This window comes from Chroococcidiopsis sp., from assembly GCF_051657925.1.
Lineage (GTDB): Bacteria > Cyanobacteriota > Cyanobacteriia > Cyanobacteriales > Chroococcidiopsidaceae > Chroococcidiopsis.
In genome coordinates this window covers 1-57,671 of record NZ_JBOFLP010000206.1, presented here as the reverse complement: position 1 = coordinate 57,671, position 57,671 = coordinate 1, and the positions used below count along the sequence as shown (strand labels likewise).

General features: G+C 45.7%; 41 protein-coding genes, 1 tRNA gene and 1 pseudogene (1 of these 43 running past the window's edge). 21 read left to right on the top strand and 22 right to left on the bottom strand.

What is annotated here, in order from left to right:
• Together ppk1 and ACRC32_RS16565 are read left to right on the top strand one after the other, a co-directional pair.
• A protein-coding gene (gene ppk1 / locus ACRC32_RS16570; RefSeq protein ID WP_438555002.1) for a polyphosphate kinase 1 crosses the window boundary here: on the top strand, window positions 1-1,884 show its 3' portion. 288 nt of this gene lie to the left of the window's left edge; the window shows 1,884 of its 2,172 coding nt (coding positions 289-2,172); its start codon lies off the left edge, out of view; it ends in the stop codon at window positions 1,882-1,884.
• Window positions 1,885-2,096: 212 nt separating this feature from the next.
• Window positions 2,097-2,504, top strand: a complete 408-nt coding sequence (locus ACRC32_RS16565; RefSeq protein ID WP_438555001.1) for a response regulator transcription factor — start codon at window positions 2,097-2,099, stop codon at window positions 2,502-2,504.
• A 114-nt stretch (window positions 2,505-2,618) separates the two neighbouring features.
• On the opposite strand, the gene ACRC32_RS16560 is transcribed toward ACRC32_RS16565, so the two are convergent.
• The 5 genes from ACRC32_RS16560 to nfi all read right to left on the bottom strand — a co-directional run bounded on the left by ACRC32_RS16560 (window position 2,619) and on the right by nfi (window position 8,492).
• Complete coding sequence (locus tag ACRC32_RS16560; RefSeq protein WP_438555000.1) at window positions 2,619-2,801, bottom strand: hypothetical protein; 183 nt, start codon at window positions 2,799-2,801, stop codon at window positions 2,619-2,621.
• Window positions 2,802-2,968: 167 nt separating this feature from the next.
• Window positions 2,969-3,475, bottom strand: a complete 507-nt coding sequence (locus ACRC32_RS16555; RefSeq protein ID WP_438554999.1) for a hypothetical protein — start codon at window positions 3,473-3,475, stop codon at window positions 2,969-2,971.
• 67 nt (window positions 3,476-3,542) lie between these two features.
• Window positions 3,543-5,696, bottom strand: coding sequence for a cation:proton antiporter (locus ACRC32_RS16550; protein ID WP_438554998.1), 2,154 nt, complete (start codon window positions 5,694-5,696; stop codon window positions 3,543-3,545).
• A gap of 71 nt (window positions 5,697-5,767) precedes the next feature.
• Entirely contained in the window at window positions 5,768-7,714 is a 1,947-nt protein-coding gene (locus ACRC32_RS16545; protein ID WP_438554997.1) for a protein kinase domain-containing protein, read from the bottom strand.
• A gap of 112 nt (window positions 7,715-7,826) precedes the next feature.
• Window positions 7,827-8,492, bottom strand: a complete 666-nt coding sequence (gene nfi / locus ACRC32_RS16540; protein WP_438554996.1) for a deoxyribonuclease V — start codon at window positions 8,490-8,492, stop codon at window positions 7,827-7,829.
• 228 nt (window positions 8,493-8,720) lie between these two features.
• On the opposite strand from nfi, the gene ACRC32_RS16535 reads away from it, so the two are divergent.
• From ACRC32_RS16535 to ACRC32_RS16525, 3 genes are all read left to right on the top strand, one after another.
• A complete protein-coding gene (locus ACRC32_RS16535; protein ID WP_438554995.1) occupies window positions 8,721-9,539 on the top strand; it encodes a prohibitin family protein in 819 nt (272 codons plus the stop codon).
• Between the two features lie 609 nt (window positions 9,540-10,148).
• Window positions 10,149-11,021 carry a sulfurtransferase gene (locus ACRC32_RS16530; RefSeq protein WP_438554994.1) on the top strand — a complete coding sequence of 291 codons (873 nt, stop codon included), beginning with the start codon at window positions 10,149-10,151 and terminating at the stop codon, window positions 11,019-11,021.
• Window positions 10,972-11,223: a hypothetical protein gene (locus ACRC32_RS16525; RefSeq protein ID WP_438554993.1), complete on the top strand. Its 252-nt coding sequence runs from the start codon at window positions 10,972-10,974 to the stop codon at window positions 11,221-11,223. The genes ACRC32_RS16530 and ACRC32_RS16525 overlap by 50 nt, the downstream gene beginning before the upstream one ends.
• On the opposite strand, the gene ACRC32_RS16520 is transcribed toward ACRC32_RS16525, so the two are convergent.
• Both ACRC32_RS16520 and sbcC read right to left on the bottom strand, forming a co-directional pair.
• Entirely contained in the window at window positions 11,191-11,679 is a 489-nt protein-coding gene (locus ACRC32_RS16520) for a gamma-glutamylcyclotransferase (protein ID WP_438555006.1), read from the bottom strand. The two genes, ACRC32_RS16525 and ACRC32_RS16520, sit on opposite strands and share 33 nt — an antisense overlap.
• 269 nt (window positions 11,680-11,948) lie before the next feature.
• Window positions 11,949-14,975 carry an exonuclease subunit SbcC gene (gene sbcC / locus ACRC32_RS16515; RefSeq protein ID WP_438554992.1) on the bottom strand — a complete coding sequence of 1,009 codons (3,027 nt, stop codon included), beginning with the start codon at window positions 14,973-14,975 and terminating at the stop codon, window positions 11,949-11,951.
• A gap of 507 nt (window positions 14,976-15,482) precedes the next feature.
• On the opposite strand from sbcC, the gene ACRC32_RS16510 reads away from it, so the two are divergent.
• On the top strand, window positions 15,483-16,121 hold the full coding sequence (locus ACRC32_RS16510) for a DJ-1/PfpI family protein (protein ID WP_438554991.1): 639 nt from the start codon (window positions 15,483-15,485) through the stop codon (window positions 16,119-16,121).
• A gap of 503 nt (window positions 16,122-16,624) precedes the next feature.
• The gene (locus tag ACRC32_RS16505) at window positions 16,625-17,560 is read left to right on the top strand and encodes an ATP-binding cassette domain-containing protein (protein ID WP_438554990.1); all 936 of its coding nucleotides are present in this window, start codon (window positions 16,625-16,627) and stop codon (window positions 17,558-17,560) included.
• Window positions 17,561-17,732: 172 nt separating this feature from the next.
• Here ACRC32_RS16505 and lysS read toward each other — a convergent pair whose 3' ends face one another.
• The 3 genes from lysS to ACRC32_RS16490 form a co-directional block, all read right to left on the bottom strand.
• On the bottom strand, window positions 17,733-19,256 hold the full coding sequence (gene lysS / locus ACRC32_RS16500; protein ID WP_438554989.1) for a lysine--tRNA ligase: 1,524 nt from the start codon (window positions 19,254-19,256) through the stop codon (window positions 17,733-17,735).
• Window positions 19,257-19,332: 76 nt separating this feature from the next.
• On the bottom strand, window positions 19,333-20,331 hold the full coding sequence (locus ACRC32_RS16495) for a M48 family metalloprotease (protein WP_438554988.1): 999 nt from the start codon (window positions 20,329-20,331) through the stop codon (window positions 19,333-19,335).
• A 54-nt stretch (window positions 20,332-20,385) separates the two neighbouring features.
• Window positions 20,386-20,541 (bottom strand): hypothetical protein, encoded by a 156-nt coding sequence (locus ACRC32_RS16490; RefSeq protein ID WP_438554987.1) that lies wholly within the window; start codon window positions 20,539-20,541, stop codon window positions 20,386-20,388.
• A 53-nt stretch (window positions 20,542-20,594) separates the two neighbouring features.
• On the opposite strand from ACRC32_RS16490, the gene ACRC32_RS16485 reads away from it, so the two are divergent.
• The 4 genes from ACRC32_RS16485 to ACRC32_RS16470 all read left to right on the top strand — a co-directional run bounded on the left by ACRC32_RS16485 (window position 20,595) and on the right by ACRC32_RS16470 (window position 24,366).
• Complete coding sequence (locus ACRC32_RS16485) at window positions 20,595-22,169, top strand: helicase C-terminal domain-containing protein (RefSeq protein WP_438554986.1); 1,575 nt, start codon at window positions 20,595-20,597, stop codon at window positions 22,167-22,169.
• 215 nt (window positions 22,170-22,384) lie between these two features.
• Window positions 22,385-22,600, top strand: coding sequence for a DUF2839 domain-containing protein (locus ACRC32_RS16480; protein WP_438554985.1), 216 nt, complete (start codon window positions 22,385-22,387; stop codon window positions 22,598-22,600).
• A 436-nt stretch (window positions 22,601-23,036) separates the two neighbouring features.
• Window positions 23,037-23,381, top strand: a complete 345-nt coding sequence (locus tag ACRC32_RS16475) for a DUF1815 family protein (RefSeq protein WP_317106570.1) — start codon at window positions 23,037-23,039, stop codon at window positions 23,379-23,381.
• Window positions 23,382-23,589: 208 nt separating this feature from the next.
• Window positions 23,590-24,366: an MBL fold metallo-hydrolase gene (locus ACRC32_RS16470; protein WP_438554984.1), complete on the top strand. Its 777-nt coding sequence runs from the start codon at window positions 23,590-23,592 to the stop codon at window positions 24,364-24,366.
• Between the two features lie 99 nt (window positions 24,367-24,465).
• Here ACRC32_RS16470 and ftsZ read toward each other — a convergent pair whose 3' ends face one another.
• Both ftsZ and ACRC32_RS16460 read right to left on the bottom strand, forming a co-directional pair.
• Window positions 24,466-25,731 carry a cell division protein FtsZ gene (gene ftsZ, locus ACRC32_RS16465; protein ID WP_438554983.1) on the bottom strand — a complete coding sequence of 422 codons (1,266 nt, stop codon included), beginning with the start codon at window positions 25,729-25,731 and terminating at the stop codon, window positions 24,466-24,468.
• 916 nt (window positions 25,732-26,647) lie between these two features.
• A complete protein-coding gene (locus ACRC32_RS16460; protein ID WP_438554982.1) occupies window positions 26,648-27,478 on the bottom strand; it encodes a cell division protein FtsQ/DivIB in 831 nt (276 codons plus the stop codon).
• 225 nt (window positions 27,479-27,703) lie between these two features.
• Between ACRC32_RS16460 and aroC the strand changes: the two genes are divergently transcribed.
• Window positions 27,704-28,795, top strand: a complete 1,092-nt coding sequence (gene aroC, locus ACRC32_RS16455) for a chorismate synthase (RefSeq protein WP_438554981.1) — start codon at window positions 27,704-27,706, stop codon at window positions 28,793-28,795.
• 134 nt (window positions 28,796-28,929) lie between these two features.
• Here aroC and ACRC32_RS16450 read toward each other — a convergent pair whose 3' ends face one another.
• Window positions 28,930-30,051 carry an alpha/beta fold hydrolase gene (locus ACRC32_RS16450; protein ID WP_438554980.1) on the bottom strand — a complete coding sequence of 374 codons (1,122 nt, stop codon included), beginning with the start codon at window positions 30,049-30,051 and terminating at the stop codon, window positions 28,930-28,932.
• Between the two features lie 256 nt (window positions 30,052-30,307).
• Between ACRC32_RS16450 and ACRC32_RS16445 the strand changes: the two genes are divergently transcribed.
• The 3 genes from ACRC32_RS16445 to ACRC32_RS16435 are packed head-to-tail and all read left to right on the top strand — an operon-like array spanning window position 30,308 to window position 43,145.
• Entirely contained in the window at window positions 30,308-33,898 is a 3,591-nt protein-coding gene (locus ACRC32_RS16445; protein WP_438554979.1) for a non-ribosomal peptide synthetase, read from the top strand.
• A complete protein-coding gene (locus ACRC32_RS16440) occupies window positions 33,895-38,871 on the top strand; it encodes an amino acid adenylation domain-containing protein (RefSeq protein ID WP_438554978.1) in 4,977 nt (1,658 codons plus the stop codon). Before ACRC32_RS16445 ends, ACRC32_RS16440 begins: the two co-directional genes overlap by 4 nt.
• Window positions 38,868-43,145 carry a non-ribosomal peptide synthetase gene (locus ACRC32_RS16435; RefSeq protein ID WP_438554977.1) on the top strand — a complete coding sequence of 1,426 codons (4,278 nt, stop codon included), beginning with the start codon at window positions 38,868-38,870 and terminating at the stop codon, window positions 43,143-43,145. The genes ACRC32_RS16440 and ACRC32_RS16435 overlap by 4 nt, the downstream gene beginning before the upstream one ends.
• A gap of 247 nt (window positions 43,146-43,392) precedes the next feature.
• Here the strand turns inward: ACRC32_RS16435 and ACRC32_RS16430 are convergent, their stop codons facing one another.
• The 3 genes from ACRC32_RS16430 to ACRC32_RS16420 all read right to left on the bottom strand — a co-directional run bounded on the left by ACRC32_RS16430 (window position 43,393) and on the right by ACRC32_RS16420 (window position 46,383).
• Window positions 43,393-44,448 (bottom strand): hypothetical protein, encoded by a 1,056-nt coding sequence (locus tag ACRC32_RS16430; protein WP_438554976.1) that lies wholly within the window; start codon window positions 44,446-44,448, stop codon window positions 43,393-43,395.
• Between the two features lie 274 nt (window positions 44,449-44,722).
• A complete protein-coding gene (locus ACRC32_RS16425) occupies window positions 44,723-45,940 on the bottom strand; it encodes a glycosyltransferase family protein (protein WP_438554975.1) in 1,218 nt (405 codons plus the stop codon).
• 257 nt (window positions 45,941-46,197) lie between these two features.
• Complete coding sequence (locus tag ACRC32_RS16420) at window positions 46,198-46,383, bottom strand: hypothetical protein (protein ID WP_438554974.1); 186 nt, start codon at window positions 46,381-46,383, stop codon at window positions 46,198-46,200.
• Between the two features lie 83 nt (window positions 46,384-46,466).
• Here ACRC32_RS16420 and ACRC32_RS16415 point away from each other — a divergent pair, with 83 nt between their 5' ends.
• From ACRC32_RS16415 to ACRC32_RS16405, 3 genes are all read left to right on the top strand, one after another.
• Complete coding sequence (locus ACRC32_RS16415) at window positions 46,467-47,099, top strand: Crp/Fnr family transcriptional regulator (protein WP_438554973.1); 633 nt, start codon at window positions 46,467-46,469, stop codon at window positions 47,097-47,099.
• A 280-nt stretch (window positions 47,100-47,379) separates the two neighbouring features.
• Window positions 47,380-48,141 carry a sigma-70 family RNA polymerase sigma factor gene (locus tag ACRC32_RS16410; protein ID WP_438554972.1) on the top strand — a complete coding sequence of 254 codons (762 nt, stop codon included), beginning with the start codon at window positions 47,380-47,382 and terminating at the stop codon, window positions 48,139-48,141.
• A gap of 37 nt (window positions 48,142-48,178) precedes the next feature.
• Window positions 48,179-49,624 carry a glycoside hydrolase family 140 protein gene (locus tag ACRC32_RS16405; RefSeq protein WP_438554971.1) on the top strand — a complete coding sequence of 482 codons (1,446 nt, stop codon included), beginning with the start codon at window positions 48,179-48,181 and terminating at the stop codon, window positions 49,622-49,624.
• A gap of 864 nt (window positions 49,625-50,488) precedes the next feature.
• Here the strand turns inward: ACRC32_RS16405 and ACRC32_RS16400 are convergent.
• Window positions 50,489-50,884, bottom strand: coding sequence for a PIN domain-containing protein (locus tag ACRC32_RS16400; protein ID WP_438554970.1), 396 nt, complete (start codon window positions 50,882-50,884; stop codon window positions 50,489-50,491).
• Window positions 50,871-51,116 carry an AbrB/MazE/SpoVT family DNA-binding domain-containing protein gene (locus ACRC32_RS16395; protein WP_438554969.1) on the bottom strand — a complete coding sequence of 82 codons (246 nt, stop codon included), beginning with the start codon at window positions 51,114-51,116 and terminating at the stop codon, window positions 50,871-50,873. Before ACRC32_RS16395 ends, ACRC32_RS16400 begins: the two co-directional genes overlap by 14 nt.
• Window positions 51,117-51,401: 285 nt before the next feature.
• Here ACRC32_RS16395 and ACRC32_RS16390 point away from each other — a divergent pair, with 285 nt between their 5' ends.
• The gene (locus tag ACRC32_RS16390) at window positions 51,402-52,673 is read left to right on the top strand and encodes a flavin monoamine oxidase family protein (protein ID WP_438554968.1); all 1,272 of its coding nucleotides are present in this window, start codon (window positions 51,402-51,404) and stop codon (window positions 52,671-52,673) included.
• A gap of 483 nt (window positions 52,674-53,156) precedes the next feature.
• Here the strand turns inward: ACRC32_RS16390 and ACRC32_RS16385 are convergent, their stop codons facing one another.
• The 3 genes from ACRC32_RS16385 to ACRC32_RS16375 form a co-directional block, all read right to left on the bottom strand.
• Entirely contained in the window at window positions 53,157-54,125 is a 969-nt protein-coding gene (locus ACRC32_RS16385; RefSeq protein ID WP_438554967.1) for a site-specific integrase, read from the bottom strand.
• A tRNA-Phe gene (locus tag ACRC32_RS16380) sits at window positions 54,096-54,168 on the bottom strand. The genes ACRC32_RS16385 and ACRC32_RS16380 overlap by 30 nt, the downstream gene beginning before the upstream one ends.
• 80 nt (window positions 54,169-54,248) lie before the next feature.
• Window positions 54,249-55,106, bottom strand: a complete 858-nt coding sequence (locus ACRC32_RS16375) for a metal ABC transporter permease (protein WP_438554966.1) — start codon at window positions 55,104-55,106, stop codon at window positions 54,249-54,251.
• A 123-nt stretch (window positions 55,107-55,229) separates the two neighbouring features.
• On the opposite strand from ACRC32_RS16375, the gene ACRC32_RS16370 reads away from it, so the two are divergent.
• Complete coding sequence (locus ACRC32_RS16370; protein WP_132866829.1) at window positions 55,230-55,640, top strand: ArsR/SmtB family transcription factor; 411 nt, start codon at window positions 55,230-55,232, stop codon at window positions 55,638-55,640.
• 9 nt (window positions 55,641-55,649) lie between these two features.
• Here ACRC32_RS16370 and ACRC32_RS16365 read toward each other — a convergent pair whose 3' ends face one another.
• A complete protein-coding gene (locus ACRC32_RS16365) occupies window positions 55,650-56,891 on the bottom strand; it encodes a PucR family transcriptional regulator (protein WP_438554965.1) in 1,242 nt (413 codons plus the stop codon).
• Window positions 56,892-57,153: 262 nt separating this feature from the next.
• Here ACRC32_RS16365 and ACRC32_RS16360 point away from each other — a divergent pair.
• Window positions 57,154-57,671 (top strand): annotated as a pseudogene (locus ACRC32_RS16360) (hypothetical protein); the annotation flags it as partial.

Sequence of the window (57,671 nt, the reverse complement as noted above, 5' to 3'; positions counted from 1 at the left end):
CTAGAAGCAATTGCTCAACGCCTGCGTCCCTTGGTATCGCAACAACACCGCCATTTCGAGCAAGTCCTCAGACCCGCTTTAGCCCGAGAGGGAATATATATTTTAGATTACATGGACTTGAACCAGGAACAGCGGACGTACCTGGAACATTACTTTGACGAACAAATATTTCCCGTCCTCACCCCTCTTGCTGTAGATCCGAGTCACCCCTTTCCCCACATTTCTAATCTCAGCTTGAATTTAGCTGTAGTCATGAAAAATCCAGTGACGGAAGAAGAATTATTTGCACGGGTGAAAGTGCCAAAAGTCTTACCGCGATTTTTGCCGCTTCCAGAAGAACTGCGGGTACAACACCATGACAAACCCGCGCATTGGACGGGAGTACCTCTAGAACAAGCGATCGCCCATAACTTAGAATCCTTGTTTCCAGGGATGAATATTTTAGAATATCACCTGTTTCGGATTACCCGCGACGCTGACATAGAACTGGAAGAAGACGAAGCCGACGATTTATTATTGGCGATCGAACAAGAACTGCGCAAGCGCCGTATTGGTGGATCGGCAGTTAGGCTCGAAATTCACTCTCAAATGCCAGACTTAGTACGTAATAGACTCTTACGAGAACTCGATTTAGAAGAAAGGGCGGTTTACGAAATTGATGGCATATTGGGACTAGGAGATTTAATGTCATTTATGGCATTACCGCTACCAGAACTGAAAGATCCGCCTTGGAAATCCGTCGTTCCTCCACGTTTGCAACGCCTCAATCCTGCTTTAGCAGATACCGAAGAAGGAACTGATTTTTTCAGCCTGATTCGAGAAAAGGATGCTTTAGTTCACCACCCATATCATTCTTTTTCCTCCACCGTACTACGGTTTATTAGTAGTGCCGCTCACGACCCGGATGTTTTAGCGATTAAAATGACGCTTTATCGCACCTCTGGCGATTCCCCTATTCTTAACGCTTTGATCGCCGCCGCTGAAAACGGTAAACAAGTCGCAGTTTTAATGGAACTCAAAGCGCGGTTTGACGAAGAGAATAACATTTACTGGGCACGACGGTTAGAAAAAGCTGGAGTTCACGTAGTCTATGGCGTTGTCGGATTGAAAACTCACTCGAAAATCGTTATGGTCGTGCGGCGGGAAACAGATCGCATCCGACGTTACGTCCATATCGGCACGGGTAATTATAATCCCAAAACAGCCAGAATTTATACTGATATGGGACTCTTTAGCTGTCGGGAGGAATTGGGAGCCGATCTGACAGACTTATTTAATTACTTAACTGGATATTCGCGCCAACAATCATATCGCAAGCTATTGGTTGCACCAGTTAATTTGCGCGATCGCATGGTGGCTTTAATTAAGCGCGAAATCGAGTGCTGTAGAAATGGTGGTACTGGTCGGATCGTAGCGAAAATGAATGCTTTGGTCGATCCGCAAATTATTGCTACCCTCTACGAAGCCTCTCGCGCTGGCGTGCAAATCGATCTAATTATCCGCGGAATGTGTTGTTTGCTACCTGGACTTAAGGAAGTAAGCGAGAATATTCGTGTTATAAGTATTGTTGGGCGTTTTTTAGAACACTCCCGTATTTTCTATTTCCACAACAATGGGGAAGAAGAGATTTATATCGGCAGTGCTGATTGGATGCCGCGCAATCTCGATCGCAGGGTTGAGGCTGTCACCCCAATTGACGATCGCCATCTTGCCAAAGATTTACAAGAAATTCTCGGAGTAATGCTTGCCGATAATCGCCAAGCTTGGGACTTACAGCCTGATGGACGTTACATTCAGCGCCGTCCTGCCCCTGATACTCCCCAATCGAGTTCTCAGAAGATATTTATGGAAATGGCTCTCAACCCTGGGACAACCAGTGACTAAGTATGAGTGGTGCATGATGCGTGGTTTAATTATGAATTGAATCGTCTTCCTTGTCTCCCTTGTCCCCCTTATCTTTTACTAACAATTAACAACTATCAACAGTCCTCCCTACATTCCATCGTAGGACAGAGGTAATTTTACCTTGAACAAAAATATACTGTGAAAATCAATAGTTTACGATCGTCCGTCCTGGTAATCTTATTCGGTTTAAAATGCTGATGTTATCTTGCGAACCTTCCATTGTCAGAGTCTTGGTTGTAGACGATCACGAACTTACTCGTCTCACTCTGAAGCTAGCGATCGCTCACCAGGAAAATTTAGAACTAGTAGGATTAGCCAGTAACGGCAAAGAAGCTGTAGAAATGACGCAGCGCTTTCATCCAGATGCAGTTGTGCTTGACTTGCAAATGCCAGTTATGGATGGTTGGAGTGCTGCTGCCAAGATTAAAGATATTCAGCCAAAGACTCAAATTATTGCTTATTCTTCTGTAGAAGATCCAAAACTCCACGACCGTCAAGCAATTGCCTGCTTTGATGCAATTTGCAAGAAAGACATTGCTACTCCAGAATTGATGAATATCATTAAAGAATTAAAACAACAAGAAATAAATCGCTCGTAAACAATGGTTTGAACAAGATGAGTTCGGAGCGGGCAATATGATTTGTTAGCACTGGAAAGCGATTCTAGAAATCGGCTTCCGGTGCTTTTCCTTTAGAGCGCAGGAAATAATAGATTAGTTGGTCGCGTTGTTAGGAAAAGTGCGCTTAAATTCATCAAGTAAGTCGTCCATTTCTTCTAAAGCTTGATTGACATCTATTCTTAGTGTGCCTAAGTTAGGTTGTTCTAACAAGCGTAACAATGATTCGCGTTTTTCTTTAAGTAACACAATTCTTGCTTTCAAAGTTTCAATATCCATCGTTGAGTCCTTGTTTGATTCTGCCCTTATTGTAGTAGAAATCAAAAGTCAAAAGCCAAAAGTTAAAAGTTAAAAGTTATAATTATTCCACCCATTACGCTTCACATATTACTGACAAATGTTAACTGACAACTGACAACTGATTACTGATTACTGATTACTGCTCCCTACTCCCTACTATTTGATTCACCAGATTCTAGTCGTTTAGCAGTAAAAGCAATTTCTCTAGCTGTCGTACCCATACTGAGTTTACCTGCTATCCTTTCTGACTGAAACTGACTAGAAATCGCGATCGCATTTACAACTGTTGCTACAGGTCGGCGACAGATTGTTGCTAAAGGGACATTACCAGTTAACTGCAAGGTGCGATCGCTTAGTTTTCCTGTGAGAGTTGGTCTTTTTTCTCCAACTCTAGCCTTGTGCGAGCTACTCTCTGCTAATAATAAAGACCCGTTTAAGTAAATACCAGATTGCTGTATGTCTAACACCAAGTTTGATAGCTCTAGACAATCAGGCAAATTTTGGTCGAGAGACAACAGATAACGCCCTTGAATTGATATTTGTGCTTTAAGATTAGCCTCACCATACGCAGAAACAACTTTAAATAACAGTAAGACCGAACCAATTGCAATACCGTAAAAAGCTAAAGATTTGAGGTTGAAATGGTTTTTCATGACAATTGGTTGTTGGTTGACGGTTGACAGTGACTAGAATTGTCTTGTTCCCCTACTCCCCTGCTCCCTACTCCCTGCTCCCTGCTCCCCAATCAAGGTGAGAACTGACTTGACTATGGCGACGGGCAATTAGCAAGGAAGATTGACACTGGATTGCTAATTCATCTGTATACCTGCCTAGAGTTTGTCGTTCGATTCCCCAAGCGCGACTCATGCCAACTATGGTTAAATCGACACGGGCTGATGCTTCTACGACTGCTAGAATCGGTTCGGAAGTTTCTTTTGGTTGAATTATAGAAATGCGATCGCGCATTTTCTGCGGCAGTTGTTGCATAACATTACGTAACTCGTAACTGAACTCGCTTGGCGCTGGTGTCGCTGGTGTTGCTTGCAGTACTGACAAAAATGCCGTGTCGCAATTCGCTAGCAGGCGTAGAGCTATGACTAACGCTAGGTCATCGTGAATATTGCCAATATAAGGCACTAGCAGCGATTCTACGTTTTGTTTGCCGCGATCGATGTATACGGCTACGTCTACTGGAGCAAGGCTGAGAATTTGACCGACACGCCCGCCTAATCGATTGTTACTAAAAGCCGGACGATGCCAACCAACAACGATTAAACTAACGCTGTCAAGTTTGGCAATCTCGGTTGTAGCTCTCGCAACGTCGTTGCTGACGCGCACGATGGGATGAATAAGAGAGCGTATTGACGGTGGTTCTAGAGTTTGGATTAATTCTTCTAGCTGTTGATAGCGCTCTTGAATTAACCTGTCAGCGGCTTCTGGAGTGCTTTGGAAAGCGTAGTCTTCTTCAATTTCAATCAAACTGAGCGGATGGACGATCGCAGAAGACGATTGCCCGCCAGCGATCGCTGCTGCTAATTGCAACAGTCCTTGTTGAGTACTGGGATTTGCTACTGGGACTAAAATTCTATACGCCGGAGTTACAGGCTCTATACCACCTGCTTGCTGTGGTTCTGGTTCTACCAAATCTAATTTAATCAGTCGTTTCGGATACGTCCATTCCAGCAACGGTGAGGTCATAAACGTTGTCACCAATGCCATAATTACCAGCATGGTAAATAGTAAAGGCGAGATCACACCTAGACTCAAACCAATGTTAAGGACGATCAGCTCTGTCAAGCCACGGGTATTCATTAACCAACCCAATGCTGATGCTTCTCGTTTATCGATGCCACTGACACGCGCCGCTACATAAGTACCGATGTACTTTCCCGCGATCGCCACTACTAGAACTAATAAACACAACAGCCATAATTCAGGGCGGTTGAGCAAACCAATTTGGGTTCTGATCCCGCTGTATGCAAAAAAGACGGGGAGTAAAAAGATTAAAACGAAGTCTTCTGTCTTTTGGGCAATCTCCCGCACCAGATCGTGGTCTTTGGGCATGACTGCACCGACTAAGAACGCCCCAAAAATCAAGTGAATGCCAATGACTTCGGTAATTAAAGCAGAGATTACCACCCCCATGTAAATGCAAGCTAAGAGAAATTGCGTCAAACGTCCGGTACGATGAAAGAGTTTGGCAAGATACCGTAAACACCAGCGCCCTGCTGTCACCATCAAGCCTATATAGACGATCGCCGCAATAATTGTCGGAATAGCCTTGACAAAATCACCTTCTTTTGCAACTGCGATCGCCACTGCCAAGACGCACCAAGCCGTGACATCATCTACTGCCGCACACGTTAGCGCCAGCGTACCCAAGCGCGATCGCTGCAAGTTATTCTCGGTAATAATCCGCGCTAAGACTGGAAATGCCGTAATTGACATTGCTGCGCCCAGAAACAGGGCAAAAGCAGTAAAGGAGACACTCCCATCAGATACCAGAGGATAGAGGATGATGGCTGAGAGCGTCCCTAAAGAAAAAGGCACTAAAATACTGACGTGAGAAGTAAGAATTGCTATATCTAACTGTCCGCTCAAGTATTTAGGATTTAGCTCTAAGCCAATCAAAAACATGAAAAAGATCAGTCCGATCTGAGACAGCACGTTCAAGTAAGGAAGCGTTTCAGATGGAAATAAAGCTGCAGCAAGATCTGGGGCAATTAGACCAAATAGCGAGGGTCCAAGCATAATTCCCGCGATGATTTCGCCTATGACCAGCGGTTGCTTGATCCAGCGACATCCCATTCCCACAATCCGCGAGAGTGCTATGACGATCAGCACTTCAATTAAAACGAGAATGACTGCGTGCATAACTTCCTCCAGCAGCAGATGCCCCTATGATGATCTTTTAATCATCTCTGTAGTGTCAACTAATTAGCGATTTACTGCGGGGGTACGCGCCAAACATCGATTGTGCCATTACCAGTCCCGCTGACTAATGTTTGTCCCCTGGGGCTGAAGGCGACGGCATTAAAATATTCTGCATTTCCAGTCACGTAGCCAATTAAGGTGCGGCGTAACGTGCCTGTCTCCAGATTCCACAGCTTGACAACGCGATCGCTACTGTTACTTGCCAGTGTTTTACCATCAGGGCTGATAGTAACAGAAGTTACTACGCTGCGATCGCTGCTCAAGGTACGAACGATCTGACCTGTATTCAGATTCCACAGCTTAATTATCCCATCACTACTGCCACTAGCAATTTGTCCGTTGTTGCTCGTAGCTAGGGAAAACACGTTACCAGCACCACTGAGAGTCCGAATCAATTTACCTGTATTCAGATTCCACAGCTTAATCGTCTCGTCGCTGCTACCAGTGGCAAGAATTTGTCCATCTCGGCTGATAGCAACAGCATTGACATCGCCGGAATGTCCGTTGAGGTTACGCAGCAATTGACCTGTATTCAAATTCCATAGCTTGACAATTCCGTCATTGCTCCCACTTGCCAAAGTTTGTCCGTCGGTCGCGATCGCCACTGAATTAACATGGTTTAATCCGCCACTGAGAGTTTGGATCAGTTTACCCGTGTGAGGATTCCACAACTTGATAGTGCGATCGCCACTCCCACTAGCCAGAATTTCTCCATCTGGACTTATCGCCAGGGAATGGACGTGACCTGAGTGTCCGGTCAAAAGACGCTGTAGTTTATTCGTGTTGAAATTCCAAATCTTAATTGACCCATCACCGCTACCAGTAGCGAAGGTTTGCCCATTAGGGCTGAAGGTGACACAATTATAGTTAGTAAAAATCGGCGCGTTTACACTCAGAGGAGCGCGGTGAGCATCAACTGAACGTCCACCTGTCGATCTTTCTAGTAGTAAGCTGCTCGGTAAACTCCGCATCACCGCAAATACATCGGCTGGAAATACTCCAAATCGACTGTAGGCATAGATTTGAGTTCCAACTAAAAAAAGTAGAAGAGTTGCACCACCTGCAACTAAAGCGCTGAGATTGCGCGGATGTAATCTAATTGGTGGTAGCGATCGCCTGCGGGTAGGAGTAGAACTAAACCGTTGGAGTTGTTGTAAGTCGTATAGTACTTTGTCTGCCGATTGGTAGCGATCGCTTATTTGGGAACGCACCATCTTATCTAAAATTGCTGCTAGGTGAGGTGAAACTTGGGCGCGATCGCGCCAGATCGCTTCCCCATCTGCATCTTCGCTTAATTCGCTTGGCGCAACTCCAGTCAAAGCTTGAATTGCCGACATTCCCAGCGCATAAATATCGCTAGCATAACGCGGTCTGCCTCTGGCTTGCTCGATTGGCATATATCCCGGTGTGCCGATCGCGCGCGTGAAAGTAACTTGTCCGTTTCCAACAACTATCTGAGTATTAACTTGCTTGACTGCCCCAAAGTCAATTAAAATCGATCTCCCGTCTTTGTGTCGTCGAATTATATTACTGGGTTTGATATCTCGATGAATGACTTGACTCTGGTGGACAAAATTCAAAATTTCTAGTACATCTACAAGCAGATTGAATACCTCCGCTTCTGGTAGCCGCTGACCGTCTGCCAGTAACGTACTTAAGGGATAACCTTCAACGAGTTCCTGTACTAAATAAAATTCTTCGTTTTCAATAAAATAATCGAGTAAGTCTGGAGTTTTCTCGTGTCTTCTTCCCAAACTTTCTAAAACTCTAGCTTCAGAATCAAATAATAGTTTTGCTTCTCGTAATGTATTTGGATCGTTGCTTGCTGGTTTCAAGCGTTTCACCACGCACTGTCTTTTCATTCTGCGCAGGTCTTCAGCGAGGTAGGTTTCCCCATAGTAGCCGCGTCCTAATTGGCTGATAATGCTGTAGCGCCCGTCTAGCAGTGTACCTAGCATTAGTTGATTTTATCTAACAGCAGAGCGTCCATATTGTTACGAAGCAGGCGATCGCAGTTAAACACAAAATACGTCTTCTTTTTACCACTGTCATCTGCCCTCTGCCTTATCTTCACTTTGACGAGGCTAATTTGTCGGCAATGCGGGTAGTTTCTGGCAGACGATATTTTGGCGTACATTGCAAAACATAATCGATCGCGGTGGCTAAGCTGACTCGATGCCCGCTAGAAATATATAGTGGTTTTGTCCCAGTTCTGGTTCTAAGTACTGCACCAATAGTTTCTCCTTTATCGGTTAATAGTTGCCAACTACCTCGTGCTTCTGGGACTTCTTGATGTTTGCCAATCAGTAGAGACTTGGCTACGCCTATAGTTGGTATATCCACAATTAGCCCTAAATGACAAGCGATCCCGAATCGGCGCGGATGAGCAATTCCCTGACCGTCACACAAAATTATATCGGGCGTAATGTTAATTTTTTCCAGAGCATCGAGAACGGCGGGAACTTCCCGAAATGATAAGAATCCTGGGATATAAGGAAAACTTGTCGGACGACGTGCGATCGCTGTTTCTTGGAGTTGCAGACTGGGAAAACTCAGCACGGCAACCGCAGCTCGACTTATCGTACCATTTGCCTCAAAACCCATATCTACGCCTGCAACATACTGTATCGGTGTCTGAATTTTATCTGTAGTAATAATTTCACCTCGTAATTTTTCTTGAATTGCGATCGCTTCTGCTGTAGTTAAAGTCCAAGTATGGCGTTGGTTAATTTTCATGAATCAGTTGTCAGTTATCAGTTGTCAGCGAATCGCGCTCCAGGGATAGGCTTATCTTAAGATTTTTAGCAATTTTCCCCAAATTATATTATTTGAGTGCTTAATACAATTAAAGCTAAACAGTAGAAATTAGTAATGAATGATTGGTATTTAGTAATTGAATCAATAAGTAGACAGCGATTGGACTTTTCATGTAGCCACTAGCCACTCTCTACTAATAACTGATTTATGAGAAACAGCGATTATCTTAAAACAAGTTTGCCTTTTGCTGGCGGGATCGTTTTATTAATTATTGCCTTTATTTTTCGTCCTTTTGCGATCGTTAATGCAGGTCAAAGAGGCGTAATGATGCAATTTGGCAAAGTTCAAGAGGGAATTCTGGATGAAGGATTACATGTGATTATACCTTTTGTTACCACGGTTAAAACTTTGAGCGTGCGCGTTCAGAAAAGTAGTTTTAATGCTGATGCTGCTTCTAAAGATTTGCAAAAAGTCACCACAGAACTAGCTGTTAACTGGCACATCGATCCTACACAGGTCAATAAGATTTTTCAACGAGTCGGGGATGAAGAACAAATCGTTGACGGGATCGTTACTCCAGCCGTCTCTGAAGTTCTCAAAGCGGCAACTGCAAAAAAAACTGCGGAAGAAATTATTACCAAAAGAACAGACTTAAAAGCAGAAATTGACGATGCTCTAAAATCTCGTCTGGGAGATTATGGAGTCATGGTAGACGACGTTTCTCTAGTGAATTTTTCCTTCTCGCCAGAGTTTAGCAAAGCTATTGAGTCAAAACAAATTGCCGAACAAGAAGCCAAGCAAGCAGATTTTGTTGCCTTAAAAGCGACAAAAGAAGCACAAGCAGAGGTTAACCGTGCTAAAGGACAAGCAGAAGCGCAAAGATTGCAGCGACTTACTTTGACTCCAGAAATATTGCAAAAACAAGCAATTGAAAAATGGGATGGGCATTTTCCTACAGTCGTGAGCGGTAACAGTAGTCTACCTTTAATAAATATCAATCCTGCCGATCTGAACAATAAAAAATGATGATGAGCGCTTGATTGTTTGTTGTTGGTTGCTAAAGAGTAGCTGGTGGAACCGGTAATTAGCGGCTGGAATCTTTTCTAGTCACCAGCCACGCTTTCACTAGCCACTTTCTACTGATAACTGACAATTTTATCCAGACGTTACATGTAACGTCTCTACACTGACAACTGATAACTGTTACTTAAATTTTCGCTTACATTCATAATATCTCTTGTACTCTTCGTCTAAATTCTCTCGATTGGGAAACTTTTTATACAAGATTTTTTACTTGAGTGGCTGTAAGCTCCTATGTTAGTTATTTATATTTAAAAATTACAGAAAAACATTTATACCTAACTTTCTTTTATTCTACGTAAAATGAATGCCTATTCCTAAAGATATAAATCAACTGGTATAGTGAGACACTTTTTATTTGCGCTAGGTGCCTTAATACTAGTTAGTGGATAGAACGTTCTATTTAATAGCACCAGTCTTGGTGGAATGCATTAGTTACTGGGTGCGGGTGCTGACCGTTAAGCCCCGCTTGCCCATTTCACTTGACTGTGGTGCTTCAGAGTGAGTCCCTAAGTCCGTAAGATTGTCCAAATCAAATAGGAATAAGGCAAAACAATGAAACCGCTGATTTCTCCAGAAGAACTTGCGACTTTAGTGCAGCAGGAGCCAATAGCGATCGTTGACACTCGCGCTCCAGAAGAGTACGCAATTGCCCATATTCCTGGCGCAGTCAATATTCGCGAGATTTTTACTTATTTAGCTGCCTCTACACCTGAAGGATTGAATAGCCTGCACGCGGAATTTGCCAAACTTTTAGGCGCAGCTGGTATTTCAGGTAGAGAAAAGATTGTCATCTACGAAGAGGCAATGAATAAAGGCTTTGGACAATCTTGTCGAGGATACTTTCTGCTGAAGTATTTTGGTTGTCAGCAAGTATCCGTATTGCATGGCGGTTATCAAGCTTGGTTGAAGATGGGGTTGCCGACAACTGCGGAAGTTCCTACGCCAGAACCAACAACGTTTGTGATGGACATCGATCCGGCAATTATGGTGACTACAGAACAGATGTTGCAATCTTTGGACGACCCAGCCATTATCAAGTTAGACGTGCGCGATCGCGATGAGTGGATGGGTGAGAGTTCTTCTCCCTATGGTGTAGATTTCTGTCCCCGCAAAGGTAGGATTCCCGGTGCGGTTTGGATTGAGTGGTATGACTTTATGGTTCCCAACGCTGAAATTCCTACATTTCGTTCTAAAGAAGAAATTTTAGCGATGTGTGAGAAGGTGGGCATTACTCCAGAGTCAACGGTGTATGTCTACTGTTTCAAAGGCTCTCGCGCCTCCAACACCTTAATCGCCCTTCAAGAAGCGGGAATTAAAAATGTGAGAAACTATTTTGCTTCTTGGAATGAATGGTCTCGCGATCCATCTTTGCCAATTGAGACAGGCAAACCAGTTAACAGTTATCAGTTATCAGTTAACAGTTAACAGAGGGAGCAGGGAGCAGGGAGCAGGGAGCAGGGAGCACAGGGAGCAGAGGGGCAGAGGGGCAGGGAGCAGAGGGGCAGAGGAGCAGAGGGGCAGAGGAGCAGAGGAGCAAGGGAGCAAATACCAACTACCAATTACCAACTACCAACTACCAACTACCAACTACCCATTACCCATTACCCATTACCAATTGCCTTTGTAGTTGATACATACGGTTGAATAATTGCCAGCAATATTTTTCTGATAAGCCGCAGGTCACTGCACCTCTAAGAACTACATCAAAATACCAGTCGTTCGGGGGCATCTCTGTTGTTAGTTTATTCACGACAACGTATGTCCTCACGCCTTTGTAGATACGTTCTCGGCTATGAACGCTGATTCTTTCGTGACGATACCAATTTTCGGAGACTCCCTCACGGCGATCGAGGGCTTGGCTCAGGCGTTTTGGTAGCATGTACAATACCCCTTCCACGCTGGCTGTTTCATCGGGGACGACATCCAATACACCAGAGTTTCGCAACGGAGAGTAGGAATAAAAGCCCAACCTGTAGCCTTTGAGAGTCGCAGGACCGATCGCGTATACGTGTGTTTTTTCACCGAGCGATCGCTTTAAATCTACCGGACACATGCAAGAGCCGTAAGCAAAATAGTAAAACATCGGTTCGCGTTGCTGTTGCTGACTCAAATAGGCATTGCCGATCGCGTTTTTACCGATAGTTTCATCGGTGCTTGCTACCTCTTGCAACTGTCCTAGCCTGCTCATAAGCTCATGATATTACTTGCTATTAGCATCATATTATCAGACTTTTAGCCTAAAGTCACATAACTTGATAGGCTAACCGTTGATTGGTAATGGGTAATGGGTAATTGGTAGTTGCTCCTCTGCCTCTGCCCCTCTGCTCTCTTCTCCCCTGCTCGTGCGCTCCCTTACATTGACAAACTCAGCTGAGAACCATTTTGAGTCTTGACGACTTCGATACGGGCTTGGAAAGCTTCTTTGAAGTAGGGCATGTGTGTCACTGCCAGAATGCAAGAAAAGTCAGCAGCGATCGCGTTGACTGCGGCAATTAGGCGATCGCAACCTTCTTGGTCTTGCGTGCCAAACCCCTCATCAACAATCAATAATTGTAAAGATGCTCCTGCTCTTTGGGCTAACAATCTCGCTAGCGCTAGTCTAATGGCAAAGTTAATCCGAAATGCCTCGCCCCCAGAATAGGTTTCGTAAGGTCTGGTTCCCCGTGCATCGGCAATTAAAATATCTAAAGTATCGATCGTTTTGGCATTTTTTTTCGCTGCGCGTCCGCTACGTCCGGTTTTTTGGGTAATAAATTGGACATGTAACTGGTTGGCAGACAGCCGTGCTAATAATTGGTTGGTTTCTGCTTCTAGTTGAGGCAGCAGATTTTCAATCATCAGCGCTTGAATGCCATTTTTACCAAACGCTTGCCCTAATTCTTGATAAACTCGCTGTTGCCGACGAGCGACTTGGAGCTGTTGCTGCTGTTGTTCTTGTTGAGCCTGCATTGCGGCTAACTGCTGAGATTGCTGCTGCAAGCGTCCTAACTGACTGAGGAGATCGTCGAGTTGGCGGCGACGAAACGCCAATTGCGATTCTAGAGTTTGAATTTCAGTTGTGGTGTTGGGAGACTGTTCTAATTTATGAATAACTTCTTCAATCTGAACGGCAAGAACTTGCCGTTCGGCGGTTCTGGCTTGTACGGCTTCAGCTAAATCGCGCGATCGCTGCTCTAGTTGAGGATACTGTTCTTGAGCTGAGAGTAGTTGTTGATAGCTCAATTGCCACGCTTGGGCTTGTCGAATTGCCGTTCTTAGGGCGCTGTGTCGATCCGGATCGTAACCGATTTCGTCAATCCGATCGGCGATCGCGGCTATTTGTTTGGCACATTCAGACTCAACTTGGTATTGCTCGATTTGCTGAGACAAATCGTCAATTTGCGTTCTCATCTCCGGTTGTCGGGCGATAATTTGTGCCTGTCGCTTTTGAGCATCTTTAATTTGTGCCTGTCGCACTTCTGCCCATCGCAATTTATCGACCTCACTCCGTGCTAAAGCATGGCTTTCTTCGCTGTAGTTGAGTCGCTGAAGTTGAGAATTGAGTTCGTTTAATTCTGCCTGTAAATCGGCAGCGTAGTCTCCTTGGGCTAGCGATCGCTCTAGATGTTGTTTTTCCGCTGCAATTTGTTCTAAGCGACTTTGCAACTCATCGCTAGCAGATAGTTGTGCGATGACTTGTCCCCGTTGCTCTCGTAAAGCATCGTATTGGGTAAGTTTCTGCGCGACTTCCCGATATCGTCGTCGCAGTTCTTGAATTTCAGTTTCCGTGACTACCAGTTGTTCTCGGACAACTATAAATTGTTCTTCAGTATCCCTTTTCTGTTCTTTGGTTTTGTCTACTACGCGGTTCCAATGATGTTCGTCCAAAGGACGCTCGCACAAGGGGCATACCGCATCCGGTACGGACAGCATCTGAATTTTTTGCTCGACTTCTCCTAATTGCTTTTCAAATTCTCGTTGTTGCTCTTGCAGGCGTTCTAAAAAATGGCGGCGTTCCTGTCCTTTTTCCCGTACCCGTTCGATATAGACTTTATCTTTCTCTAGCTGCTCGATTTGGACTGCTACTTCTGTCGCGGTTTGTTGTAACTGTGACTGAGTCGATTGCTGCTGGCTCAAGGTAATTTGTTGCGTTTCCAGTTCTTCGAGTTTCGCAGTTAACCGCGCTTGGACTTTATCAATTTGAGCTTGCAGGGTATTACGCCGCTGGATCAGAGGAGAGACTTGGAGTTGCAGCCGATCTAAAATTGCCAAGCGATCGCGGGCGGCGGCGAGTTGTAAGACTCCTGCTTCTACTTCTGCCGATTTGCTCAGAGCTTGTTGGGTTTCCTGTTCTTGCTGTTGTAAGATAACTAGTTGACCTTCAGCACGTTGTAATTGGCGCTGAAGTTCGTTGACTTGCTGTACGAGTTGTTGCTGTAATCGAGTGTGCTGTTGTTGGGCGTGGCTGTATTCCTGAAATTTAGTGCTGAATTCTTCTTCCTGCCCTAAGAGATCTTGATAGTGTTGGTATCCGGCTTGAATTTCCGGCTCTCGATCTAAAATCTCTGCTACAGCTGCCAGTTGAGACTCGATCGCGAAATGCTCTTGTTGGAGGCGATCGCGATCCACCGTTAGATTTTGAGATTGCTGTTTGAGGAAACTTAATTGTTGTTCCCAGTTTTGTTGTTGGCTGCGAATGACTTGTAAGCTTTTGAGTTGAATGTCATCAAAAGCTTGTTCCTGCTGCAACTGGTTGACTTGAGCTTCAATTTCTGCTAGTTGAGTGGCGATCGCTTCTTGTTGTTGTAGTTGGGTGGCAAGCGATTGCAAAGCCTGTTCTAATTGATCGGCTTGAGCGCGGAAAGATTTCGACAGATCTTTTGCCCGTTCTTCTAGTTCGTCATAACGATGCAGTTTGAGTAACTCCGCCAAAATTTCTTTGCGCTCGTTTGGGCGCTTGAGCATGAATTCATCAGCTCGTCCCTGACGCAAATAAGCTGAGTTAATAAATGTTTCGTAGTCCAGCTTAACGTGTTCTAAAATTAATGACTGAGTGGCTCGAACTCCCTTTTCAGTTAGCGAGCGAAAGCCTTGTGGCGTTTCAACTTGAAACTCTAGGGAACTGCTTTGTCCTCGGTAACGGGTACGAATCACGCGATATTTGTGGCGATCGCTGTAAAACAGAAAATCAACCCGTACTTCTTTAGCTCCGGAGTGGATAATATCATCTTCGGCGACAGCACGACTCTGACCCCAAACCGCCCAGGTAATTGCTTCGAGTAGAGACGATTTACCCGCGCCATTCGAGCCACATATACAGGCAATATGTAACCCGCTAAAATCAAGAGTCGTCTCGCGATAACTGAGGAAGTTTTTGAGTATAAGTTGGACTGGAATCATTTAGGCTACTGCACCACACCCTCGATCTAGAAATAACAGTACAGATGCACTGTTACCTAGTTTATTGTAGTAAAAATTCGTCATTCGTCATTCGTCATTAGCCATTCGTCATTTGCGATCGATAATTTTTCGACTCCTGTACGAGCGGGTTTAATCGTAAATCTATTTGTTTTAGTACGAGTATCTTCAAAAAAACCGCCCCTACGACTGTCGACTCCCAATTACTATTCTCGATCGCTTATTGCTCATTAGCCATTAGTTATCGGTTATAACATCAACCTACGTCTTAGTTGTAGTAAAAGCAAATCCCTCATAGTTCATCCCGATTAGAGAGATGCACAACTTGTTTTTACTTTACCTAAGTAAAGCACGCTAACAGATCGCGGATAATAAACGAAAAAAGAAGTCAAAAGTCAAAAGTCAGAAGTCAAAAGTCAAAATTTGAGACCGACCACTTGCCACGAAAGACAAATGACCAATGACCAATGACAAAGGAGGACTAAACCAATGACGGCGAAAAAAATTTTGATGCTGGTTGGTGACTACGTAGAAGATTATGAAGTCATGGTTCCATTCCAGGCGCTACAGATGGTAGGACATACAGTTCATGCTGTCTGTCCTGATAAAAAAGTAGGGGAAAAGGTACGCACGGCGATACACGATTTTGAAGGCGACCAAACTTACAGCGAGAAGCCAGGACATAACTTTGCCTTAAACGCCTCCTTCGATGAAGTTAAAGCCGAAAACTACGACGCTTTAGTTATACCAGGTGGTAGAGCGCCAGAATACATCCGTCTAAATCAAAAAGTTTTGGATATCGCACGCCACTTTGCCCAAACCAACAAACCAATTGCGGCAATTTGTCACGGCTTACAAGTCCTAGCAGCAGCCGATGTTTTACAAGGTAAGAGTTGTACTGCATACCCAGCCTGCGGACCCGATGTGATGAAAACTGGTGGTTTATACGTTCACATTCCTCCAGACGAAGCAATGGTGGATGGTAATTTGGTTACAGCACCCGCATGGCCCGCTCATCCTAACTGGTTAGCAGAATTTCTCAAGTTGCTGGGAACCAAAATCGAGCATTTATCAGGGAGCAGGGAGCAGGGAACAGGGAGCAGGGAGCAGTTATCGAGTAAAAGTTAGCAGGTAAAAGTTGGGGATTCTAACTCTCACTAACAAAGTTAAAGAATGATTCTTAGTTCGTGGGAAGTGTAGATCGCTATGGCTAAGCATTAGAAGTCGAGCAGTGGCAGCATTATCTGTTGCCTCACAATGGAAAAAGCTCTTGGGAGTCTTGCCGTGTTTCGACCCCAAGAGCTTTTTCTTTAATACCACTCCTCACACACAACTTTAGTTTAGGCTACTCCTCTAGTAGAAAACAGTAGCGGGTGACACTTTAGAAATTGGTTATCAGTTATCAGTTGTCAGTTCTCGGTTAAAGAAAAAGCTCCTGGGAGTCTTGCCGTGTTTCGACCCCAAGAGCTTTTTCTTTATTACCATTTCCTCACACACAACTTTAGATTAGACGATCCTCTGGGATAAAACAGTATAGAGGGACACTTTACAGATTGGTTAATGGTTCATAGCTAATGGCTAATAGTAGGCATTTGAGTTAACAATGAGCAATTAGCGCTCGATAATTAGCAATGAATGCAATTCGGACTACTCAACTGTGTCGGAGTTTTGGTAGTGTCACGGCTTTGGACAACTTATCGCTGGAAGTTCCACAGGGAATTGTGTTTGGCTTTTTGGGGGCGAATGGTTCTGGTAAAACCACGACAATTAGGCTTCTACTAGGAATTTTAGAGCCAACGGCTGGTCGAGCTGAGGTGCTGGGTTTCGATTGCCGTACCCACTCCTACGCCATTCGCCAGCGCACGGGTGCTTTGCTAGAACACCCAGGACTTTACGAACGACTCAGCGCAGAAGATAACTTAGAATTTTACGCCCGAGCTTGGCGCATTCCTACAGCCAAAAGGCGAGCGCGGATTCAAGAATTACTTTCACACATGGGTTTGTGGCAGCGCCGCCATCAAAGAGTAGGAGAATGGAGTCGGGGCATGAAACAAAAACTCGCGATCGCTAGGGCGATGTTACATTCTCCGCCATTAATCTTTCTCGACGAACCCACCATCGGACTCGATCCCGTCGCTGCTGCTGCTTTGCGCGACAACATTCAGGAAATGGTAGCGCAGGAAGGAGTGACAGTATTCTTAACGACTCACAACTTGGCAGAAGCCGAAAAATTGTGTCAGCAAGTCGGCGTGATTCGTCAAGGTAAACTTTTAGCAGTAGGACATCCCGATCGGTTGCGATTGCAAGCTGGCAATCCCAAACTAGAAATTATCGGACGTGGATTTACAGCGAATGCGATCGATTGGTTAGAGTCTCAACCGCTCATTGCTGAGATTGACATTTCTAAAATTAACAATGAGAGCGATCGCTTAACTATTTCCCTACATCAACTCATCAGTTCTGCTCCCATCGTCAAAATGTTAGTCCAAGCTGGAGTAGAAGTAGAAGAAGTTCGCAAAGTCAGCCCTACGCTGGAAGAGGTTTTCTTAAGCTTGATGGAACAGTAGAGGAGCGAGGAGTGGGGAGCGAGGAGTGAGGGGAAGAAGAGAGCTGGGGAAGCTGGGGGAGAGCGGGGAGAAAAAAATTCTCCCTTGTGTCCTCCCAAACTTCCCAAACTTCCCAAACTTCCCACACCCCACACCCCACACCCCACACCCTTTCTTCACTAGCCACCAGCCACTAGCCACTAACCACTCCCGACTCCCCCGCTTCTGGTTTCAGTAAAGGAAAGGCGATCGCATCCCGAATGCTGGCACAATCAGTTAAGAGCATGACGAGGCGATCGATCCCGATGCCTACACCGCCTGTAGGTGGCAAACCGTACTCTAAAGCTGTTAAAAAGTCTTCGTCTACTCCGTGTGCTTCTAAGTCTCCGGCTGCTTTACGGGCTGCTTGAGCTTCTAATCGCTGTCTTTGATCGATCGGATCGCTCAACTCAGAAAATCCGTTGGCGGTTTCACGTCCAGCGACGAATAACTCAAATCGCTCTACTAAACCAGGCTTCGAGCGGTGAGGCTTGGAAAGTGGCGAAATTTCCACTGGATAATCGATGACATATGTAGGTTGAATCAGCGTGGCTTCGCAAGTTTGTTCAAACGCCTCATTCAAGAGTTTGCCAATCGAAGCACATTCCTCAACTGCTTGAATTCCCGCTTGTTTCGCCGCAGCCTTTGCCTCATCTAAACTTGAGAAAGCATTAAAGTCTAATCCTGTTTTCTCTTGTACGAGATCGTGCATCGTAACCCTGCGCCACGGGGGTGTGAGATCGATCGCCTCACCTTGATAGGTAATTTGCAGCGTGCCTAAGACTTCCTGCGTCACTGTAGTGATGATATTTTCTACCAACTGCATGATGTCGTGATAATCAGCGTAGGCTTGGTAAATTTCAATGGAAGTAAATTCTGGGTTGTGGCGGGTAGAAACGCCCTCGTTACGAAAAATTCGCCCCAATTCAAATACTTTCTCAAATCCACCCACGACCAACCGCTTGAGATGGAGTTCTGTGGCAATCCGCAGATACAAATCCATTTCTAGGGTGTTGTGATGCGTGATGAAGGGACGAGCATCAGCCCCGCCTGCTTCTGCTTGTAGTACGGGAGTTTCAATTTCAATAAAACCCTGCTGCTCCAAAAAGCGGCGAATTCTTGCCGTAATTTGAGCGCGACGGCGAAAAGTTTGGCGGACTTCTGGATTGACGATTAAATCTACGTAGCGCTGACGATAGCGCTTAGCTACATCAGTCAAGCCATGCCACTTATCGGGTAAAGGAAGTAAAGACTTGGTAAGAATAGCGTATTGGTTAACAAAAACCGATAATTCGCCCTTTTCCGTGCGTTTGATCGTCCCTTTTGCGCCTAAAATGTCTCCTGCGTCTGTCAGTTGCTTTAGATGGTTGAAGGCATCTGGATCGATCTCTGCCATCGCAGTATCGATTCTTTTTTTATCTAGATATAGCTGGATCGTGCCAGTCTCGTCTTGCAAGCCGAAGAAAGCCAGTTTGCCAAAAACGCGGCGCGCGATGATTCTACCCGCGATCGCCACTTCTATTTCTACCTCTTCCCCACTGGGTAAGTCGGCATACTTTTCTTGTAATTGAGCTGCATGGTGGGTAGATTCCCAACGATAAGCATAGGGATTTAAACCCAACTGCCGCAACTGCTCGACTTTCTCTAACCGCGTGGCACGGATATCTTCTTCTGCCATGACTACTTTCCTAAAGGGAACGCACTGATAAAGGGACGCAATCTTTGATTATAAAGAATTTGTCATTTGTCATTCGTCATTGGTCGTCGCTCCCTGCTCCCTGCTCCCTGCTCCCTTTTTTTATTCGATCGATCTCGCGTTGTAGTTCTTCAATTTGACGGCGTAAATCCTCTGTTGCGGCAGATGGGGATGATTCTGTTTGTACGTTAACTGCGTTTTGAGCGGGCGATCGCGAATAATTTCCTTGGCGAATTTGACGATATTCGGCAGAATTTGCCCATTGTTGCAGATAAGTTATCCTTTCTACCGCAAACGGGTGCGTCAAAAACAAATTTTGGGGAAAGTTATTGTAGAGCAGAAATTTATAAACTTGGTTCAAGCTATCTTGGTCGAGTTCTTGGAATCTTTCTGCTTGCCGGATAAACTCGTCTAAGCTGCATTCGTGACCGTACTGTATGCTACCCCCAGCTAGCTTCATCATCGTTTGCATGACTGGTTTGAGATCGTCCATCACCATCAAGGCTGCTCGATCTGCTGATAGCTCGGCTTTCCGCTTCCATTCGTAGAAGGCAAATACCAATCCACTACTGACTAAATTCCCCAAACCTAGAGTTCTAGCTCCAATATAGTTAGCCGTGGAAATCACCCAAGTTGCCATTTGAATCAAAATTGTATGACCGCATTTGAGATGTCCTAATTCGTGTGCTATCACCGTGCGAATTTCTGTAGGAGTCAAAAGATCCAACAGTCCAGTGTTGAGAACGATATTAGGCTCCTCCTGACCGAGAGCATAGGCATTGACGACGGGAGTTTGAGACACGAACAAAACTGGTTCTGGAGAAATATCTAAATCTCGAACGCATTCGCGAAAAATTTGGTAGACGCTAGAATACTGGCGCGCTCCCACTTGAATGCTGTTGCCCATGTGATAGACCATTTGGGGGCGTTCGTAGAAAAATTTGATGAATTGTGTCGCTACCAAATCAAAACCTGGTAAACTCCGTAAGGCTTGTTCCGCTTGGCGATCGAGCGGATGGCGAAAAGTTTCGCAAGAAATGTCTGGATAAGTTGGCATAGTAAGAAGTCGTCAGTCGTCAGTCGTCAGTCATAAGTTGTTACTAAATACTAGCTACTCTTCACTAGTCACTGTTCCCTGTTCCCTGCTCCCTGTTCCCTGTTCCCTGCTCCCTGCTCCCTGATAAAAGTTAGTAAAATAAAAGACTCTGATGGTTAAACCTCCAAGCCAGTCGTTGGAGAACAGACAACAAGTAGCTAACAAATACATAATAGGACTGGAATCGGGATGATAACTTCGCGCTAGTAGAGAAATAGAAGTCAGTGATTGAAGTAGAGGTACATTATTCCCTGCATAACTTCCTGCGATCGCAGGCAGAAGCTGCATGGTCGCATCATTTGACAATGGCGCGACTCGTAGCTAGAGCTTTGCGGCTCGGACGTAGTGCTTTGATTCAGGTGGGTGCTGGTTGCGGCTATCAGGGACGTTATCGCCTGAGTTATCTAGCACCAGCTCTACTTTGGCAATCTCCGGCGGTCATAGTAGCAACGGAGGAAGTGCAACAGCGTCTCTTGCGAGTAGAAATTCCGCCTCTACAGCAATGGCTGCAAACGAATAAAAGTATTATCGTCGGCGATCGCTGGATTCATCCCGATTTTCAAGGTATTTTACTCATTACCCCTGCGGCTTGGCTGCAAGCTCAATGGGCGGGAACGGGCGATTTTCCCCCCAACATTCCGACACTAATTGATGGGGTGGACGATTTAGAAGACTGGGCGCGATCGCAACTAACTGTTAGCATTCATCCTGGTAACTGGGACGAATTGATGCTAGCTTATCCCGATCGGGCGGAAGTCATTCGGGAAGCGCGAGTCCAACTGACAAAAGCCGTCTTCCGACATCCAGCCAACCCATACGAGTGCTATCTTGTCTCCCCAGATGAGTGGGATATTCTGGCAAGCCTGTTTACTAGACTAGAAGACAAGGGAGCAGGGAGCAGGGAGCAGAGGGAGCAGAGCAGCAGGGGAGCAGAGGGAGCAACTAGCAATTACCAATTACCGAAGAATTGGTATTTGTTCCAACAGCGATCGCAAACACCAAACTGCTTGTTATGGATGAGCCTAAACCGCTCTCAAGGCTTATTTTCACTCTACTGCGCTCCCGCAGAGGTGGCTTCGGCTCTTGCACCAATTTGGACTCGACAGCCTGTAGTCTTCATGGGTAGTGCCTTAGATCGAGAAACAGAGGCTACGACTTATCGCAAGCGCTTGGGTTTACCAGAAGAACTCACTTGTTTGAAATTTGCTGGCGATCGCCACAACGAATCAATTCAACTCTACACGCCAGAACGCTTTCCTTTACCCAATACCCCCCAATATCAACCCGCTTTGATGCGAGAAATTTATGCTTTGATTGGTGCGACGGTATCGCCAGGATTAACGATGATTTTAGTTGGCGATTTGCCTTTAAAACAGCAAATCGGGGCGCAATTAGCCGCAGAGTTTGGTTCGCGGGTACAGGTAGAAAAAATCAGTTTGGATGAGAATAGCATTCTCGTCAGCGGTTGGAACTTTTGGCAACAGCATCAAGGTATCTTGCCAGTACCGCAACTCACAATTATTACAACATTACCCATACCATCTCTAGAGCATCCAATTGTGGCGGGTCGAGTCGAATACTATAAGCGATCGCGTCAAGACTGGTTTGCCGTTTATCTATTACCTGCGGCTTTAAATCAATTACAACGGGCGATCGCGCCTATGCGCGATCGTCAAGGAGTCGTAGCTTTACTAGATAGTCGCGTATTACACCGCAGTTACGGACAGCAGGTACTTGCAGCTCTCAGCCCTTCCGCTAGATGTAATTATTTAGATGCTAGTTTGTTTGCGAAAGAGTAATTGGTCATTAGTCATTAGTCATTGGTCATTTATGAGTAGCCAGCCACTCGCCACTACTCTCTACTCCCTGCTCCCTACTCCCTGCTCCCTACTCCCTGCTCCCTACTCCCTACTCCCTACTCCCTACTCCCTACTCCCTACTCCCTGCTCCCTGCTCCCTGTTCTACGATATGATTCAGAAATAAGGGGTTTATAGCTTGGAATGGAAGTAGATTATGGGAGAAGCAAAGCGTCGTAAAGCTGTGTTGGGAGATAAGTACGGTCAAGAAGCACAAATCTTTCCCTGGCTTCCCGTGACTAAGAATCAAGCACAGAAACTTACGCAGTGGAGTACCCGCATTAGTTGGATTGGTATTGGGCTGTTAGTTGCTTCCTGGGTAACAATTCGATTTATTGGACCCGCCCTTGGTTGGTGGCAAACTGTTGATTAGAATACAAGTAGTAACTCACTCTTGAGACCGAGGAGTGAAACAACTGAATTCAGAGATATTAAGAGGACAGCTAGAGTATTCAGCTAGATCGAGCTAAATACTTAAGTTGTCCTTATAGTTTTCATAATTTATTTCTTTACGATCGATCGCGAAGTCTTGCCTAGTTTCTAACATCTATTGCATCTATTTTTCCGAAGTTGCAGGCATAAATCTTTAGATAATTCAATCTGGAATTTTTCTAAAACAGATTGTTTCAATACTGTAGGAGCGGCGCTTTTACTTTAACCTATTCGGTACGTCTAGGAGGCAGATGAATTTGATTGCAAAGAAATGTTACAATTTCTCATAGCGATCGCCAAATTGCAGCGAAAATCCAAAGAAATTCTAAAGAAAACGAAAAAGGTTTACAATTAGATGTGGTGTTTGGAGGAAAAAAGTGTTTCTGAGATTGGCAGAGCAACACCGACAATACGTCCAAGATCTGGTAATGAACCTCCAAGCCTTGGCGATTGTACTAGAGCGGCGGGGATATCCTGCGTCTTGTTATACTTGCGGGGGACAAATGAGCAGTGCCTCATTTATGGTCAGTTTGGCGGATAATCATCTGATTCGGTTTTTGGTGTCCGATTACGGCATTACCTGGACTGAAATGAGAGACGATCGCGAACTCATGAAGTTGGAGGGTGCAGAGGCAATTAGTCAGTTACAAGAACTTGCTAATTTAGTCAAAAACTCTATCTCACCTAGTGAATTGCCTAAGCTGATAACAAAGCGAGTGTGAAGAATTCGGAGTTCGGAATTCCGAATTAACTAGTCAGAGATCGTAGTGGTAATTGGTTATTGGTTGTCGGTTTGTGGTTATTGGTTGTGGTTGATGGTTATTGGTTGAAAGTTAACAGTTAACTTATAACTGGTCACTGTTCCCTAATAACTGTTCCCCGTTCCCTGTTCCCTGTTCCCTAATAACTGATAACTGATAACTATTAAGTATGAAACTGACTAGAATCGATTTAAATAGCTGGTTATTAGAAATTGCTGGGCTGAGAGTGCTGATCGATCCGTGGTTGGTCGATTCGCTAGTCTTTTACGGACAACCCTGGCTATTCTCCGCCTCTCATCTCAAGCCACCAGTATACAATCCGACTACGCTGCCAAAAATAGATTTAATTTTACTTTCTCAAGGTTTGGACGATCATTGTCATAAACCCACATTAGAACAATTAGATCGTCAAATTCCGGTGGTAGGTTCGCCTACAGCAGCAAAAATCGTCAAGAGCTTGGGTTATACTGCTGTTTGTTCTCTTATACCGGGACAAACCGAGATTATTGGTGCTTTAAATATCACCGCCGTTACAGGTGCGCCAATTCAAGGTCAAGTAGAAAATGGCTATTTCCTCAAAGACGTGGAGAGTGGGGAAACAGTTTACTACGAGCCTCATTGGTTCCAGTCAGAGAAAGTTACAGCTCAATTTCAAGGTACGGTAGATGTAGCGATCGCCCCGATTATCGGACAGGTATTTCCACTGCTGGGACAGGTGATTATGGGATCGACAGAGGCAATGCATTTGATTCAAACTTTGCATCCCCGCGTTTTCGTTCCTACATCTTTAGGCGAGATCGAAGCTCGGGGAATTTTGCCGATGTTAATTCGATCGATTGGTAGTGTAGAAGAATTTAGCGATCGCTTAGCAGCTTCTGGCTCTAAAACTCAATTACTTCTACCTGCTGCTGGGGAAACTTTGGCGATCGAACCAATTAAATTGTAGATGTAGTTTCCTGAAACGATACGCTGGTAGGGGCGCACAGATGTGCGTCCCTACCGAGAAAAATATATTCGATCCATAGAAAAACAATCGCGATTCCCATCAACGTGAAGGTCGCCGCCGTTGCAAAAACTCGGGAATATCCAAGCCAGGTTTTTCTTTATTGTCATTAGCTGATGGCGTTGACGGTGCTGGTGCGGTTGGGGATTTCTTAGCGATTGGTATACCTGGAGTCGGGGTAGTTGGTTGAGAGTCAGCCTGATTGAATCCGGTAGCAATGACAGTGATTTTCATTTCCCCTTGTAGTTTGTCATCAATCACTGCACCAAAAATGATGTTAGCATTGGGATCGACGACTTCATAAATCGTATCTGCTGCCATATTCACCTCATGCAGCGTCATATCGCTGCCACCAGTAATATTGATTACGACTCCTTTTGCTCCTTCAATTGACGACTCCAGCAAAGGAGAAGAAATAGCTGCGTTTGCTGCTTCTCTAGCACGGGTTTTACCAGAGCCGGTGCCGATCCCCATGAGTGCCGATCCTGCATCTGCCATGACTGCTTTCACGTCGGCAAAATCTACATTCACTAACCCAGGGATCGTGATAATATCAGAGATTCCTTGTACCCCTTGACGCAGAACTTCATCAGCAGTCAGAAACGCATCTCGCAATGCGGTCTGCTCGGAGATCACCGATAGCAATTTATCGTTGGGGATCAAAATCATCGTATCAACTCGGTCTTTCAGTGCGTCTATCCCTTGGTTGGCTTGGTTAGCACGGCGACGACCTTCAAAACCAAAAGGACGGGTGACAACACCTACAGTTAAAATACCCTTTTCCTTGGCGATTTCCGCCACAGTTGGTGCCGCACCTGTACCAGTACCTCCTCCCATCCCAGCGGTGATAAATACTAGGTCTGCTTCTCCTATAGCGTTAGCAATTTCATCTCGCGACTCCTCTGCCGCTTTCTCTCCCATTGCTGGATTGCCACCAGCTCCTAGTCCTCGGGTCAGCTTTTGTCCGATCTGTAGCTTTTTAGGTGCGGCGCTATGGGTCAGCGCCTGGGCATCAGTATTAATTGACCAAAACTCTACACCAGTAACGCCACTCTCAATCATTCGATTGACAGCATTGCCACCACCGCCACCAACACCAATCACTTTGATATTCGCTACCCGACTCGGAAGAATATTGCTATTGCTCAAGTTGTCCTCCCCAGTAGCAACTTCCCTGATGTAGTTTTGTCCGAGATGCAGCCCTGTACTGTTGAAGTCCCCAGTCGAATTCATACCTAATGGAAAATCCGACCGCCCTGGAGATTGGGAGGTTTTAAGGGTAACGTCTATTTTACTGTTAAGTGTCATTGGAATCTAGGTGTGTACGAACAACTTTTTTTAAGCGTGACAATTTGGATAAGAGTTTACTATAGGTTTTTTTCCTATGGCTTATCCTCAGCAATTTCAGTTAAGGCATCAATGCTAACCTGACTTTGGCAGCGAACGGCGAGCCTACTGCTGTTTTAAAGAGATTAGATAATTGGATGCACTATAGTTAACTTGAAATTGTTCCGTATAAACTGCTCGATGTGATACAAAGCAATTGCGACTGCTGATTTCTTGCTGCAAAGTTGTTTTAACTGAGGCTGCGGCAATTGTTGGCATCTCTAAAGCTGTCTCCTTTGTCTAGAACAAATGGTAAATAACACCGTATATTTTTACGCGATTGAGCAATAAACCGAATGCAATGCTTGTATTTCTTAATTTTTAAACAAAATCGAAGTTTTTTTCGGAGATTCTGCTGATATCAGCGAATTTTTTCTTACCTTTTTGCAAAAAAATCCAGCTATTCCACCGCGATCGCGGTGGAATAGCTGGACTCTAGCCAGTAAAATCAATCTTTTTCATACTTGCCCCCTATCTGATCGATACATTTTGTGACAGCGAGCGAATAAACTCGCGAATGACATCAGTTTTGGTTCTTTGGTGCTTTTTGCAGTATTGCTCCAATATAGACATCTCTGTGGTGGGAATTCTAATACTTAAGTGATTTTCTGACATAGGTGCTGCAACTTGCGCTACTCCGCAAGCAAGGTAATGCCTGCACCCATCTATATTCAAGCGTGATTCTACTGACAAGTTACACTAAGCTTATTGATGATTCCAATTTACCTCAGTAGAATTACAGAGGATGTCTAAATATATTTAAGTTGTTTATACATATTTCATACATGTTTAAAAAACTTCTAATATATAGCATCAAATCATCTCATAAAAGTGGAAATTACTGTGGATTACTTTTGATTATTTTTGGATTTGTCGGTACGCTCTGGACTGGGCTTTCCTCAGGTTCTTTTTGATACGTTTGTACTAGAGGGGCGGCAGGATTTTTCAAGTCTATATAGGCAATTTGGCGAGGATTAATTTGAGTTGAAATCGGACTCATTTGAGCCAAAACATGAAGTTGTTTGGTTAATCGTTCGCTATAAGGACCGAGGTGGACGGTTCCTAATTCAGTTTTGAGAACAAGATTGCTTGGATCTTGACAATCAATTTCCAAAACTTCAATTCCACTTTGACCGATTTTTTGATAAAGGGAACTCCAGTAAGCGCGATAAGTCTCTGGCGAACCCAAAACTTTTAACTGAGGCTTGAGACGCTGCCGAACTTGGGCAGGGTAAGATTCAAATGGAATCCACGCGCCCTGCGAGTCGAGAAAGCCGACAGATGCTTTCGAGTAGGGAGTGGAACTATTGGGAATCAAACGGGCGATCGCTACAGCTACAGGCGTGCGTTCTTGCACTTGGACGACTAAACTAGGAGGAAAGAGTCGGCGAGCCACCTTAGCATCGGCAATCGGAGGGTAGGACTCTAAAGTTTGAGCGATCGCCATTGGCGAAATTTGCAGCAGCGATTGAGGATATGCTAGGGCAAGGCGCGAAAGAATAACTGGCTTAGACAACAAACTGTTACCTTCAATCGCCACTTGTCGATTGTCGCGTAACACCCAATTAGGTCGTGTCATTGCCCAAACTGTAATAGCCAAAAGCCCTGATAGAGATAGTGTCTGCCAAATAGCCTTTAGTACCTGCCCAAAATCGCGGTCTCGTCTCATTTCGCTCTCCCCGTCAACTCGCGCTGACATATTAGCGCAAGTTAGTGAGTAGTGAGTAGTGAGTAGTGAGTAGTGGTTAGTGGCTAGTAGTTAGCATCTGAGTTCTTCATCTAGTCACCAGTCACCAGTCACTAATCACCGATCGCTGATAACTGAAAAAAATCCCCTACGTCTAAAGCTTCAGAATGTGATACAAAAATCAACAGTTCCTCACAACACAGCATCATGGGCAATACCTTCGGACATTTATTTCGGGTAACGACTTTTGGCGAATCGCACGGTGGCGGTGTGGGAGTCGTCATTGATGGATGTCCGCCACGCTTGGAGATTTCCGTGGAGGAAATTCAGTGGGAACTCGATCGCAGGCGACCAGGGCAAAGTAAAATTACGACACCCCGTAAAGAGGCTGATAGCTGCGAAATTTTGTCGGGGATATTTGAGGGAAAAACACTAGGGACACCAATCTCGATTTTGGTGCGCAACAAAGATACCCGTCCCCAAGATTATGACGAGATGCAACAAAAGTATCGCCCTTCCCATGCCGATGCTACCTATGATGCTAAATACGGGATTCGTAACTGGCAAGGCGGGGGACGTTCTTCAGCTAGAGAGACAATTGGCAGAGTTGCAGCAGGGGCGATCGCTAAAAAAATCTTACATCAAGTTGCTGGGGTAGAAGTTGTTGCTTATGTTAAGCGCATCAAAGATTTAGAAGGCGTTGTCGATCCCAGCAGCGTAACTCTAGAACAGGTAGAAAGTAACATTGTCCGCTGTCCCGATTCCGAATGTGCCGATCGCATGATTGAATTGATCGAGCAGATTGGCAGACAAGGCGATTCTGTCGGTGGTGTTGTCGAGTGCGTAACGCGCAACGTACCTAAAGGTTTGGGTTCTCCAGTATTTGACAAACTAGAAGCAGATTTAGCTAAAGCTGTCATGTCTTTACCCGCTACCAAAGGCTTTGAAATTGGCTCTGGGTTTGCGGGAACTCTGATGACAGGTAGCGAACACAACGACGAATACTATACAGATGAAAATGGAGAAATTCGCACTGTTACCAACCGTTCTGGTGGGGTACAAGGAGGAATTTCTAACGGCGAGAATATTATTTTGCGAATTGCTTTTAAACCAACAGCGACAATTCGGAAGGAACAAAAGACCGTTACAAATGTAGGGGAAGAGACACTATTAGCAGCCAAAGGTAGACACGATCCCTGCGTGTTGCCCAGAGCTGTACCGATGGTAGAGGCAATGGTAGCTTTAGTATTATGCGATCACTTACTGCGACATCAAGGTCAATGTAGCGTATTAAATTGAGTCAAAAGTTGAAAATTGTACGGGCGGATTTTGACCCATACGCACCGTTTACACCTGAAGTTCAGATAGCAATTCTCACCTCTCAACCTCCGTTTCCTCTCCCGTTACAACGGCTGTTGTGTTGTGCTGAAAACTTATCTTTTGGAACTTAGGCAGACCGTGCTAAACGAACGAACTGCATCAGCAAATTGTTCGTTGCGCTCCATCAATCCCATATGACCAGCAGGTTGCAGAATCGCCAGTTCGGCTTTGGGTAAATCCATGCTCATACGCTTGCTAGCTGCAGGTACGGTGGCAATATCGGATTTCCCGACGATCGCCAAAACTGGAATATCGATGTTTGGCAAAGTTGTCGTTTCATCGAATTGCAGCATTGCTAGCATTCCCCTAGCTAGTATGCCTGGTGAGCCGTGTAGACCCAATAGTGTTGAAAAATTGAGTTGACCTCGTGTTTCTCTGCCTGTGAAGCCTGAGATCTCAGTAGTGACGTGCATCGAGCCATTGAGATAGCTCAACCCACTCATCAACCAAAATAGAGGTGACAGAGCGATCGTCAGATACAGCAGAGGTTTTAGCAAAGGCTTTTGCACGGTTTGTAAAAATCTGCTGAAGATAGAAGTTTTGACAGGATTGGTATAGGTAGTGTCTACCAGAATTAAACCAGCAACCTGCCAATTTAAATACTCTGGGAATAAACGACAGAATGTAAGTATAATCATGCCACCCATGCTGTGTCCCAGCAAAATCGCCCGTTTGTCTCCCACTAGAGATAAAACTGCTTCTAAGTCACGCGCATATTTTTCGATTGAGTAATCCCGATTTTTTGGCTTGCTAGATTTTCCCAGCCCTGGCAAGTCCCATACAATTACGCGAAAATGGTTAGCTAGTTGTCGCTTGGCGTAGTACCAGACAGTGCTATTTGGTCCCCAACCATGAGTCAGAATAATCGGCTGAGCATCGGCTGAACCGTAAAACTCGACTTGAATTTCACTGCCGTCTGGTCGCGGTATCCGCTGTACAGTATCGCTACGCATTGCTTTGGGTTCGTCAGCACCAGGACGACGCAGCAGCAGAGAAACTGGCAGAAATCCTACAAACGACCAGGTGGACATTGCTATTCCCAATATTAACCAAGCGCGATCGAGTAGTTCTCGGTCATACCATTGATGGATAATGTAAATTCCTCCTAAAAGTAAAGCAATCGAAAAGAGTCCGCTCAGCCATTGAATCAAGAAATTGATAGGTGTAAATAGCATAAGTCCAGACCGTTTGGATACTCAAAAACTTAACATCTCAGTTGTATAGATCGCGTCTTCTTGAAGAATGAAGTACTAGATCGGAGGAAGTAGGAAGAAGCTTAGCACTATTACATTTGAGCGCGTATTCTTGCAGTCATGATAGCTTTTGTTAAAGAAGCGGCATGAAATAGCTCTATCTCTATCTAAGTGCAGATAAATTTTATACTCCATCTTTGTTAGATAGAGTCAGCCGATCGCGCAGGCAGATTCGTTAATGACTTCAATAGGATCGAGCGATAACATTTCTGAGGAAGTCTTTGTTTTTCCGGCATCGTTTGCACAACAACGGCTTTGGTTTCTCGATCGCCTATTTCCTGGTACTTCGTTTTATAATGTGCCGACGACGGTTCGTCTATCGGGCGTGCTTGACTTAAAAGCGTTAGAAGAAAGCTTTAATGAAATTGTCCGCCGTCACGAAATATTGCGTACCAACTTCGGAGTGCAAGAGGGGCAACCCGTACAACTAATTACGCCCCATTCAAAGGTATTCCTTAAGATTTCCGATTTACAGCAGTTGCCTGCAAGCGAACGAGAAGCAGCAGCGCAACAGGCGATCGCGCGGGAGATCCAACAGCCTTTTAACCTGGATCGAGGTTCTCTGCTGCGAGTAACGTTACTACAACTAGACGAGTCAGAGTATGTTTTGGTCATCAATCTGCACCACATCGTTTTTGATGAGTGGTCGATCGCGATCCTAATTCGAGAATTAGAATTGCTCTACTCTGCTTTTAGTACGGGTAAACCTTCCCCTTTGCCCGAACTGTCAATTCAATATGCTGACTTTGCCCACTGGCAACGACAATGGTTGCAAGGGGAAGTGCTAGAATCGCAACTATCTTACTGGCGATCGCAGTTGCAGAATTTATCCGTTCTAGAGGTCGAGAGCAATCGTTGCCGTCCAAAAGAACGAGGCGATCGGGGAGCAATTAAGTTACTAGAGTTGCCACAAGACTTATCTCAAGCACTTTTGGCACTGAGTCATCAAGAAGGCGTAACGCTGTTCATGACCTTACTAGCAGCGTTCCAAGTACTGTTATATCGCTATACAGGACAGACCGATATAGCCGTAGGATCGCCAATTGCTAATCGCAATCGGCGGGAATTGGAGGATTTAATAGGCTTTTTTGCCAATAGTTTAGTTCTACGAACCGATCTATCAGGTAATCCTAGCTTTCGCGAGTTGCTGGCTAGAGTGCGACAGGTGACGGTAGAAGCCTACGCCCATCAAGATTCACCCTTTGAGAAGTTAGTGGAAGAGTTGCATCCAGAACGTCAAGGAAGCCGCAATCCATTGTTTCAAGTGGTATTTGCGCTGCAAAACGCACCTATAGAACAGCTAACGCTACCTAAGCTCTCGCTCTCTTCCTTCAAAGTGGAAACAACAACTGCTCGGTTCGATCTAGAGTTTTATCTATGGGAGTGCGCCGAAAACTTTAGGAGTTTGTGGGGCGACGGGTGGCAGCAGTCGGACGGATTGCGTGGTGTTTTAGTTTACAACACCGACCTGTTTGAGCCAAGTGCGATCGCACGGATGCTAGCTCATTTCCAAATGTTATTAACCGGAGTAGTTACCGATCCCAACACAAATTTAGCAGATCTACCGATTTTGAGCGCCGCAGAGCAGCATCAACTAGTAAAGTGGAATCAAACTGGACGTAGTTATCCAGAGCGCTGCATTCACCAATTGTTTGAACTTCAGGTAGAACAAAGTCCAAATGCTATTGCAGTCAGTTTTGGCGATAGACAATATACCTATTATGAGTTGAATAGTGGTAGCAACCAACTGGCACATTATTTGCGAAAACTAGGTGTAGGTTGCGAAACGCTGGTAGGTATCTGCATGGAACCTTCTCCAATGGCGATCGCTTCTTTGCTAGGTATTCTCAAAGCCGGAGCAGCTTACGTTCCTCTAGATCCAACTTATCCCCCCGAACGGTTGCAGTTCATGTTGGAGGATACTCAAGTATCTGTGCTAGTGACGCAACAAGCATTAGCCCCCCTTTTTAAGCTCAGTTGGGGGGAGCGGAATTTAAAAGTTGTTTGTTTAGAAAAGGATTGGGAAGCGATCGCGCAAGAAAGCGAGCAGAACCCAATTAACCAAATAACTGTAGATAACCTTGCCTACGTAATTTATACTTCTGGCTCGACGGGAACCCCAAAGGGCGTAGCAGTACCTCATCGAGCCGTAAATAGATTAGTATGCAACACCAACTACATCGCTTTAGAACCTGGGGATAAAGTCGCTCAATGTGCCAATCTGTCATTTGATGCAGCAACCTTTGAGATTTGGGGCGCACTGCTAAATGGAGCGCAATTAGTGGGGTGCGATCGCGAAGTGATGCTTTCTCCCCAAAAGTTTGCCCAAGCGATTCGACAGCAGGAAATTAGCATCCTGTTTTTGACAACCGCTTTATTCAACCAAATGGCGCGGGAAGTACCTGAGTGTTTTCGTTCGCTGCGCTACTTGCTATTTGGGGGTGAAGCAGTTGATGTCAGGTGGGTAAAAGCAGTTAAGCAGCACGGCGCACCCGCACATTTGCTGCACGTATATGGACCAACTGAAAATACTACATTTACTTCCTGGTATGAAGTGCAAGACGTAGCAGAAGCAGCAACATCCATTCCGATCGGTCGGGCGATCGCTAACACTCAAATCTACCTGCTGGATACTCACCTAAAACCCGTACCTATTGGCGTTACAGGAGAAATTTACATTGGTGGCGATGGATTAGCAAAAGAATATTTGAATCGTTCTCAGTTGACGGCGGAACGGTTTGTCTGTGGGAGTCGGGAGTCGGGAGTCGTAGGGGCGGGTTTTTTTGAAGACACTAGTGAAAATCAAAGAGTTCTGCGATTAAACCCGCCCGTACAGGAGTCGGGGAACAGAGCAGAGGAGACTAGGAGCAGAGGAGCAGGGGAGAGTAATAACCAATTACCAATTACCCATTACCGCTTGTACAAAACTGGAGATCTCGCCCGTTATCTTCCTGATGGCAATCTCGAATTTGTTGGTCGCACTGACGCGCAAATTAAGTTGCGGGGTTTTCGGATTGAGTTGGGCGAGATTGAAACGGTGTTGAAGCAGTATCCAAGTGTAGAAGAAACTGTTGTTGTGGTGCGGGAGGATGGGAGTAGCGATCGCCGTTTGGTTGCTTACATTGTCCCAAACACGGATAGATCCCCCCAACCCACGCCACTTTGCTCAACGGAGGGCACCTCCGCACGCAAGTGGCTCCCCTTAAAAAGGGGGACTAGTAAATTTCCCGCTTCTAAAGGGGGACTAGGGGAGAGCGAGGCTAGTAAATTTCCCGCTGCTCAAAGGGGACTAGGGGGGATCGGGGCGAAATTCTCAACTAGCGATCTGCGAAGTTTCCTCAAAACAAAACTGCCAAATTACATGATGCCTTCCGCTTTTGTAGTCTTGAAGGCTTTGCCACTAACACCTAACGGCAAAGTAGATCGGCAGGCACTTCCCTCACCCGATTTTACTTCTGTCGATCTACCAACCCTTGCACCGCGAACGTCAGTTGAAGCTCAGTTAGCGCAGCTTTGGGCGGAAACGTTGGGGCGACAAGTAGGTATAAGCGACGATTTTTTTGAGTTGGGCGGACATTCGCTTTTAGCTACACAATTAGTTTCAAGAATACGCGATCGCCTTGGGGTAGAAGTGCCACTGGGAGTTCTATTTGAAACACCAACGATTGTGGCGATCGCGCAATATGTTGACGCGATCCGTGGGGCAGATCTGGTACAAACATCTGAGGCTGAGACATCCGCTCAAAATCGCGAGGAGGTTGAATTTTGACAAGTATTGAGTTCTTAACCTACCTACGCTCTTTAGATATTCAGCTTTTTGTTGAGGGAGAAAGCTTGCGCTGTAACGCTCCTGAAGGGGTATTATCCCCCCAGTTACGCGCAAAAGTTGTCGATCGCAAATCTGAGCTGATCGCCCTGCTGCACCGGGCAAATGCTCAAATCGATCGTCCCCAGTTGGTAAGAATATCGCGCGATGCCGAAGGCGGTTCGCTACGCGACCATCGCTCCCTACCTCTGTCATTTGCTCAGCAGCGATTGTGGTTTTTGGATCGCTTGGTACCTAACAACCCTTTTTACAACATACCTTTTTCAGTTCGGCTGCAAGGGAAACTTGACTATGTGGCTTTAAAGCAAGCTTTTGGAGCGATCGTCGATCGTCACGAAGCCTTGCGTACCAACTTCGTCAAGCTGGACGGGCAACCCGTTCAGATCGTTGCTGAAAAAGTCAATTTATCTCTGCCTATTGTGGATTTGCGGCAGTTACCCCCAAACGAACGACAACTCACAGCCGAGCAAATCGCTACAGAAGAAGCCCAACAGCCATTTAACCTAGCCACCGATCTGCTAATACGAGTGAAATTGTTGCAGTTAGATGCAGCTGAATACGTCCTGTTGCTAAATCTGCACCACATTGTTGCCGATGGTTGGTCGCTGGGGGTACTGGTGCGAGAACTGAGATTACTCTACACTGCTAAGAGTGAAAGCAAACCTTATCCATTACCAGAATTGCCAATCCAGTATGCCGATTTTGCCTATTGGCAACGGCAATGGCTGCAAGGGCAAGTATTGGAATCGCAACTGTCCTACTGGCGATCGCGTCTGGCAGATCTACAAATCCTGAATCTTACCACCGATAGAACTCGCCCTGCCGTACAAACTTATCGCGGTGCAACACAAAGCCTAAAGTTATCAAAAACTCTCACCCAGTCCCTAGAAGCCCTAAGTCAGCAAGCAGGTGTCACCCTTTTTATGACCTTGCTAGCAGCATTTCAAACATTGTTATATCGCTATACCGGACAAGAAGATATTGCCGTTGGATCGCCCATAGCTAACCGCAATCATAGCCAATTAGAACCATTAATTGGTTTTTTTGTCAATAGCCTGGTGCTGCGTGTCGATCTCTCCAACAATCCCACTTTTCGAGAACTACTGGAACGAGTGCGGCAAGTGACATTAGGAGCCTATGCCCATCAAGACTTACCTTTTGAGAAGTTAGTAGAAGAGTTGCACCCAGAGCGCGACTTGAGCCGTAACCCTTTATTTCAAGTCGTTTTTGCGCTTCAGAATGCCCCGATGCAACCTTTGGAGTTACCTGGGTTAACGTTGAACCCGTTGAAGTTTGACGTGACTACTACACGATTCGATCTAGAGTTGCATTTGTGGGAGTGCGATCGCGGGTTGAATGATTTGTGGGAAGGCTCGGCAGATGGACTGAGCGGTTTCGTAGCATACAACACTGACCTATTTGATGCATCTACGATCGCTCGAATGCTAGCTCACTTCCAAGCATTGTTAGAAGGCATAGTTACCAATCCCGATACACGCATCGCTAAGTTATCCCTATTGAGTGCAGCAGAATACCATCAATTATTGGTGGAATGGAATCAAACTAGCTGCGATTATCCAGATTTGGGCATTCATCAATTATTTCAGGTACAAGCAGCAAGAATGCCCGATGCTACTGCGGTTGTTTTTGCCGACGAGCAACTAACTTATGGCGAATTGGATCGACGTGCAAATCAACTAGCACAGTATTTACAACAATTAGGCGTTACTTCTGAATCTTTAGTAGGAATTTGTCTCGATCGCTCTTTAGAAATGGTAATAGGCATATTGGGCATTTGGAAAGCAGGCGGAGCTTATATTCCCCTCGATCCAAATTATCCCAGCGATCGCCTAAAGTTCATGCTTGACGATACTCAAGTGGCGATCGTGCTAACCCAGAGTTCTTTAGCCCCCCTTTTGAAGCAGAGTTGGGGGGATCGTCAATTAATATGCCTAGATACTGACTGGAAAACCATCGCTACCTACGATGATGAAACACCCAACAGCAACGTAATAGCCAATAACCTAGCTTACGTCATCTACACCTCTGGCTCGACCGGAAAACCGAAAGGAGTTTTAGTAGAGCATCGAGGACTATGTAATGTCGTCCAAGCTCAAATTCAAGCATTCAACCTGCAACCAAAAAATCGGATTCTACAATTTAGCTCCCTCAGTTTTGATGCGTCTGTCTTTGAGATGTTACTAGCGTTTGGAGTTGGCGCTAGCCTTTACATCCCACCCAAAACAGCCCATCTACCAGGAGCCGAACTAATTCAATTCTTGCAAGACAAGGCGATCGATACTACTATTCTCCCCCCTGCGGTTCTAGCAATTTTACCAGCAGCAGAACTGCCCACTCTCCAAACGATTATTTCTGGTGGTGAAGCTGTCAAGCACGAAATTGTGCAGCAATGGGCTGTAGGTCGTCGCTTTTTTAACGCCTATGGACCAACAGAAGCAACAATCTGGGCGACAGTTGCTCAATTAGGCGCTACTGATAATAATGACAACAAGCCATCCATTGGTCGTCCCATTTCTAACACCCAAATCTATCTTTTAGACTCTCACCTCCAGCCCGTACCAATTGGAGTAGTTGGCGAATTGTATATTGGCGGTGATGGGTTAGCACGAGGATATTTAAATCGTCTCCAGTTGACGGCGGAACGGTTTATTCCCAATTCTTTTTTGAAGAGGGAGGACAAGGGGGACAAGGGGGACAAGGAAGACGGAGCAATTTTAGCCACTAGCCTCCAGCCACTAGCCACTAGCCACTCTCCCTACACCCCACACCCCACACCCCACACCCTTTTATATAAAACCGGAGATCTCGCCCGCTATCTTCCCGATGGCAATCTTGAATTTGTCGATCGCATCGATAATCAGGTGAAAATTCGGGGATTTCGGGTTGAGTTAGGCGAAATAGAAACACTATTGCTTCAACACCCAACAGTGCGAGAGGCTGTGGCGATCGCCCATGAGAATGCTACAGATAAGCGTATAGTCGCCTACATCGTACCGCAAGATAGAGATTCCCATAGATTCACTACTAGCGATCGCCAAAATTTTTCTTCCCCGACTCCCGACTCCCGACTCCCGACTCCCCCTCTAGAACAGCAGTTGCAGGACGAGCAGGTTAAGCAATGGCAAAATCTTTATGACCAGACTTATCATCAGCCTGCTACAAACAACGATGCTACTTTCAATATCATAGGCTGGAATAGTAGCTATACAGACCGACCAATTCCAAAAGAGCAAATGCAACAATGGGTAAGCGATCGCACCCAGCAGATTTTGAGTTTGCAGCCTCAGCGGGTATTAGAAATTGGTTGCGGTACGGGTTTATTGCTGTTTCAAATTGCGCCACACTGTACTCAGTATTGGGGAACTGATTTCTCATCTGCATCCATTGAATACATCGAGCAATTGGCAACTCAACCATTGCCTCAAGTAAAGTTACTTCACAGGATGGCAACTAACTTTGAAGGTTTAGAGGCAAATAGCTTTGATGCAGTGATCCTTAATTCGGTCGTGCAGTACTTTCCTAGCGTAGATTATCTCCTGCAAGTGCTGGAACAAGCAATTCACACTGTTGCCCCTGGTGGCTTTGTCTTTGTTGGAGATGTACGGAGTCTACCCTTGTTGTCAGCTTTTCATGCTGCGGTTCAACTGGAGCGGGCAGATAATACCGTAAGTCGAGAGCATCTGCAACAGCAAGTACAGACAGCGTTATTTCAGGAGACGGAACTGGCGATCGATCCTGCTTTCTTTCATGCCTTGAAACAACGCTTGGAACGAATTAGTCATATCCAAGTTCAGCTCACACGCGGTCGATATTGTAATGAGTTGACTCAATTTCGCTACAACGTAATTTTACATATCGAAAACTCAAATTGCCCCTCTTCTCATGGGCAGTTAGAAGGATCTCATTGCCCCCCTTTTCAAGGGGGGTTGGGGGGATCTTCTTGCCCTCCTTCCCAAGAAGGGTTGGGGGGATCGTCCCAACTAAATTGGATTCAAGACAATCTAAACCTTGCCCAGGTGCGCCAGCAATTAGCTGAAAAGCCAGCAGCACTGAGTATTACAAGAATTCCTAATGCGCGTGTCATAGGAGCAGTTAAAACGGCTCAATGGCTAGTAGAAGGAACGCAAGCACCCAAAACCGCAGGCAAAATGCGCGAAGCATTAGAGCAGGTGACATCGGGTATTGAACCGGAAGATTGGTGGGATTTAGCGGCAGAACTGTCTTACTCTGTTGACGTGAGTTGGTCAAATGCAGATAGTACGGGATGTTATGATGTTACCTTTCAGCATCAATCCGCAACAAAAAATAGTGCGTTATTGCCTTTTCAAGAGCAAGTGAATCTAACTCGTCCTTGGAAAACTTACGCAAACGATCCTTTACAGACACAGTTTGCCCGTCATCTGATTCCCCAACTGCGAAGTTACTTAGAGCAAAGCTTGCCCCAGTATGCGATCCCTTCTGCCTTTGTGGTATTGGAAGCACTACCCCTGACACCGAATGGCAAAGTTAACCGTCGCGAACTTCCAGCCCCTGACATGGTACAGCGATGGGGGACTGATGACACGCCGCGATCGCCCATCGAGCAGAAACTTGCGAATATTTGGGCTGAACTGCTAGGACTCAAGCGTGTAGGAATTCACGATAACTTCTTCCAGTTAGGGGGGCATTCGCTGCTAGCAACTCAACTAACTTCCCGTATCCGCGATGCATTTGGTGTAGAGTTACCTTTACGCAGCGTGTTTGAGTCACCCCAAGTCGCCCAACTTGCCAAAGCGATCGCCCATTTACAGAGCAACCAGCCGCAACAAACGCCCCAGATTGTTCCTCTTTCTCGCGCTGCTCATCGTCGCCTGCGATCTTCCCTCAACCGCGATACAGAGGAAGGCGATCGTTGAATACCAATCCTGTCTCGAACGCTGAATTTGTCTTTCCGGCATCATTCGCCCAGCAGCGATTGTGGTTTCTTCACGCCTTAGCGCCTGGAAATCCCTTCTACAACATCTCGGCTGCTATTCGCTTGCACGGACACCTCAACATGACTGCCTTAGAGCAAACATTTAACGAAATCGTGCGCCGTCACGAAGCTTTGCGAACAAGATTTGAAATGTCAGAGGAACAACTGCATCAAGTTGTGGTAGAGAGCGTGAGTGTACCTCTCGCTATTGTAGACTTACGTACTTTACCTGCAAGCGATCGCGAAGCAGCCGCAAGACAACAGGCGATCGCACAATCTCAACATCCCTTCGACCTGAGCGCAGATTTGCTATTACGGTTGACAATTTTTCAATTAGATGCATCTGAATACATCCTACTATTGAATCTGCACCACATTATTGCCGATGGTTGGTCGATCGGCGTGCTGGTGCGAGAACTGGGCGTACTGTACGCTGCTTTGGGTACTGGTAAACCTTCTCCTCTAGAAGATTTGCCGATCCAATATGCTGACTTCGCTCATTGGCAGCAGGAGTGGTTGCAAGGGGAAGTACTAGAGTCGCAACTGTCGTACTGGCGATCGCAGTTAGCCGATCTTGCAGTTCTAAATCTTCCCACTGACAGAGCGCGATCGCCCATTCAAAGCTACAAAGGTGCGACACACAATTTTCAGCTATCAAAAAATCTCACGCAGTCCCTAGAAGCTCTCAGTCAGCAAGCAGGCGTAACTCTGTTTATGACCTTGCTGGCAGCATTTCAAACGTTGTTATATCGCTATACCGGACAAGAAGATATTGCCGTTGGATCGCCCATAGCTAACCGTAACCGCCCTGAAATAGAACCATTAATCGGCTTTTTCGTCAATAGCCTAGTGCTGCGAACAGATTTATCTGGCAATCCTACCTTTTGGGAATTGTTGGGACGAGTGCGGGAAGTGACGCTAGGAGCCTATGCACATCAAGATTTACCCTTCGAGAAGTTAGTGGAAGAGTTGCACCCACAGCGGGACTTGAGCCGACATCCTTTGTTCTCTGTGGCGATCGCTCTGCAAAACACGCCGATTACAGCTTTAGAATTACCTGGACTCGCTTTAAGTCAGTTTGAGTTTGACAGCGGTACGAGCAGATTAGATTTAGAGTTTCATTCATGGCAAACTCCAGCAGGATTGCAAGGGCAGATAATTTACAGTACCGATCTATTCGATCGCAGTACGATCGTCCGAATGCTAGGACATTTTCAAACCTTACTCAAAGGAATTGTTGTCAATCCAGAGCAACGACTGGCAGACTTACCAATTTTGACAGCAGCAGAACGGCAGCAGCTATTAGTGGAATGGAATCTTACTCAGCAAGATTACCTGTCGCAGTGCATTCATCAATTATTTGAAGCTCAGGCAGATAAAATGCCAAACGCGATCGCTGTTGTCTATAAAGACGAGCAATTAACTTACCAAGAATTGAACTACCGTAGCAACCAACTTGCAAGCTATTTGCAAAAACTTGGAGTTGCGCCAGAAGTCAAAGTTGGTATTTGCGTAGAGCGATCGTTCTTGATGATGGTGGGCATTTTAGGAATTCTAAAAGCTGGCGGAGCCTATGTCCCTTTAGATCCCGCCTATCCCTCAGAACGTCTCAAGTTCATGTTAGAGGATGCCCAAATAACTATCCTACTAACACAACAATCCTTAGCCCCCCTCTTTACGGAAGGTTCGGGCGATCGTCAATCCTTAGCCCCCCTCTTTACGGAAGGTTCGGGCGATCGTCAATCCTTAGCCCCCTCTTCGGAGGGTTGGGGGGATCTTCAACCACTCTACCTCGATCTCGATTGGGAAATCGTTGCTCAACAGAGCGGGGAAAACATAAACAGTGGTGTAACTGCCGCAAATCTTGCTTATATAATTTACACTTCAGGATCGACCGGACAACCCAAAGGGGTTTTAGTCGAACATGGCGGACTGTGCAATCTAGCCCAAGCACAAATTCACACCTTCGCTCTCAAACCAGAGCATCGAATTCTCCAATTTGCTTCCCTTAGCTTTGATGCTTCTATCTTCGAGATTGTCATGGCATGGGCAGTAGGAGCAACCCTATATCTAGTGCCAGAAGCAGCACGTCTAGGATCGGAGTTGATTTCGTATCTAAAATATCATGCCATCACTCATGCTACCCTTCCGCCTGCCGTACTGAAGACTTTATCACCCACTCAATTGCCAGCTCTGCAAACTCTAATTTCTGCTGGGGAAACTTGTTCGCCGGAAATTGCAGCCCGTTGGGCAAGCGATCGCCATTTCTTCAATGCTTACGGGCTGACGGAAACAACTGTTTGGTCTACGATTGCTGAAGTAAGCGATCGTAAAGGTACAACTATCGGTCGGGCGATCGCTAACACTCAAATCTACATCCTCGATGCCCACCTCCAACCCCAACCCATCGGTATTCCTGGTGAAATATACATTGGCGGAGTCGGCTTAGCAAGAGGCTACCTCAACCGTCCTGAATTGACTGCTGAACGGTTTATTCCCAATCCTTTTTTGAAGAGGGAGGACAAGGGAGACAAGGGGGACAAGAAAGACGGAGCAATTTTAGCCACTAGCCTCCAGCCTCCACCTACTAGCCACTCTCCCTACACCCCACACCCCACACCCCACACCCTTTTATGTAAAACCGGAGATCTTGCCCGCTACCTAATCGATGGTAATCTTGAATACCTCGGACGCATCGATCGCCAAGTGAAAATTCGCGGCTACCGCATTGAATTGGGAGAAATTGAAAGCCTGCTATTACAACACTCAGCAGTAGAAGAAGCTGTAGTTTTGGCACAGGAAGATCGATCGAGCAACTATCGTTTAGTTGCTTATATTGTTCTTAATGTAGAGACTAATTTATCAAATTCAAAATCCAAGTTGCGCTGGAAGCGCACCAAAGGTGCGACCCAAAATCCAAAATCAAATGACTTGCGCTGCTTTCTCAAGCAAAAATTACCAGACTACTCGATCCCTTCAGCTTTTGTAGTGCTGCCATCCCTACCACTAACTCCTAATGGTAAAGTGGATCGAAATGCCTTAATGAAGTCTAATATCAGTAGTCCAGAGCGTCCTTTTGTTACTCCTAAAACTGCCATTGAAGCAACCTTAACAACACTTTGGGCAAATATTCTGAAGCTTGAGCAAGTGGGGATTGAGGACAACTTTTTTGAATTAGGTGGAAATTCCCTGCTGGCAGTTCAATTATTGGAGCAGGTAGAGCGGCAATTCGAGCAAAAACTACCATTGTCCGATCTCTTTGGTGCGCCAACTGTTGAGCAATTCGCGCCTCTGATTCAGAAATGGGAAAAGCCTAAACGTAATTCTAAGCGATCGCCCCTTGTGCCACTCCAGCCTTTAGGTTTTAAGCCGCCATTCTTCTGTATCCACCCAATTTTCGGTGTTGTTCTGCCCTACTACGAGTTGGCGCGTCATTTAGGAACCGAACAGCCCTTTTACGGACTGCAACCTTTCGGTATGGACGGTTTGCACCCACCATTAACCAGCATTGAGCAGATGGCAACTGACTACATCGAAGCACTGCGTCAAATTCAGCCGCACGGTCCTTATCAGCTAGGTGGTTGGTCTTTTGGCGGTTTAGTTGCCTATGAGATGGCGCAACAGTTACACCAAGCAGGAGAGCAAGTGAGTCTCTTGGCAATACTAGATACAATCGCTCCTATTTCTAGCAATCGAGTTTCCTGGGGCGATGGTTTGAAATTTCTCCTGACAACCGTACCTGGTTCTATTTATCCTTTTGTTCAGGATTACTGGTCGCTGCTACGCGATCGCCTTGCGCGTTCTAGAAACGATAATAGCGATCGCCTACGCACTTCAAATCCAATTTCTACAATGAAAAAAATTCTGGCTCCTCACGCATGGCTATCTTCCCTAGAACGAACAACTATTAGCTATCTCCTTCCACGATCGGCTGTTTTTCGAATGCTGGACGAGTTAACCATTCATCGACTGATGAAGATTTTTTCTGCCAATAGCCGAGCTACCTTGAAGTATACACCTCGACCTTACCCTCAGGCGATCGCCCTATTTAGAACTACCGAATTGCAAAAAAAATCTCACGACCCAACTTTAGGTTGGAGTCAATTGTCAAGATCTGGCGTGCAAGTTCACTGCATTCCTGGTAATCATTTGACCATGCTGCAAAAGCCTCACGTCCGAGTGCTTGCCGAACACTTACGCAGATATCTGGCATAAGCGCATAGAAACTTCCTACGCTTGCAGTTGAGTTCATGGACTGGCTGTTTAGCGGAAATGATGCAGAAGTGGGGATTATCTGTAGACCATGTAACAGTATACAAATGGGTTCAGGTTGATCCGCCAGAAAACGAGATAAACGAGTAGCTCTGTCTATGCTGCTGAGTGATGTTGACTCTCCCCAGTCTACATCGATCGTTTCGGTTGGGAGAAGCGATCGCGCAAAAAACTGAGTCAGGCGATATCGCTAGAATCGTCCGTGTCCGATGTCCTTGAGCGCCGCCAGAGCAGCCCGATCCTTATCCATTTCCCAGGTTCCATGAATGCTAAACATGCTGAAGAACAGAACGTTGTGGAGTTTCTTACGCCGAGCGTAGGCAGCCATGTCCCGCAGCCACAGCGCACGGGCTTCTCGCCCGTGCTGACCCTTCCACTCTCCGTCTGAGCCTCCTGGGTTGAACCAGTTAGGGTCCGACCCACACTCGCTGATCGCCACCGGTTTCTCGACACCGAACTCCGCCATCCATTTGCGCAGTGTCGCGATCGCATCTTCCCTGAGCTGACCCCCGTACATGTGAGTGCCGATGAGATCGGCATATTTCCCAATACCTGCCTTGAGGAGAGCGCGGTTGTATTCCGTGTTCGGTCTGGTCGCGGGTGCAGACTCGACGAGTATTCCTGGGTCTACCCGCTTGATTGCCTCGTAGCAGGCTTTCTGCATACGGACGACGGTTTCAGGTGTCTCGGGACCTCGCTTGGCATCTCGACCGCGAATATCTGGTTCGTTATCCACTATGTAGTAGCGCACTGTATTCTTCCAATGGTGAGCCACTTGACCGCATTTCCAAGCATAGTTCTTCGTCCACTGGACGGGATCGTATCCGGCGACATCAAGCTCCCACCTGAAAGCGATTACCATGTGAAGGGCTAACCCTTTAGCCAAGTGCTCTTGAATCACTACGTCGCGCCGAGAGAAATCGCACGGCTCGCCCTCCCGCTCGCACTTCATCTTGTCTGCTCCGGTGCGGACTGCGGTGAGACCAAGGGCAGAGATGCGCCCTGACACCATCTGGCTGAACTCCTGGGAGTCGTCGTACCCAGTGCCGTCGTTCACGCCGAAGATGACGTTCCCATCTCCTCGCTGCGGTACGTCGGTCTTCAAGTCGGCGCAGGCGAAAGAAAATGGCAGAATAGCACTGAGGATGAACGCACAGCAGAGGGATAAGAGCTTCGGATGTTTCATTGGATGAACAACGGCAATAAGGCGATCGATTATTACGCGGTAAAGATCGGATATGTGCATAATTTCTCAGGCTGTAAAGTTTGATAAGGCGGTTATGTATTTATTCCTGCCAGACATTACATGCTTGTGTTCTTTTGGGTAAAGCCTAAATCACCTTTTGATAGACTGCTCGGAGTTTTAGCCAATTTAAAAGGTGCTAGCCAGTTTTTTTAAGACAAAGCTTGTCAAGCGTCAAGCGCGCAAGTTTTTGCACGATGGCTACGAGAACGCCACGACAGTGAGCTGGGGCAGATGATTCTAAATCCATTCCCAGATAGCGCGCGTCCAGTCCCATTTAACGCGAGTTCAAGGATGCCTTCAGTATCGGTTCATGTAAGTCCGAAAAGAGCCTTGCTTCCGAGGCATCACAATTAGATGCGTTCGCCCTAGCCAATATCATTTGGGCAAGGTTTTGCAAGTTAGCTTTTCGAGCCGCCATTGCTGGCGTACTCTTCAGTCCGACTGTAGCTAAAATTGTTTCCCAACGGTAAACCCAATCATGCCGTAGCAGTGAGTTAACCACATTATCAGTACGGATTTTTTGTAAGCGATGCGGGTGAGCGTCAAGTTCGGTAATAATTTCAGCAATGTGAGGTACATCGTAGGGAATTTTCATCACCGCACCCTCCCAGTCGAAATGTTGATGAAATGATTCGGATTCCGGCGGAACTCCCAGCATCACAACTCCTGCTGCTGCTCCCTCAAAAAAGCGCGCGCCCACTTCTTGTTGTCCACCTGTGGCATTTATATCGTCAAATTTCGCTCTGTTAGCAATGAAATAACGGCTCTTTTTCAAAATATTTCTATATAAGCTGCGATGATATTTATAGTCGATCGCGTACAAGTCTCTGAGAGTTTCATATATGTAAAAAAAACTGGTGTTCTCTGCTAACTCTAGTGAAGCTTGGTGCGTTACCTGCGAGCGACGACCAACACTATAAAGATCGACACTGCGTTCTCGCTCCCAGGGATAAGGACAAAACTTGGCTGCATCAACGCCAAAAGGAATATATTCACAAGGGCGCTGAACGATCTCGGCTACTCCTGAAATACTATTGCTAAAGTTCATGAAAATTCGATCGAAGTCTTTCAAAAGACTCAGTTGTGCTTTCCAGCTTTCAAGATCTTTCGCCCAAATTTCATCAAGCCAAACTACAGCTTTGTGGCAGCGCTCGCGCCAACCCTTGATGGAATTAATACAGAGGATATCTTGCGGGGACTGGCAAAGAAAAAAGAATAAGTCATAGTCTTGCTGGAGCTGAACTTGATTGAACAATGGATTCATTAGCTTGCTATGACCGATGGCTTGGGCTGCCTGATTTGCTAGCCTATTCGTAACTTTGAATAAGTTGGGTTGAAAATTTGGTGTCAGCAGCTCGGCTGAGTCAAATTCGCAAATCGCATCTTCCAGCTCGTACAAATAACAGCGAGCAACATGAAACTTAATATTTCGTAAGGACATCAATAAAACCCGAGCGTCTTTTTTAGAATTAAGCTTCAATACTTCTGTCATAGGGCTTCTACCTGCTGAAGATTTTCTGCTTGACTTTTGAAGCAACTACAATAGCTACTCTCAAATTTCCGCAAACAAGTTAGAGCAATTTTTTCGATTCTGCAAGCGAAACTTTTTCAGAAAAATAGCTACAGATTGAGCGCAACGGATTAGATAACAATTCCAAAAATTTGAGAGCCTTATTTTAGAGAAGCCTATATGATTTGTCAATCTAGTCAAGTCGAGAATAAAATTTTGTGAAGTAGAAAAGTGCAATTTTATACTGAACTTTTTGTTACGCCTCTATCTAAAGAAAGAGTTTTTGATTCGGTATCTGAAGTAGCTTGCGTGACTTGAGCAAATATAACTATTCTTTGGATGAATTTCATAACTACACTCTCGGTTAGTTCGTTGGTACTTTGCCAATGTGAAGTGACGACTTCCGCTTGGTCTGTTTGTCGCATCCGAGGCGGTGTACCAACAAGTCCAGCTGTAGCGGCTGCTAGTCGCGAATGAGTTGACCAAAAAGCTCAATTGATGGAGTTTTATGCAACAGTCAAATCCGCTCGTTGGCTTAGTCACTCCACCGCTCCAACAGCAATGGAAGCGTCGCGCGCAGCTCCCAGAACAGGGCGAAGTTTTATGGCGGATCGAATCAGGTGTCCTCTGCAGTATGACTTGGACTGCTGAAGGCGAGCTAGTTTGCTTGGGCTATTGGGGAGTGGGAGATGTCGTGGGACATCGATTGTCACGAGTGCGACCTTACGAACTCTACTGCCTCACCGATGTCGTCATCAGTTGCTGTTCCTACACTCAGCGAGCGCATTTCACCGATGCCATCATTCAGCAGCAGCAGCAAACCGAAGAACTCCTAAGCATTGTTCATCTCAATCCCCTGTCTCAGAAGTTGTGGCAGCTCCTCATGTGGTTGAGTCAAAAATTCGGTTGCGACGTGGAAAACGGTCGCTCGATCGATCTGCCGCTGACCCATCAGCAGTTGGCTCAGACGCTGGGGACGAATCGGGTCACGGTGACCACAATCCTTCAGCGGTTAGAAGCAGAGGGAAAAATCCACCGGCAGCAACGGCGGCTCGTTGTCGCACGGCAGGAAAACCACGCTCGTCAGTCAAAAAAGATGCAATCGTTAGTAGCGAGCAAACAGGGCGCGCCACCGAGCTAACATCACAACGAGCGATCGCTCCTGAACTTTCCCGTACCTGTGTGCAATTGACAAGCTTTTAGTATGAGTCGAGAATAAGCCACAAGCGAAGATGCCGGAAGTCAGATTCAGAGCGCTTGTAACATTTGCTAGAAGCGCTCGACGTGCGAGAGCGATCGTTGCGGTCGGGAATCTCTCAAGCTAGCCGCGGCAAAAGATGGAGCGCACGATCGAGAATTTTCCCGGCTCGACTCAATTTTCTGCGGTGGTTGCTCGATAACGTTCGCGGTTGAGGTGTTTTATGGTGGTGACTCGGACTAACGTCTACTCTGATGAGATCGAGCTATTGATTTCTTACTATCAAAAGCCTTCGCTCTGGTTACGCAATCGACTGGTGAGAAGGCACGCTGGTTTAGTACGCCAGATGGCGCGTCAACTGTACCGTCGCTCTCCCGAGCCGTATGAAGATTTAGAGCAGATTGGATACTTCGGTTTGATTCGCGCGATCGAGCGCTTTAATCCCGATCGAGGATATGCTTTTAGTTCTTTTGCAATTCCTTATATTCGCGGTGAAATTTTACATTTTATCCGCGATCGCGCCGGAGTGGTGAAAATCCCCCGCCGCTGGCAAGAGCTTCACGCTCGCGGGCAAAAAGTTTCTCAACAATTAGCTTCTTCTCTCGGTCGTCTTCCGACAGATTTAGAGATTGCCCACTCGCTGCGCGTCTCGCTCTCAGAATGGAGAGAAAGCCAATTAGCCATTCAAAATTGCCGCGTCTTCAGTTTAGACAGTACGTTGGTTCGAGAGTCCAATGGTCAGATTCAACTAGCCGATACCATAGCAGAGCGACGTTCTTGCACTTTACAGCCAGAAGAAGAGCGACACCAATTGCGATGCGCTATGAACCAGTTGGAAGAAAAGACTCGCAAGGCAGTTGAATTGGTCTTCCTCCAGCAATTTTCTCGCAAAAAAGCAGCTCAATACCTTGGTGTGAGTCCGATGACTGTCACTAGATATCTGCAAAAAGGCAAACAACAGTTGTTTGAGCTGTTGCAACCCTAGAATTTTTTCCTCGACTGAACCCAGAGGCTAGAAAACTATGAGACGTTTTTTGCTTTGGATGTTACCGTTGGCTGTCTGTTTCCTCTTACCGAGTTGCAATACTGTTATGGCAGGAGCGCGAACGAGTAAATTGAGCCAACTGCGTGTCAGTCACAACGGTCGGTTTTTGGTGAAAGAGGATGGTTCGCCTTTTTTCTGGTTGGGCGATACGTCGTGGGCAATTCTTCAGAAGGCAACGCGCGAGGATACGAAAAATCAACCTTCCGTGTTACGTTATCTCGAAGATCGCGCCGCCAAGAGATTCAACGTGATTCAGTGTCGTTTGGTTAGTAACGCCGAAAGTACAAATGCTTACGGTCAGGCAGCGTTTGTCCGAGGCAATTTTGCCCAACCTCAGATTGCTAGCGGTGTCAACAACGATTATTGGGATATGGCAGACTGGTTCGTCGCCCAAGCTGAAGCGCACGGACTCTATCTAGCTCTGCTGCCGATTTGGGCTAACAACGTACCGAATCACGACCCAATAGTTCAGAACCCTGCGATTGCTTATCGCTACGGACATTTCATTGGCAGCCGTTGGCGCAAAAAATCGCACCTGATTTGGGTGATGGGCGGAGATCCGGTGCGCGAGCGGGACGTTGACAATCCAGAACGACTGAGAATGACCCGCGCCATAGCCGAGGGAATTGCCGACGGCACGAACGGTGACGCGCGATTTGACGGACAAGCAGACTACAGCACGACTTTGATGACTTATCACCCTCGCGGTGGCGGTCGCTCGTCTTCGCGTCATCTGCACCAGGAAAAGTGGCTCGACTTTAACATGATTCAAACCACAACTTCTTTCGAGTTTCGTAACTACAAATCGATCGCCGAAGACTATGCAAAAGAACCGCCGAAGCCAACGCTGGATGCCGAAGTTGCATACGAAAACTCACTTTCTTTGAGCAGGAATGCGCCACCGGACAAGCGAATCCAGCCTTGGCACGTTCGCAAAGCGGCATACTGGGCTGTATTTGCCGGTGGCTTCGGTCATACTTACGGTCATCGCAGCTTCATTGGTTGGGTCCGCGAAGGCGAACAGCTGGGGAGAGGTGCGAATATTCCGTGGTTCAAATCCCTCGATGCGCCAGGTGCGGGTCAAATGACATATCTACGCAATCTGATGGAGTCGCAACCGTTTCTAACGCGGATTCCAGATCGCTCCTCGATCGCAAACGGGCAGAGCGAGCAATTCAATCACATTCAGGCGACGCAGAATGCTGATGGCAGCTATGTCATGCTCTATCTTCCAACTGGTAATGCTGTCACAATACAAATGGATAAAATTTCAGGCGAGCGAGTGAAAGCACGCTGGTTCAACCCGCGTCAAGGAACTTGGCAGGCGATCGGCAAATTCGCTGCAGCTGGCACGAAACGCTTTGTTCCGCCATCCCACGGTCGCGACCACGACTGGGTACTGGTACTAGAGCGGGCGGATTAGTTTTATCGCGTGCGTTCAATCAGCGATTATTGTAGATGTAGTATAGATTTTTAGTGTGAATGGTACTAAGTTAAAGTGAAATCCTTGTTCGAGAAGAGTTACAGGCTTTCGTGTGGTTTTTCTGTGGGGTACTAGTCAGGGCAAGAGCAGGCAATCAAGTGTTGCTCACAGATGCGGTGATAGTGCAGTGGTTGTCCAAAATGTTTTCTCAAGGTAGAAAAAGCCTTCAAGTCCGTAAAATACTTATCGATTACACGTACCAGCTATTCTGAGCTATCAAATTCAAAGCTACAATGAAAGCGTAAGACTATTTATGAATAAGTGCGGTTAATACTTGAGTAAACTGCGCCGTTGATTTAAACAGTTTTTGGTATATTTATCAGATTCGAGCTAACTTGACAACTAGCAAGATTTATACGATCTATACCTAATACACGTCAGGTTTTATAAGTAGAAATAGCGTAAAAATACTCAAGAAATATCTAAAACAAACATAACTTTCGCTATTTTCAAATACCACGGTAATTTTCGCAAAAGTTAAAGAAAAGATGACGAGCCTTACGTAGTAGAAGATGTAGAGTTATTCCCGATCGAGCTAGATGCTGCAAAATTAGTTACGGGTATCCTATAATATTTTTTTCTGTATAAGATATACATTTTTTGTAAAAGTTTATGAAAAATTTAATTGTTGCTCAGTCGATCTACTTTGATAATATAAGAGTAATTTAGTCGTGAAGAAAAAATTATACTTTGATACAAGTGTACTGCATCAAATAAAATCTCTATACTCTTGAAATTAACTGAATAACTATAATCTGGAACATCGGAAAAATAGCGATCGCTGCCTTCTTCTAGTAAATGTAACTAGTCTCGTGTAAAACACCTAAAACCTTTTTCTCCCTTGAGTTTGCGATCGAATGACACTGTTTCTTGGCAACCTGCATGAGTCGCGATCGCGCCAATTAAATAATCGGAAAAATCGGCTCTTCCCTGCTTCGCTCTCTGGAATGCTTGATAAACCGCAGAACGATTCTCAAACTCGAAAGTAGGACTTTGCAGCATCATCTCCAAGGTATTGAGAATTTCCTCTTTGGCAAACTTATAGGGGTTGCCTCGCAATACCCAAACTAATTCGCACAGCACAATATTGGCGACAAAGCACAACTGTCCGCCTTCTATTACTAGGCAAGCTTGTTGCCACTGGCTTTCGTCATCTCGTGTTAAGTAGCGAACCAAGACATTCGTATCAAGTCCAACCACTAGCACCCTCGGCGATCGCTTGCTCCATTTCTTCGATCGCTGCTGCTTTCATCCCTTGGCGGTGCAGAATTCCAGATAACGCTTTAGCAGGAACATTCAAAGGAATAACTTTTACCTGTCCGTCAGCATCAATCACAAAATCAATCCTACTACCCGCATCCAATTTCAAGTAATCTCGAATCTCCTTCGGAATTGTAACTTGCCCCTTACTCGTAACTGTGGCGCTAGTCATGCCTTAAATCCTTACTTTAGCTCCTTACATAATTGTAATACTTAAGCTGTATTGGTAGCTCAGCTTTGATAATTGAGAGTGCGAAGGTTGCTTCGCAAACCGCCTTTGGCATCGCCTATAACTTAAACCCCGTGAGTGTACATTGTGAGAGAAGAGCGATTAACATCGCAGGGGGAAGACAGATGAATACAGAGCAATTATTGTTGAAGAAGTGGCGATCGCTGCTTTGGTGGTGTGGATCGTTAATACCAACACCACCCAAAATCTAAAATCGAAAATAAAATCATGACCGATCGAACTATCATCGTTGGAGCAGGACTAGCAGGACTTAGTGCAGCCTACGAACTGGTACAAGCGGGTCACAATATACAAGTTTTTGAAGCGCAGCAACGGCTAGGCGGTCGAGTTTACACTGTGCAAATGGAGTCAGGGCAATATGGCGATCTGGGGGCAGAGTTTGTCGATGATAACCATACTGCTGTGATGGCTTATGCGACTCAATTCGACCTCAAACTCGATCCAGCCTGTCAATTTCCCGACGATCTTTATTGGTTCTCTGACGGCATTCTTCGTAACTGGAATGATTTTACTACCGAGCAAGAAAACGCCTTAGATAATTTTTACACCCAGCTATCAACCGCGATCGAGCAACAGTCCGATCCGCTTCAAACCCTGGAACAGTGGATGGAAAGCCATCAAATTACACCTTTCGTCCGTCGGCTAGCTCGCGTACAATCTCGCGGGCTGTACGCTGTTGACGCTGATTCAATCGGTGTTGGCTTTTTTGCCCAGTATGGCAGTACTGGTAGCAGCAATCTGCGAATGCGTGGTGGTAGTTCGCAGTTGGTTAATGCTTTGGCTGGGCAGGTGAAAGAGCGAATTGGGCTTGGTACTCCCGTGCGTCGCATTCAGCAAAAGGATAACACTGTAACTGTGAGTGTGGAAACAGCAAACGGTTTAGAAGAAGTTGTAGCTGACAATGTAATTGTGGCAATTCCTTGGAGCGTGTTACGTCACATTCCCCTAGATTTTCCGATAAGTGAAGCTCACAAAGCAGCAATTTTTGAGTTGCCTTATGGTAGTTTGGTGAAAACGCTCGTGCAATATCCCGATCGCTTTTGGACGCAAGCCAACTTCGGCATTCAGTTACTTGAAAGCGACTACCAAGCTATTTGGGAGCCAACTTTTACTCAAGTGGGAAAGCAGAAAATCCTCTGTTGTTACAGTGGCGGTAGACCAAGTTTAACGCTAGGCGAACGAGCAATTGACACAGCAAAACAGACAGTGCATACTCTCTATCCTCATGCACCAGAGGCGATCGCTTGCCGATCTTATGACTGGAATACCGATCTGTGGGCAAAAGGTGGTTACTGCTACTTTGCACCAGGACAACTAGATCGCTTCAACCCTCATCTCACATTACCAGCTGGTCGAGTATTCTTTGCCGGAGAACATACAGCGCCCGTTGAGTATCGCGGTTATATGGAAGGTGCTGTTCGCAGTGGAATTCGGGCGGCGCAGCAAATTCTTAACATGGGAGCTAGGAATGAGGAGTGAGGAAAGATGGATAGGGGGAGAGGATGATCTAGAGCAGATGAGATCGAAGCCAAAGAGTTAAACCGATCCGCGATCTAGAAAACTAGAGCAAATCCCGCAACGTAGATTTTAAAACTGGATCGGGAATGCTAATTATTTCCGGCGATCGCCTGAAAGCAGCAGTGGTAATCAACAGTTGAAGCGGCTTATCTCAATCGCGAGTAGCTACGTGAAATAGATGTGGATCGTCATGGAAAAACAAAGGCACGATCGCTAGCTGATAGATACTCAAGAATACTACCACTGTAGAAAACAGAGCGAGTGGGAAATTATAGCTTCAACTGACAGGTTCAACGAATAAACTAGTCGAGAGAGATCGCCCGTTTATATCTAAGATTCCCTCATACCAAGAGCGAGAGCGCAGGATTTACACTTCTGCCGCTTATATTTGTTAGTAGCTAGCGATGGGTTGTTAGTTGCTAGAAACCGCTAGCTGCCAATTATTTAGGAAAGATTAGGGGGTCTGAGGTTAGTAAAGTTTGTAGCACCGTAGTGGTTGTCAATCATTTTGGCGGATGTTCCCGTCCACCTACCAATCGCAGTGCTGTTAATGTGTGCCTCTACACATAAGCTGATAAAGGTATGCCGTGTCTGGTAACTCTTGCGGTAAGGAATGGCACACTTGGTTAATATTGTTTTCCAGGCACGGTTGGCAAAGTTGTGATGATCGATAAATTTTCCTTTTGGACTACTAAATACTAGGGATTCAGGATTAACTATTTCTGGTCGAATTTCATCTAGAATTGCTTCTAGTTCTGTAGTAATAGGAAAATCGCGTTTTCTCTGCGTCTTTAATCCCTCTTTGGCAACTAAGCCGTCTTCCGAAACAACCACAGTTTCCCGAAACTGAACAACGCTATTAGTAATGTGCTTCCACTTCAACCCAACTGCCTCAGACGGTCTGCACCCTGTAAAGAAAAGGAAGCGTACATAGTTGGTGTAATGAGAATAATAGCGATCGCTGGCAAAGCTTTGGACGATTAAATCTCTCTCTTCCTTGCTGAACGGATTAATGTCCTGTTCCTCAGATAAACCCTTTGGCAGTTTAATCTTCATTAAAGCAAAAGGATTCGTTTCGATTGCGCCTTCTTCCATTGCCCAGTTGCAGCAAGCTTTAATTTGAGTAAGGCAACGCTTTGCTGCATCGGGAGTCAAAGTTGACAATAGGTAATCCCTGATAGCGGATGCATCATCTAGCAATCGCGTCGGCAACTTAGCAATGTGATTCCGATGCTTAATAAAGTCCTTTACACCATCTTTACACCATTTTTTTACCCAAACTTGCCCAAAAAGCACCAACAATAGTACAAGAGTACTAGAAATTAACAACTTCGATAAAGGCTGAAACCCTCTCAAATCGTTGTATTGCTTGTTTTTGTTAAATGCCAGGAACCAGAATTGAACTGGTGACACGAGGATTTTCAGTCCTCTGCTCTACCAACTGAGCTATCCCGGCGAAGTTTCTGCGTCAATTTTTGGCGCTTTATTAAGGTAGCAAACTTATCAGATCTTGGCAAGAGTTGAGTGCGAAATTTTTTATGCCGTTTTCCAGACTAACTTCACCCAACTGAAAATGAATGTAAATAGCAAGAATTGGACGAGAACGATACTAGGACCAGAAGCAAAGTTGAGTAGACCCGATAATATAATGCCGACAATGCTACTAACGACCCCAAGCATCACGGAAATGACTAAAAAGCGGGTAAAATGATGACTCACAAGCTTGGCAGTCGCGGCGGGAATGACCAAAAAAGCATTCACCAACAGCACGCCTACAGCTTTAATTGCTACAGCTACAGCTAGTGACAGCAAGACAACAAAAGCGTAGCGATAGAGGCGCACGGGGATACCCTGCACCTGTGCCACTGTAGGGTTGAGAGTCAAGAGAATCTGCTGACGCAGGGTAGGTAGTAAGAAAATAATGCTACAGATTAGCACCAAAGAGGTCAAAATTAGATCTGTGGTATCGATCGCCAGAATATCTCCAAATAGGACTCCCATTAGATTGCCGCGATATCCCTGGATCAGGCTGCTGAGGATGACACCTATTGCTAATGCACCTGATAGTACTACACTCAATACGCTGTCACTCGACAAATTTGTTTGGTCGATCAGATAGAGGACGATTAAGCCGAATGCTAGGGTAAAAGGGAGTAGCATCCAGGTAGGATTTAACTGGAGTAAAACCCCTAAAGCAACGCCTACCAAAGCTGCATGACCTACAGCATGACTGAAAAAAGATAACTGTCGCAAGGTGACGAAGCTACCCAGGAAACCGCCAAGGATACCCATTAATATCGCACCTGCGATCGCCCTTTGCATGAAGGGAAACTGAAGCAGTTCGAGTAGGTTATTAACTCCAGCAATAGCAAGCCAGCTAAACTCTAAAATCATTGAACCAACTTATTCTTAAACAGAGCATATCCTAGACCGCGCTATAGTTGGGCTATATAGTTGGGCTATACTTAGGGTGTCTGAAGATTTAATCCAGCAAACACAGTCTTTTATTATCACCTAATGTCAGTTTACTCTGCTTCCGATCGGGCTAAACCAAACTCTACCTCAGAGGCGGATCGTCTTCAGTGCCATCCACCGCACCCTGTAGACGTGGATGGAGTTAATCATCTACAAAGCCACGTCCTCAAAACTGAGAAGGCGCAGCGGATGGCTGAATTTTTTAGCCTCTTAGGAGATGCCAATCGGCTACGAATTCTTTCATTGTTGGCACAAAAAGAACTCTGTGTCTGCGATTTAGCCGCCACTCTAGATATGACTGAATCGGCTGTTTCCCATCAGTTGCGAACATTACGTGCTATGCGGTTGGTGAGTTACCGCAAGCAGGGACGCAATGTTTTTTACAATCTTCAAGATAGTCACGTTCTCAATCTCTATCAATCTGTTGCCGAACACTTGGACGAGGAAATCTAATTGAGATTGCTAGATCGAGTTGCGATCGCAACTCGATTGAAGCTTACGTAATAGCAACGCTAACCGAATTTGTACTGCATCATCAAAACGCCGTGGGTCAAGACCGATTAACGAAGCTATTTTATCAAGACGATAATTCAAAGTATTACGGTGAATCAAAAGCTGCTTGGCTGTAGCTGAAGGGCTACAATCACGAACAAAAAATGTCTCTACGGTTGTTAATAGTTCTGATTCGCAATCGAGCGGACTGAGTAAATGCGTGGCTAATTCAATTTTGGTTTGTTCGTCAGCTACGCCAATAAATGCAGCAATTCCCAGACGATCTAAACAATAAACGCGATCGCAACCGTTAAAGCGATGACCGAGTGAGAGTGCCATTCTCGCATCTTGATACGATCGCGCTAAACCAAGAATACCTGGATGATAGCGACCGATACCAATACTAATTGCTGCCCCTGTATCGCTGCGCAAATGCATTAGTAGAGCATCTCCCGCACGTTTAAGTGCTGCTAGATTTGTCCATAAAGCATTTAATGAGTCTGTAGTATTTCCTCGTTCTGCCCAACTCCCAAGATTTTTGGTATTGCTAGCTTTTAAAACTACCAATTCGCCGTTACCTAAATCGGCACAGATCGTATCATCTGGTAAGTGAAAAAAGTTGACTATGCTGCCGATCGCATATTGCGTGCGACGGCGTTGTCGCACCGTAGCTTTTTCTAAATTCTTGCCGTCTGATTCACCTACTGAAGGTTTTAATACGTATTGAGCAGCATCGATCAAAATTACCGCTCGCGGCGGTGATAAATCTAGCCCTAATAGTTTTGCCTGCCTTAAAATTTCTGTTTCATCGATAATTTGACCGTGTAACAGATGATTGACGAACTGATTCTTCAACGCTTGTTGGTTAGGTCGATGGTTCAGTACAGTGGCTTGATTGATTATCAATTCAACTAAAACTTTTGCTAGACGCGGCGAAATTGTTTCACCATTAAATTGATTTCCAATTGCAACTTCGCCTACTTCTGTTTTGAGGTGTAAGGGGATTCGCAAATAAGTAGTTTCTTGTTGTTCATTAAAATGAAAGACTTTACCGATTTCCTCGTATTTGCTGCTAGCAACAATAATATTATTGCCATTAACTACTACTACTTGAGTTGACAAAAGTTCTGTTATCTTGCTCGTAATCAAACGAGCAACTTGAGTAAATTGGGTAGTATGGGTAAAAGATGTATGCATCAAGTTACGTTGCATCGAAATTTAATTTTAAGAAAATTTTTATACTCCTAGAGTAGCGAAACCAAGATTTAAAATCATGCACTTTTACCGCTCAAGACTAGCCATCGCTACTCCAGCTCACTTCTGTCTAAAGATATAATTTTTTGTGTATTTTTTGGTATTTTAATTTACTAAAACTTACTTAAGTTTCAACAACAATGGAATATGCGATAAAGACATTGTTAGTATTTAAATAATAAATTGAGTCAAATAATAATTGATAAATGACAAACGATAAATGCAAGTAGTCATTTATACAGATTCAATCGGAATTGGTGGTGCAGAGATTAGCTTAAGCCATTTAGTTGCTAGCGTCTCAGATCGAATTGAGGTGACAGTTATAGGTACGTCTGAGCTTGTCGTGGAAGCGATCGCCCGACAACGCCCCCAAATCGCGAAAATAGTCTTACCTAAGACACCAATTCATTCGCTGTTGGCTCATTTCACAGCTTTATTGCAACTACGTCCTGACGTAGTGCATGTTAATCTCTGTACGCCTTGGGTGGGAGCAATGGGTTTAGCTGCTGCTTTAATCTTACCTGGGGCGCGAGTCGTGCGAGTCGATCAACTACCACTACGGACAACGGACTTACTGACTTGGTGGCGGACGCGAGTACTTGATCGTGCAACAGGGAAGTGTGGCTTTGTGAAAGCAAGATCTAGTAGAAGACTCAGAAAAACATGCATTGTCCTCTGTGTGGTCATCCCAAAGCTCATAAACACGGCAAAACAAGCTAATGTTGTCAGCGTTACCAT

What these genes read in the sequence shown, in the direction of transcription:
- ACRC32_RS16565 (WP_438555001.1), top strand. Translation starts at nt 2,097, where the DNA reads ATGCTGATGTTATCTTGCGAACCTTCCATTGTCAGAGTCTTGGTTGTA.
- ACRC32_RS16560 (WP_438555000.1), bottom strand. Translation starts at nt 2,801, where the DNA reads ATGGATATTGAAACTTTGAAAGCAAGAATTGTGTTACTTAAAGAAAAA.
- ACRC32_RS16555 (WP_438554999.1), bottom strand. Translation starts at nt 3,475, where the DNA reads ATGAAAAACCATTTCAACCTCAAATCTTTAGCTTTTTACGGTATTGCA.
- ACRC32_RS16550 (WP_438554998.1), bottom strand. Translation starts at nt 5,696, where the DNA reads ATGCACGCAGTCATTCTCGTTTTAATTGAAGTGCTGATCGTCATAGCA.
- ACRC32_RS16545 (WP_438554997.1), bottom strand. Translation starts at nt 7,714, where the DNA reads ATGCTAGGTACACTGCTAGACGGGCGCTACAGCATTATCAGCCAATTA.
- nfi (WP_438554996.1), bottom strand. Translation starts at nt 8,492, where the DNA reads ATGAAAATTAACCAACGCCATACTTGGACTTTAACTACAGCAGAAGCG.
- ACRC32_RS16535 (WP_438554995.1), top strand. Translation starts at nt 8,721, where the DNA reads ATGAGAAACAGCGATTATCTTAAAACAAGTTTGCCTTTTGCTGGCGGG.
- ACRC32_RS16530 (WP_438554994.1), top strand. Translation starts at nt 10,149, where the DNA reads ATGAAACCGCTGATTTCTCCAGAAGAACTTGCGACTTTAGTGCAGCAG.
- ACRC32_RS16520 (WP_438555006.1), bottom strand. Translation starts at nt 11,679, where the DNA reads ATGTTTTACTATTTTGCTTACGGCTCTTGCATGTGTCCGGTAGATTTA.
- sbcC (WP_438554992.1), bottom strand. Translation starts at nt 14,975, where the DNA reads ATGATTCCAGTCCAACTTATACTCAAAAACTTCCTCAGTTATCGCGAG.
- ACRC32_RS16510 (WP_438554991.1), top strand. Translation starts at nt 15,483, where the DNA reads ATGACGGCGAAAAAAATTTTGATGCTGGTTGGTGACTACGTAGAAGAT.
- ACRC32_RS16505 (WP_438554990.1), top strand. Translation starts at nt 16,625, where the DNA reads ATGAATGCAATTCGGACTACTCAACTGTGTCGGAGTTTTGGTAGTGTC.
- lysS (WP_438554989.1), bottom strand. Translation starts at nt 19,256, where the DNA reads ATGGCAGAAGAAGATATCCGTGCCACGCGGTTAGAGAAAGTCGAGCAG.
- ACRC32_RS16495 (WP_438554988.1), bottom strand. Translation starts at nt 20,331, where the DNA reads ATGCCAACTTATCCAGACATTTCTTGCGAAACTTTTCGCCATCCGCTC.
- ACRC32_RS16490 (WP_438554987.1), bottom strand. Translation starts at nt 20,541, where the DNA reads ATGTATTTGTTAGCTACTTGTTGTCTGTTCTCCAACGACTGGCTTGGA.
- ACRC32_RS16480 (WP_438554985.1), top strand. Translation starts at nt 22,385, where the DNA reads ATGGGAGAAGCAAAGCGTCGTAAAGCTGTGTTGGGAGATAAGTACGGT.
- ACRC32_RS16470 (WP_438554984.1), top strand. Translation starts at nt 23,590, where the DNA reads ATGAAACTGACTAGAATCGATTTAAATAGCTGGTTATTAGAAATTGCT.
- ftsZ (WP_438554983.1), bottom strand. Translation starts at nt 25,731, where the DNA reads ATGACACTTAACAGTAAAATAGACGTTACCCTTAAAACCTCCCAATCT.
- ACRC32_RS16460 (WP_438554982.1), bottom strand. Translation starts at nt 27,478, where the DNA reads ATGAGACGAGACCGCGATTTTGGGCAGGTACTAAAGGCTATTTGGCAG.
- aroC (WP_438554981.1), top strand. Translation starts at nt 27,704, where the DNA reads ATGGGCAATACCTTCGGACATTTATTTCGGGTAACGACTTTTGGCGAA.
- ACRC32_RS16450 (WP_438554980.1), bottom strand. Translation starts at nt 30,051, where the DNA reads ATGCTATTTACACCTATCAATTTCTTGATTCAATGGCTGAGCGGACTC.
- ACRC32_RS16445 (WP_438554979.1), top strand. Translation starts at nt 30,308, where the DNA reads ATGACTTCAATAGGATCGAGCGATAACATTTCTGAGGAAGTCTTTGTT.
- ACRC32_RS16430 (WP_438554976.1), bottom strand. Translation starts at nt 44,448, where the DNA reads ATGCACATATCCGATCTTTACCGCGTAATAATCGATCGCCTTATTGCC.
- ACRC32_RS16425 (WP_438554975.1), bottom strand. Translation starts at nt 45,940, where the DNA reads ATGACAGAAGTATTGAAGCTTAATTCTAAAAAAGACGCTCGGGTTTTA.
- ACRC32_RS16420 (WP_438554974.1), bottom strand. Translation starts at nt 46,383, where the DNA reads ATGCGACAAACAGACCAAGCGGAAGTCGTCACTTCACATTGGCAAAGT.
- ACRC32_RS16415 (WP_438554973.1), top strand. Translation starts at nt 46,467, where the DNA reads ATGCAACAGTCAAATCCGCTCGTTGGCTTAGTCACTCCACCGCTCCAA.
- ACRC32_RS16410 (WP_438554972.1), top strand. Translation starts at nt 47,380, where the DNA reads ATGGTGGTGACTCGGACTAACGTCTACTCTGATGAGATCGAGCTATTG.
- ACRC32_RS16405 (WP_438554971.1), top strand. Translation starts at nt 48,179, where the DNA reads ATGAGACGTTTTTTGCTTTGGATGTTACCGTTGGCTGTCTGTTTCCTC.
- ACRC32_RS16395 (WP_438554969.1), bottom strand. Translation starts at nt 51,116, where the DNA reads ATGACTAGCGCCACAGTTACGAGTAAGGGGCAAGTTACAATTCCGAAG.
- ACRC32_RS16390 (WP_438554968.1), top strand. Translation starts at nt 51,402, where the DNA reads ATGACCGATCGAACTATCATCGTTGGAGCAGGACTAGCAGGACTTAGT.
- ACRC32_RS16375 (WP_438554966.1), bottom strand. Translation starts at nt 55,106, where the DNA reads ATGATTTTAGAGTTTAGCTGGCTTGCTATTGCTGGAGTTAATAACCTA.
- ACRC32_RS16370 (WP_132866829.1), top strand. Translation starts at nt 55,230, where the DNA reads ATGTCAGTTTACTCTGCTTCCGATCGGGCTAAACCAAACTCTACCTCA.
- ACRC32_RS16365 (WP_438554965.1), bottom strand. Translation starts at nt 56,891, where the DNA reads ATGCAACGTAACTTGATGCATACATCTTTTACCCATACTACCCAATTT.